Below are 46,912 nucleotides of genomic sequence, written 5' to 3' on the forward strand. Positions count from 1 at the left end.
GTACCTGTACCGCCGACCTCGACCACGACATCGACACCGCGTCCATTGGTGATACGAGTGACCTCACTGTCCCAATCGGCTGTCTCCCGGTAGTTGATGATGTGGTCGGCGCCCAGATGCCGCAGGCGCGCGGCCTTTTCGATTGAGCTGGTGAGGTGAATAACCTCGGCACCCATCGCCTTGGCGAATTGCAGGGCGAAGACGGACACACCACCACTTCCTTGAAGAAGAACGGTTTCGCCCACCGACAGCTTGTACGAATCCGCCAGGGCGTTCCACGCGGTCAAGGCAGCACACGGCAATGTCGCCGCCTCCTCGAAACTCATATGGTCGGGAATGGCGACGATCGTCTCTTCGTTCGCAACGAATAGCTGGGATAGTACGCCGTCCACTGTGCCACCGAGATTCTTCGCCCGCTTTTGGGCGGTAATCGGGCCTTCCCGCCAATCCGGATAAAAGGCCGGCGAAACCCTTGCTCCTATGGGGAAGCGTGTCGCACCCGGTCCCAGGCCGACAATCGTGCCCGCTCCATCGGACATCGGCACAAGCCGCTTCATATCAGTCCTGTAGTCGTTGCGAGCGACCACAAGGTCCCGGTAGTTGAGAGCTGCTGCATGAATTTCGATGAGCACTTCCCCCACCCCCGGCACGGGGTCAGGACGATCGCCAGCGTGAAGAGCGAGATCGCCAGCGGAAGGGTAAAGTTCGTACAGACGCACCGGTCACCTCCATAAATCCGCGTCGATCCCGTTTATCCGAGCAGGAGATCGGCACCAAATCCGGTCAGGCTAGTCCTCCCTAGAGTAAGTCAACAATACAATGCCGGCATACCGGCTTTTGGACGATTCTCCTGCAAAGCGTCTCGCAATCGTCGTTAGGTCGGCGACTAGGGGGCTCGATCGTTGATCGGGAAAAGCAGGAGGATACCGCTTGTTTGTAATCGATTCGCAAATCCATTGCTGGGAGGAGTCGGCCGAGTTTCCTACTCCTGATTCCGCCAGAGCAAACCACGGCGCCGAGCATACGGTAAGGCAGGCACTTGCGCGCATGGACGCAAACGGTATTGCACGCTCGATCCTCGTGCCGTTCGGGAGTTGGATCAGCGACGCGATGAAGAACAGATATGCTCTCGATGCGGCGGCAAAATATCCGAACCGTTTCGCCGTCATGGGCCAATTCGAGTTCGACCTACCAAACGCCGGTGAGGCCTTGGCGACTTGGCGGCGAGACGGAATGCTGGGCATTCGGCGTTACTTTCGCTTCTCTGCGAAGCCGTTGCAGGAGCTTGACTGGTTCTGGCGGGGGCTCGTTGATCACGATATACCGTTCATGTCAGCTGCACCTAACAGGATGGCGGCCTTCGCGCCGGTTCTCGAGCGATTTCCGAGTCTCCGCCTGATCATAGACCATGCGGGCCGAGAACCATTCGATCTTCAGGACGAGGCGGTTTGGGCGGATCTGAACGATACGCTGGATCTGGCGCGGTTTCGGAACGTCTCGATCAAGGTGTCGTCGCTGCCCTGCTTTTCCAGCGCCCCCTACCCGTTCCCGGTCCTGCACGAGCCGATTCACAGAATCTACGATGCCTTTGGCCCCGACCGGATGCTCTGGGGCAGCGACGTGACCCGGCTGAAATGGTCCTTCGAGGACAACATGCGCCTCTTCACGGAAGCGTTGCCCTTTCTCAGCGACGAGGACAAGCAGTGGATCATGGGGCGATCCGCCGCAAAAGCCTGTCGTTGGGAAATGACATAGTCCAATGAAGCTTATGGGAGGAGTTGCAAAGATGAAAATGAAGAACCTATTGACTGCGGGAGCTTTGCTTTTGGCGGGAGCGATCAGCGCGGGCTCGGCTTCCACGCAGACCTTCCCTGATCCGAAGGATGAGGCAAAGCTGTACGAACTCGCCAAACAGGAAGGGACCGTCGTCTGGTACAATGGAGCGCCTTCCGCCGCGATGCAGAATATCGCCAACGCATTTATGGAGAAATATCCAGGCGTGACAGTCGAAGTCATACGCCTCGCTAATCTTCAGCAATACCAACGATTTACGCAAGAGTCGGCGGCCGGCCAGAATGTCGCCGACCTCGTCTCGTTGGATTTCGTGTCGATAGGATCGCTCATCAAGGACGGCTTGCTCGCGGAATGGACCGTCCCGGACGCCGACAAGCTCACTCCGAAAGCGCGCATGGGCAGCAGTGCCTACTCGCTCTACTATCAGGACGCGGCGATCCTCTACAATCCGAACAAACTCACGCCTGAGGAGATCGAGAAGCTGCGCGGTAATTGGGAAGCAGTCCTTGACCCGGTGTTCAAAGGTCGCATCGCGGTCACCGACCAGAGGTGCGCAACCTGCTATACGCTTACCCATATGTTCATGGACCCAAAGCTCAAGGATCGGTTCGGACCGGAGTTCATCAAAGCCCTCGCGACACAGCAGCCGTCCGTTTACTCGGAAATCAACATTGCGATCGACCGCATCGTCACCGGCGAGAAGGATCTCTTGATCTCGGTTTGGGAAAATGCCGCGTCGGCGAAATGGGAAGAAGGCGCGCCGGTCCAATGGACCCATCCGTCACCTAGCCCTCTCGGCCTGATCACTGCATGGAGCGCCATTTCGGCAAAGGCGCCTCACCCGAATGCGGCGCGGTTATTCCAGAACTGGTGGGTCAGCGAAGCCGGCGGGACGGTTGCGCAACAGAAGTTCTATGGCGGTCCGACGACGTTCCCCACCGCGGTCGATGCTCGCGCCGTGGTCAAGCAGCCCTGGTATGACCCGATCACGGAGCGCTACGAGATCGATCCTGCCCGCTGGCAAACAAACTTCGGTCAGGACATGGACTTTTGGATCAACACGCTCAAGGGCGCCAAATAGCTGCGTCTGCCGCCCCGAAGGACTTTGTTTATTTCTGCTACATTTCCGGCGGTCGCGGTTTCCAATTCCGAGGCCGCCGATAGTTTCTTAGGGCGGTCCTCGGCGTCAGAATGCGTTCGCATTTTGCTATATCGCCCTTCGTGAAATCGGAATGGCAACGGTCTTTTGGATCTGACTATTGAACGCTGGGCCAATGAAGATCGGGCTTGAGAAAGGCGTGGAGACACAATGAGCGGCGCACTCCAGGGAATTACCGTCGTGGCGCTGGAGCAAGCCGTCGCGGCGCCTCTGGCGACATCGCGCCTCGCAGATGCCGGGGCGCGAGTCATAAAGCTGGAACGGCCCGAAGGCGATTTTGCGCGCGGCTATGACGACTACGTCTTCGGCATGTCGAGCTACTTCGTTTGGAACAATCGCGGCAAGGAATCGTGTCGCGTCGATCTCCGGTCGCCGGACGATCTCGCGCTGGTGAATTCGATGATCGCCGGTGCAGACGTATTTATCCAGAACCTAGCCCCTGGCGCCACCGATCGTCTCGGTATCGGGTCCCCGGTACTCAGGAGCCGGCACCCGGGGCTGATTGTGTGCGATGTTTCCGGTTATGCACCCGGCACGCCGGACCAGCAGCGCAAGGCGTATGATCTGCTTGTGCAGGCAGAGGCAGGGCTCGCCGGCATCACGGGGTCCCAAAGTTCCGGTCCGGTGCGGGTGGGGATTTCAGTTTGCGATATCGCCACCGGGCAAGCGGCCTACGCGGCTATTCTGGAGGCTCTGTTGCTACGCGCCAGAACCGGGACCGGTTGCCATATCCAGCTCTCGCTTTTCGATACGCTGGCCGAATACATGAACGTGCCTTACCTGGCTTCCCGGTACGGCAATACGCCACCCAAAAGGCTCGGTCTCGCCCATCCGTCCATCGCCCCCTACGGGGTTTTTCAAGCGCTTGATGGTGAGATCCTTGTCGCAATCCAGAATGAACGGGAGTGGCAAACGTTTTGCCTCAAGGTTCTTCGCGACCCTGCTCTGGGCGCCGATCGAAGGTTCGATAGCAACACGGAGCGGGTACGAAACAGGTCCGAACTCGACAATCTCATACAAGACAGGATCGGCGCGTTCGCTTCCGAGATTCTCTGCCAAAACCTCGATGTCGAGGGCATCGCGTATGGGCGCGTGTCGACGATGGCGGATCTCCCAAATCATCGTAGCGTAAGCCTCTCACGCGTCGAAACGCCGAACGGTTTTGTGGACGTATTGGCTCATCCCATACTGGTGGATGGATCTCGGCGGGAGCTGGGTCGTGTCCCAGCGCTCGGCGAACAAGACCTGTCGCTGCGTCGAGAGTTTGCTCCAGAACCTCGAACCAATCTTGAACGGAGGGGTTTCCAATGAGCCTTACACAAGAGCTGGTTCGACTCGCGCGCGGCAAAGCTATAACTCCGACGGATCTCGAAGCCGCTGCCTACTTTGTCCTGGACACACTTGCCTGTGCGGTGGGCGCACGCGGAAGCGCGCCTGCCCGCATGCTTGACGCCGTTGCTCCGCTGGGAAGCACCGACCCCGGCCGCCGCGCTTTTTTCGTCGGCGGACTTTCCCACATTCTCGAAATGGACGACCTTCACCGCGATTCCGTAACACACCCCGGCTGCGTGGTGGTTCCCGCAGCTTGGGCAATCGCTGAGGATCGCAACCTCAAAGGTCAGCGCTTTCTGGAATCGATCCTTTCTGGATACGAAGCGGTCTGCCGCGTAGGCATGGCCGTCGGCAAGGCGCACTATCGCGTGTGGCACAACACGTCAACATGCGGGCCATTCGGATCCGCGATGGCCGCCGCGGACCTGATGATGCTTTCGGAGAAACAGACAATTTGGTCGCTTGGAAACGCCGGCACCCAGTCTTCAGGTCTTTGGGAGTTTCTGGAAGAGGGTGCAATGAGCAAACATTTGCACACTGCCCGCGCATCCGAATCGGGCGTTCTCGCAGCACTTCTCGCGGCCGAGAATTTTACGGGGCCTGCGCACATTCTTGAAGGGAAAAAAGGGTTCTTTGCCGGTCTCTGCTCGGATTTCGAAGCCGACAAGATTGTCGCCAACCCGGACGGCCCTTGGCAATTGACACGTACGTCAATCAAGCCTTGGCCATGTTGCCGGCATACGCATCCAGCCATCGACGCGGCAATACAGCTGCATCGAGAGCTGGATGGCGAGCCGATCACGCATGTGACTGTTGGCGCGTATCGGGCAGCGCTCGAAGTCTGCAACCGTCCCGACCCGCAGGACCCTTACAGCGCCAAATTTTCTTTGCAACATTGCGTAGCTATCGCGTTGGCCGACGGACAGGTAATGCAATCTAGTTTTGAGGGCAGTTCTCGCGAAAGGATATCAGACCTTAGAAACAAGGTTTCTGTCGATGTCAGCCCGGTGATCGATGCCGCTTATCCGCAGTCGTGGGGGACCGAAGTCGTTGTCAAAACCGCCGGTGGCCGGAAGCTTGCCGCCCTGCGTCAGGACGCCAAGGGAGACCCCGAGAATCCCGTTACGTCGGCGGAGCTCGCAAGCAAGGCACGCGGACTGATCATGGGAGCAGGCGTTTCAGAACAGCTTGCAGATACTTTCATTTTGTCGGTGTTGGACTTGGTCAATGACCGTCCCGTACGGGATATAGCACTCCTCGAGACCATCCGCGGTCGATGATGGGAACCGAGGCGACCGTATCTTAGAGTTCCCATCAAGTCTCAGGTCTTGACTAGGAAGTCCAAGTCACAGCCCTTCTCCGCCTGGAGAACATGCTGACGGAAAAGCCCCATCCAGCCTCTCTCGACTTTTACAGGCGGCAGAATCTGTATGTTTACGCGGCGCTCCAGTTCTTCGTCGGCGACGAGAAGGTCTAGGCGCCGTTCGCGCACGCTGATGCGGATGAGATCTCCGTTTTCGACCAGCGCAAGCGGGCCGCCGGCGGATGCCTCTGGCGACACGTGCAGGACGATGGTTCCAAATGCAGTTCCGCTCATGCGCGCATCGGAAATCCGCAGCATGTCCTTGACCCCTTGTCGTGCCAGCTTGGCAGGGATCGGGAGATAGCCTGCCTCTGGCATGCCTGCCCCGATCGGTCCTGCATTTTTCAGGACGAGAGCGTCGTTTTCGGTGACATCGAGATCGGGATCGTCGATCCGCGCCGATAGGTCGGCCAAGCCGTCGAAAACCACTGCGCGCGCTGTCGTCTCAAATAGTCGTTCGTCGGCCGCCGCCCTTTTGATTACAGCGCCACCGGGCGCAAGCGAGCCGGAAAGGCCGACCAATCCACCATTCTCGCGGACAGGGTTATCCAGTGGACGAATAATGTTCTCGTCGATCCAAATGGCATCGAGATCGACAGCCTGCCCGAGCGACACGCCGGTGACCGTTAAGGCGTCAAGATCGAGCCTGTCGCGCAGGCGATTGACCATTGCGCCGACGCCACCGGCGGCAAAAAAATCTTCCATGTAGCCTTGCCCCGTAGGCTTCAGATCCACGAGTACGGGGATGTCGTCGGTGAAGCTGTTCAGGCGCTCCAGCGAGCAATCCAGACCGAGGCGGCCCGCCATCGCGGCAAGGTGGATGATCGCATTGGTCGAACCTCCAACAGCCAGGAGCATTTTGAGCGCGTTGTCGAAACTCGCTTGGGTAAGAAACCCATCGTAGGTCTGGCCGGTCTCGACTAGGCGCATGGCTGCCCGTCCGCTCTCCTCGGCCGCACGCAAGCGATCCGCGTGCACTGCGGGGATGGCGGCCGTTCCCGGAAGCATCAGGCCGAGGGTCTCACATAGAATGGCCATCGTGCTGGCAGTCCCCATGACCGAACAGGTGCCCTCAGTCGTGGCAAGCGTCCGCTCGATGTTTTCGATTTCGTCGGTGACGATTTCGCCTGCGCGGTAACGGGCCCAAAAACGGCGGCAGTCCGTACAGGCCCCCAACCGTTCGCCCTTGAACCGCGACGTCATCATGGGCCCGGTGGCCAACATTATCGCAGGTTTGCCGGCTGAAATTGCTCCCATCGCCAACGCCGGCAACGTCTTGTCGCAGCCACCAATGAGAATGACCGCATCCATGGGCTGGGCGCGGATCATCTCTTCGGTCGCCATAGCCATCAGATTGCGGAACACCATGCTTGTCGGGTTCAGGAATATCTCTCCGAGCGACGGCACCGGGAAATCCATTGGCAACCCGCCCGATGCGAGAACGCCGCGTTTTGCGGCCTCCACAAGCCGAGGCACACCGCGATGGCAATTGTTGAAATCGCTTGCGGTCCAGGTAATCCCGACGACCGGCTTGGAGAGAAGTTCTCGGGAATATCCCATGGATTGTGCAAATGAGCGACGCAGATAAGCGGCGAAGGCTGGATCACCGTAGTTCGTCAGGCCCCCGGCCAAGCCGCGTTTAACATTGTCGCTCATCTGGCTCCTCCAATGAACCGCCTTGGCCGTCGATACGGCCCTTCGTATGAATCAAGCAGATCCCTTTGCTCACCAATGCGGCCAGAACAGCGGAATGGTGGTCGCTAAGATGGCCATTTGAGGAGCAGGATGCTCTTTTCGCTACCCTCAAGCTTTTTCACGTTTAATCGATCCGACCCAAAATCAATACGCGTGAAGCAGCTATGCTGCAATTATATGCCCCGCGGTTGGATCGCGCGCATAATATGAAAAACCCGACGAGAAAGGCGGTTCTCGGCTTAGGCAAGGAGCATTGGCTTCGTCGCTGCCCTAGTTGCGTCGGAGGTGAGTGCACAAAAAAGGGTGGAGATTTGAAATGCAAAAAATCGCGGTGGTGACCGGGGCAGGATCGGGAATTGGTCGTGCAGTTGCACTCAAGCTCGCCCAAGGGGACTATCTGGTCGCGCTTGTCGGCCGGCGCGTGGCCGAACTCGAGGAAACCGCATCGCTGGCCGCAGGCGAAACGCTAGTGGTTCCGGCGGACGTTTCGCAGGAAGCTGCGGTCGCAGGGCTCTTCGAAACCATCGAGCGGAAATTCGGCCGGGTTGACCTCCTCTTCAACAATGCTGGTCGCGGCGCGCCTGCCGTTCCGATCGACGAGTTGGCAGTCGAGACGTGGCGTGCGGTGGTTGATGTTAACCTCACGGGTTCGTTCCTGTGCGCACGGGCGGCCTTCGGATTGATGCGCCGTCAAAAGCCTGGTGGCGGACGCATTATTAACAACGGATCGATATCCGCTCACGCGCCACGCCCGTTTGCAACCGCCTACGTATCCACCAAACACGCCATCACCGGACTTACCAAGCAGCTCGCGCTCGACGGTAGGAACTTCGACATCGTTTGCGGTCAGATCGACATCGGCAATGCCGAGTCGCCACTTGCTAACCGCATGCGCGACGGCGTGCTGCAGGCTGACTTAAGCCGCAAGCCAGAACCATTGATCGATCCCATGCATATCGCTGACGCCGTGCGCTACATGGCCGATCTGCCGTTAGAGGCAAATGTACTCTTTATGACCGTTATGGCCAGCAAGATGCCTTTCGTAGGCCGGGGCTGACGAGACAGGAAGGAGATCGCGATGGTCGAGTTTACCGAAGACTCCACGTGGGGCAAATTGCCGACCGGCTGGCTATACAAGGAAGTTGCCGCCGTCGCGGTCGACAGCCGTGATAACGTTTATGTCTTCAATCGCGGGGAGCATCCGATGATCGTCTTCGATCGATCGGGCCGGTTCCTGCGCTCTTGGGGCGAAGACATGTTTACGAAGGCGCACGGACTCCACATTGGTCCAGACGATAGTCTGTACTGTACTGATGAAGGAGATCATACCGTCCGGAAATGCACGCCCGAAGGCAAGATTCTCCTGCAGATCGGCCTGCCAAAGCAGCCATCGGCGCATATGAGCGGCAAGCCGTTCAATCGGTGCACTCACACTGCGCTTTCCTCGAACGGTGACATTTTTGTGTCCGATGGCTACGGCAATGCCTGCGTGCACAAATATACCGCCGGCGGCAAATACCTAACCTCCTGGGGCAAACCTGGAGTCGAACCAGGCAGTTTCAATGTTCCACACAACATCGTCTGCGACGAAGAGGACAGGATCTACGTCGCGGACCGGGAGAATCACCGGATTCAAATATTTGATGCTGCGGGACGATACATAAGCCAGTGGAACAATCTTCACCGGCCTTGCGCCCTGTGTCTGAGCAGAGCGACGCCATCCCAAATCATCGTCGGCGAGGTAGGCCCAACGATGCCCGTAAACATCAGGACGCCAAATCTCGGCCCTCGGATTTCCATTTTGGACCGTGAGGGAGGGGTGGTTGTCAGATATGGCGCGGGAGTGCCCGGCAGGGGCGTCGGGAAGTTCATCGCTCCGCATGGCGTTGCAGCCGATTCGAGGGGCGATATTTACGTAGGCGAAGTGGTCGTTGCGTCCTGGCCGAAATACTACCCGGATACTCCTATACCCAACGACATCACTCTCTTGAGAAAGCTCGTACGGCAGCCCGATTCTTGACCAGTTGCTCACAAGCAGTATGTTATGATGCAGGAGGCAAATGGCTTGACTACCCGGCCAAGCTTAATTCTCATACCGGGCTTTCTCAATGACGGTGATCTCTGGCGCGATCAGATGGCGCCGTTGGCCGACGTCGCCTCTTGCTTGATTGCTGACATTACGCAAGCCGAAACGATAGAGGATATGGCTGACGCGGTGCTGGCGGTTGCCCCAGAACGCTTCGCCTTGGCCGGCTTTTCGCTGGGCGGGTTTGTAGCCCAGGAGATCCTGCGGCGTGCATCAAACCGCGTTTCACGGCTTGCGTTGCTAAACACCTCTTGGCGCCCGGACTCTCCACGGCGAAAGAAGGAGCGACAAAGGCTCAACATGGCAGCCAGCCAGCCGGGTCGATTTGTCGGCGTGGGGCAACGCCTGCTCGAGAGCTATCTCCATCCTTCGAACCTCGCCGACAAGGCGATTGCAGATCGGATCCAAACAATGGCGGCGCGGCTGGGACCTGTCGTGATGCGGCGGCAAAGCGGTATCGAGCGCAAGGACGGTAGGGCCGTGCTCCGTACCTTCGTAGGGCCATGCTTGATCTTGTGCGGAGAATTTGACCGCGTCACCGACGTGGCTCAGCATCGCGAAATGGCCGAAATGGTTCGCGGGTCGACGTTGCTCGTCGTGCCGGGCGCCGGGCATATGACGCCGATTGAGCAGCCGGCCGTTGTCACTCGAGCGATGCTCCGTTGGCTTGCAGACAGGTAATCGCATAGCGGTGGGTCATAAGGCCACGGGTTATTGCTTCCAGGCATATCTCGTTGCGAAACTCGGTATTCGAGTGCCCGGTTCACCTCCTGTAAGATTTCGTAAGGCTGGGGGGCGGACAAGAGCAGTGCGAAATCGTACGCTAAGGGCGAACGGAGCATGAACGGCGCCGTAGCCCGGATGTCCAGCATCCGATCCCTGTGGATTGCCATCGCAATGCACCAATCTTGATTTCTTCGTCCGTCCGACTCGACAACGCTCCCGGCAGATTGGTCGGAGATGGAGTCGGGCAATGGGTAAACGGAGGCTTCTCAAGGTCCAAGATCGACAGAGACTTTTCGATATACCAACCGATGAGGACGGCCTCATCCGGCACTATTCGTTGTCGTCGGCTGACAGGCTTGAGATTGGACTTCGCAGACGAGAACACAATCGGCTCGGATTTGCCGTTCAGCTCTGCCTGATGCGATATCCAGGCAGGGTGTTGGCGACCGATGAAACTCCGCCTCGCGCAATGCTAGAGTACGTTGCTGAGCAGATTGGCGCCGACGCTGGAAAGTTTGCGCTCTATGCACGCCGTGAAGAAACGCGGCGCGATCACATTGCTCGCTTGATGGTTTATCTGGCCGCGCGGAGCGCGACGGCGCAAGACCGTAGGGCTGCGCTGTTGGCTGCAATTCAGGCGGCCGCGATGTCCGACGACGGTGGCGCGATAGCGAGTGCTACTGTCGCCATGTTTCGTGAACGCGGATCTCTTCTGCCAGCAATCGACACGATCGAACGGATCGGTCTTGCTGCCCGCGCCATTGCCCGTCGGCGGGCAGAGAGAGCGCTGATCGAAGAAATTTCGGTCGATACGCTTCATCGTTGGATAAGCTGTTGGAGGTTGACCCGGCTATCGGCCAGACGCGATTTCATTGGCTACGATCAGCGCCGGATGCGCCAGGTACGTCAAACCTGGTCGGGCTGACCGAACGGATTGCCTTCCTGCGCGAGCTAGAAATCGATCCGAGATTGCAGATACGCATATCGTCTGGACGGTGGGATCAGATGATCCGTGAAGGCAACGCCACACCGGCATGGCTGGCCAACGACTTCAATGCCAGCCGTCGACACGCGCTAATCGTGGCGCAGATTATCAAGCTCGGCCAGAAGCTCACGGACGATGCAGGGTCGATGTTCATCAAGCTGATAGGTCGGCTGTTCTCGCAAGCCAATAACCGCAAGAAGCAGCGGCACATGGACTGCAGGCCGGATACCGCCAAAGCGCTACGCATGTTCCTGGACACGATCACAGCCCTGCAGTCCGCGAACGATTATGGCCGGAACGCATTGGAGGTTCTCGATCAGGAAGTTGGATGGCACCGGTTGCTTCGGATGAAGCCTGAGCTTGAGTCGATGGTCGGCGACAACGAGGCATCGCCCTTGACCTTAGCGGTCGAGCAATATGCCACCGTCAATAAGTATGCCGGTGCGTTCCTGCAGACGTTCACGTTCCGCTCAGCGCGCCGCCACGATCCCCTTCTTGCGGCGATTTTGCTGCTGAAGCGGCTCTATGCCGAGAAGCGGCGGACCCTTCCGGATCGCGTCCCGGTCACCCACCTCAGCCAAGCCGATCGACGGCTGATCCTCGGGCAGGAGAAGCCCGATCGCCGTCTCTATGAGATTGCAACCCTCGCGGCTTTGCGAGACCGGCTTAGATCTGCGGACATTTGGGTCGATGGCAGCCGATCCTTCCGACCGATCGACGAGCACCTGATGCCGCGATCAACGTTCACCATCCTGAAAGATGAAGATCGCCTCGGACTTGGTGTCCAAGAAGACGGCGCGGCGTGGCTTACCGAAGCGCGGCAGATGCTCGACTTCAACCTGAAGCGCCTGGCGCACAGGGCACGATCCGGAAAGCTTGAAGGTGTTCGCCTTGAAGCTGGTACCTTGATCGTCACGCCGGCCGCCGGCGAGGTTCCCGCTGCAGCGGAGGAACTGAACGCCGAGATCAGCGAGCTTTATCCGTTGGTCGAGGTGCCGGACCTCCTGCGGGAAGTGCACGAATGGACCGGCTTTGCGGATTGCTTCACGCATGTTCGAACGGGTGACACTCCGAGGAATGTCTCGGCCATGCTGGCTGGCGTACTGGCCGATGCGACCAATCTCGGTCCAAAGCGAATGGCCAGCGCGTCCAAAGGCATCAGCGCTCACCAGATCAGTTGGATGCGCGCCTTCCATGCCCGGTCAGAGACCTACCGCGCGGCCCAGGCCTGCGTGACTGACGCACACACCCGCCATCCGCATTCTTGCCTTTGGGGCAATGGCACGACGTCATCATCCGATGGCCAATTCTTCCGAGCAAGCGACCGAGCCGCAAAGCGCGGAGACATCAATCTACATTACGGCAGTGAGCCCGGATCGAAGTTCTACAGCCATCTGTCAGATCAGTACGGCTACTTCAGCATCTTGCCCATCAGCCCGACCGAAAGCGAGGCTGCCTATGTGCTCGACGGACTATTCGATCAGGACACAATCCTCGAAATACAGGAGCACTTCACCGACACCGGCGGCGCGAGCGATCACGTCTTTGGGCTATTCGCTCTGATCGGCAAGCGGTTCGCACCACGACTGCGCAATCTCAAAGATCGGAAGTTCCACACGTTCGAGAAAGGCGACGCATACCCGGCGCTGTCGAACCACATCGGGGCGCCGATCAACACCACCCTGATCCTCGATCACTGGGATGATCTGCTTCATCTAGCGGCATCGATCACCACCCGCGCCGTTGTGCCCTCTACGATTTTGAAGAAGCTCTCGGCATCACCGAAGGAAAGCCAGCTGGCCAAGGCTCTTCGGGAACTCGGCCGCATCGAGCGGTCGCTCTTCATGACCGAATGGTACTCGAACTCGACATTGCGCCGGCGCTGCCAAGCCGGCCTCAACAAGGGCGAGGCAGCGCACAAACTCAAACGCGCAGTCTTCTTCCATGAGCGTGGCGAACTCCGCGACCGGTCGTTCGAAAGTCAGGCATTCCGCGCATCAGGCCTCAATCTTGTCGTCAGCGCGATCGTCCACTGGAACACGGTCTATCTCGACCGCGCGGTCAAAGAGCTCAAACGAGCGGGAAGGAACATTCCAGAGTCCCTATTGAGGCATATCTCGCCGCTGAGTTGGGAGCATATCAACCTGACAGGCATCTACACCTGGGACAGCGAGCAAAATCTCCCGGAAGGCTTCAGATTGCTTCGCCTCCCGGCTGGGCTACGGCGTGCCGCATAACGTTCCTGCTCCGTTCGACCTTAGCGTACGATTTCGAACTGCTCTTGTCCCGCCCCCTTCAAGGCAGCGTGGGGAACGGTGCGGATCAACAGATGCAGGGGCGATGAGTGCAGGAAGCCGTGCCATTGTACGCGGAAGCTACCAGGATTGTCGGAAGTATACATCCCTGCCGCCGAGCTAAAAATCTCACCGGCGCGAATCTCGTCGGTGGGAATACCCATGTGATGAAACTCATAGCGGATATGAGGCTTCACGCGTGTACATCCGAGAGGTCCAGCTATCTTTGAGGGGAACTAAACGTCCCGGCACCGGCTCAGCTGCGCTTGCCCAAGCTGTCACGGGACCCTTTGAGCAGCGCATCCACGAAAATCGGCTCCCAGGTACGGATGTGCTGCTTCAGCAATTCCGTGAGGGACGGCACATTACCGGCCTCGGCGAGTTCGATGAGGCGATAATGCTCGCTTACCGAGGCGGCCTGACGCTCGATCCCTGCCCGCGAGCCGATCCCATAGAGTCGCATCTTGTCGCGCAGCGCCATCGCCATCTCGGTCAGCAGCGGATTGCCGGCGGCGGCTATGAAGGCATTGTGAAAGCGCCGGTCCGCGGCGAGATAGCTGGGCACGTCGTCGGCATCGACTGCCGACTTGACCTCGTCAGCGAGCACCACCAGCTCTTCGAGCTTCGTGGACGGCTTGCCGGCGAGCATCGCTGCGGCGTGGATTTCCAGCAGTTCGCGCATGTCGAACAGATTGCGCAACTCCTCGACGGTCGGCTCCACGACCCTGAAGCCGCGGTTCCGCATCGGCTCTATGAGACCGTTGCGCGCCAGTTCCAGAAGCGCCTCGCGAACCGGCGTCGTAGACACGCCGAGGTCGCTGGCAAGCGTCGGAACCGAATACATCTTGCCGGGACCGGCTTCCCCGGAGATGATTTCGGATCGTACCGTCTCCAGCACTTGTTCGCGTAGATTCTGTTCCATGTCCGTCCGCCAAAGTCCCTTTCGCCAGAGTTGGCTGTCGGCCTCGGATGGCGGAGTAACCATCGCAGAGGCCCCGATAGTGCATTACTATAATGTGTCACGTTGTCCGTTTCAAGGCGATGACTCCGCCACGATGACGATCGGGGTCCGCCAGTGAGGCGGCCGCATCCCGACGCCGCAGACGACACGGCGGCCACAGAAACGGGTGCTCCGCCATGCCGCCCGCTCTCCACGATCGCCGGACGCCTGGTGGAGTTCGCCGAGCGCTGGTTTCCCGATGCCTATGTCTTCGTGCTCGTCTCGGCTCTGGTCGTTGCGGGCGCCACCATGCTCCATGGCGGCTCTCCGCTCGCCACCAGCCAGGCGTTCGGCGACGGCTTCTGGAACCTTATGCCCTTCACGATGCAGATGGCGATGGTCGCGATCGGCGGCTTCATCGTCGCGACGGCACCGCAGGCGCGCCGAGCCTTGAAATCGCTGGCCGCGATTCCCCGCTCCGGCCGCGGCGCCATCGTCATGGTGGGACTGCTCAGCATCGGGCTGTCGCTGGCCAACTGGGGGCTCAGCCTCATCTTCTGCGGCCTCCTGGTCCGTGAGATCGCCCGGCGGGAGGATCTGCGTCTCGACTATCGCGCTGCCGGCGCCGCCGGCTATCTGGGCCTCGGCTGCAGCTTCACTCTGGGCATCACCTCGTCGGCGGCCCAACTCCAGGCGAATGCCGCCAGCATTCCGCCGGACCTGCTGCCGATCACCGGCGTCATCGACTTCTCGCAGACGATCCTGACCTGGCAGAACGGCGTGGTCATCCTGCTCGTTACCGCCCTGTCGGCCGCCATCTGCTATGCGACTGCGCCGGGCGAAAGGGCGATCCGTACCGCCCGGGATCTCGGTATTTCGCTCGACGACGAGCCGAAAGCCAGCGACGGGCCGGGGCGGCCGGGCGATAGGCTCGAACACAGCCCGGTGCTGTCGATCCTCGTCGTGCTGCTCGCACTTGGCTGGCTCTGGAATACGTTCGGCTCGGGCAATCCGCTGATGCATCTGTCCGGCCTCAACACCTATAATTTTGCCTTTCTGATGTTGGGTATCCTGCTGCACTGGCGCCCCCGCAACCTTGTCGACGCATTCAGCGCGGCGGTGCCGGGTGTGTCGGGCGTGCTGCTGCAATTCCCTTTCTACGCCGGCATCGCTCACATGCTCACGCGCGTTCCTAACGCAAATGGCATGACCTTGTCCGACACCATTGCCCACTGGTTCGTGGACGCCTCGGTGAACACCACGGTCTTCTCGCTCCTGGTGGGGGCGTATTCAGCCGTGCTCGGCTTCTTCATCCCCTCGGCCGGCGGCAAATGGATTGTCGAGGCGCCCTATGTCATGACCGCGGCCAACCAGATCAGCGCCCATCTCGGCTGGACGGTGATGGTCTACAACATAGCCGAGACGTTGCCGAACCTCATCAATCCGTTCTGGATGCTGCCCCTGTTGGGGATTTTGCGCCTCAAGCCCAAGGATATCATCGGTTATACGTCGATCCAGTTCTTCGTCCACCTCCCGGTGGTGTTACTGGTGGCGGCGCTATTGATGAGTACCTTCGCCTATCACCCTCCCGTTCACCCGGGATGACGGCCTGCACGGCGCAAGAAACGGCAATGGCGCTTCTCTTAAGACAGGTCAGGACAGAATATGCCCGTCCTTCCCCGGATCAATCCGCTGCGCAAGATCCCAGACATAGCCGAACGGATCGGTCAGCCGTGCCCGCACATCGCCCCAAAACTCGGTTCTTGGCGCAATGACAACCCTGGCACTGCGCTCCGCCATCCGCGCCACGGTCAGATTCACATCATCGACATAGATGTAAAACAGAAAGCTGCCCGGCTCTCCAAGCCTGGGTGCCCTGAGGCCCGTCTCGAAGTCTGTTGAGTTCATCGTAAAGTTGGCGCCACGATAGCGCATGCGGGCGAATGCCAGGCTGCCCTCATCGGCAGGAAGCTCGAAGATCGTCACAAAGCCCATCGTTTCGGTATAGAAATCGATGGCGGCGCGGACATCTTCGAAGAGCAGCGAAGCCGTCAGCCAGTTCAGTCCCGGCCACGGATGTCGCCGCCATTCGACATTGTCGAACCAATTGGGTGTCATGATCGATTGCCATATCTGGGGAAACAGCAGGGGTCGGTGAATGCGCGCACGAGTTTGGTCTGCAAGCGCCGATCTTCCAAGGTCTCGCCGCTTGCTCACAAAACATACATTGCGTATCGGAAGCTGCAGGGCTACTTCCAGCCGCCGCCCGGCAGCCGGCCGTGATAGGGCGTGTCGCGGCAATGGCCCCAAGGACCGCGCCAGAAGCCCGGAGGACAGCCGTTCCAGCCCCAATTGTTACGGAACGGCCCGTAATACCCGCCCGGATAGGGGCCGGTTCCATAGGAATGGCAGGCGCCATAAGGCCCCCGATAACCGCCGGGCCCGCAGCCATTCGCGACCTGAATGACGAAGGCGGAGGTGTTCGGCGCCGCGATCCCGCTCGGGGCGGGTAGGGCCGGCAAGGCGAAGGCCGCGGAGGAGCTTCCAGCGAGCACTGCGGCTGCGAGAAGCGATGCCAGTCTGTTATGCATAATCGTGATCTCAATCCGTGAATTTGGGGCAGGTTCAGGCGCGCTCAGCGTTCCTCTTCCTCGAACAGCCAGAACGACTCCGAGGACAGGGGGGCGGTCGCGGTGCCGACCATGCCGAGGAAGCCCGGCATGCGGTTCTTCTGGGCATCGCTCAGCGAGGCGACGAGGGGGCGTGCGGCCGCGACGAAGGACTTCAGGTCGGCGGCCCGCGTCGCCTCCGCATCGCCGATTCGTTCGATGACCTCGAGGAAATCGGTCGGTGCCGCGGCTTCCGAGCGCTGCTTGCCGCGCGCCATCGCGGCGGAGGCGATGCTGCGGATTGCGCCTTCGACCGGCGGCCAGAGCTTCTGCTGCTCGGATGTGAGATCCAGTACCGTCTTGAGTGCGGCGATCCGGGCATTCAGCACGGCGCTCGCATCGGCATCTGTGTAGATCTCGATGGTGGTGCCGGCGGCGGGTTGCATGTCTTCCGCGTGAGCCGCGGGGTTCGTGACGAGCAGCCAGCCGGCAGCAGCGGCGAGCGCCGCCGATTTGAGCTTCTTCATGGTCGATCCTCGTGTCTAGTGTTGGTGTTCGATGGGGCGCGCCGCCCGCTTCCTCGTCGCCGAATCTCCGTGCCTTGTTCGGCGCAGCGGCGTCGACGCCGAACTCAGTCGGCGGCCGCCTTCCAGAGGCCCCCCACATCGGCTGGGTATCCGGCCTCTGCCATGGCGCGCGCTTTGGCCTCGAAATAACTCTTCGACCAGGCGAAACGGTCGCTCGTCTTCGACAGGCCGACGCTGTCGGCGATGCTGGCGAGGCTGATCGGATGGCCCGCATTGCCCCAGTTGCCCTCCATCACCTCGTTGATGACGGTGAGGATGCCTTTGCCGGGCTCGCCAGAGCCCATGGCCTCGGTGATCGCCGCTGCCGCCCAGGTATGAACCTCGTTCTTGTGCGCGACGTTCATGTAGCCTTCGGGGATCCAGATGTTCACGATGAACTTCCCCGGAGCCGCGACATAAGTATCGTCGGTCGTCCCGCCGACCCACCAGTCATCCGTGGCAGTGGGGGTGAAAAGCACCGTCGCGAAGGCGCGGCCGCCGGGCGTATTGGCGCCGCCTTCCATCCGGATCATCACGTCGGTGAGCTTGCCGGCGATCGCAGCCTTCCGGCCCGCATCGAGATTCCCGGCCGCATAGCGTACTTCCATGATCGGCATGTCAGCCTCCCTTGCGCTCGCGGGCGCATGTGACGGTGATCCAGTCGCCGCGGCAGGTCTTGGCCTTGCAGGTCGCCTTGTACGGGCACGCCGCCGAGGCCGCCTTTGGCGCCGGGTTCAGGACGATGGGGACGGGCATCGGCTTTGCGATTTGGCCGATGGCAGGAAAGTCAGTGGTTGACGTCGTCGCCATGGTCCTTCTCCCATTGCTTGATCCGCGCGTCGTCGATCATCACCGTCTCGACGAGGATGACGTCCGAATTGTCGGCGACATTCATCTGGATCTCGTCGATGCCGGTCACGCCGAAGCTGTCGCGGCGTGCGAGGTTGGCGACATTGCTTTCGAGCGAGCCATCGACCACGAACACATAGACGCCGTGTCCGCTGGTGCGGGGCGCATAGCTGTAGGCGCCGGCCTTGTCGGTCACGAGACGCGAGACGCGCAGATCCTGCATCACCGGCAGGGCGCCGTCGGCGTCGCCGACCAGTTGCACGATGCGGTTGCGGCGGGTGCGCAGGTCGAAATGCGCGCGATGATAGGTCGGCGCCTGATAGAGCTGGCCCGGCATCAGCCAGAGATAGATGGCGTTCATCTCCTCGGGGCTGATCGACAATTCGCAATGCTTGCCGCCCGCTCCGGCCGAGAAGACATAGTAGTCGCCCTGGCGCAGCTGGTCGACCATGCCGCGGCCGGCGGTGTTGATGTGGGTGAGTTCACCCTCCAGTACGAAGGCGCAGATGATGAAATTGTGATGCGGGTGCATGTTGTAGCCGCACCCGGCGCCGTGAAAGACCTCGTCGCCGAACACGCGCACCGTGCCGAAGCCCGGACGCCCCGACTGATACTGGTTGAAGTTGAGGCTGGAGTCGCGCGTGATGAAGCTGCCCGGATGTCCCGCAACATAGGACGAGGCGGCGCCATCGGAATGAATCACATTGTGGCCGCGCTCCCCGGCGCGGAGAACGAACGACTTTGTCATGGTCTTTGCTCCGTGAGATGGCGTGGGATCTGCCTCTGTTCTTCAGGCAGACAGGCTTCCTAGGCTTCCTAGGCCGACTGGGCGAGGCTGGAGCCATCGGCCGAATAGCCGATGACGACCATCTCGAAACGGCTCTTCGGGGTTCCGCAGTCCGGGCAGACCCAATCCTCGGGAATGTCCTGCCAACGGGTTCCGGGGGCGATGCCGTGCTCCGGTAGGCCGAGGGCTTCGTCATAGGAGAAGCCGCAACCGAGGCACATCCAGCGCTTCAATGAGGTATCCATGAACGTCTCCTGCGTTACAGTAATGCGTGACACGTGCTGTATTACACTGGCGCATTAACGCTCGCAAGCGGAAAAAATGCGCATGGTTCTCCACCGGCAGAGGCGTGCCTCTGATCCTTTGAGATCCCGGAATGGAATGAGGACGCCGCCGTCAGGCCGGCAGCCACAACCTGCGCAATCTCACGCGACACGTCATGGCAGTTCGCTGCGCACGGACACGCTGAAGCGAAAGGACATCCTCGTCATGGATAGCAGGCGCACATGCGGAAGCCTGATCGAGGGATGGCGGGCGCGGGCGGCTGGATCCGACCGCATCTCGGCGGAGTATCACATCGCCTCCCCGCAGTTGAACCATCTCGGGGTGGCCGGATGAATGGCCCGTGGTTCAGCGCGGCTGCTGCCATCTTGCCGGCGGTCAAGCCGCAACTCATGAGGCAGGTTCTGCCGGGCTACGCGACGAGGGACCGGAGGCACTGGTGATCTCGATCACCGGGGTCCTTCGTTTGCCGATAGCAAAGCCGCACCGGGCGCAAGGCGATCCTTCTCGCCATCCGGGGCATGACGGCGCTGGTCGCCGACGCCTATGTGCGACTGGCCCCTGTCACATTGGCGCAGGCACCGTTCCGGACGATCGGCGAGACCGCGATGCTCGATCGGGAGGAGGACATGGGGGCGTTCACCGCCGAATTGGGCTCCCGCTCATCTCGGCGTGGACAAGAGGGCCTTTGGTTCCGCCGGCAGCGACGCCCCGTATGCGGGGCCGCTCGATGAAAGCGCGCGCTCAACGCCCGAGAACGTCATCCATCCAGTCGAAAATGCGTTGCTCCGTGAGCCTGCGCGCCAGCGGCTGGCAGTGCCCATTGGCGCCTTCGCCTGCGGTAAAGGGTGAGAGTACCTTCTCCCCGGGGAGCATTTTGGCCAGCTGCTTCGCCTGACCCGGCCAGAACTGCTCATCCTCCGGATCCGTGATGAACAACGGTGTCCGGATCTGATCAGCGACATCTGTCAGGTTATATTTCAGAACCTCCTGCATCGTCCGGAAATAACTGTCCTGCCGATAGGGCTTGGCGCGGAAATTCCACAACCGGGATGTGGCGCTCGACATCTTCATGCCGAGGGACATTTCGAGATTGAACAGCTTCTCGTTTCCGTCGGTGAGTAGCTTCCGCATGACCGACGGGAGATGCTCCATCCACGATGTTGAAACGTCGACGACACCCGGATCGACAACGGCCGCGGCGATCCGATGTTCGAAGGCCAGGGCGCGCGGCACCCAATAGCCGGCCTGACTGATGCCGTAGATCGCCAGACGATGAGAGCCGACATCTTCTCGCGCGAGCAGGAAGTCGACCACGGGAGTAATGACGGCTTCCCAGTCGAAACGGAAAGCAATGTTTTTTTCGAACAGCATCGATTGCTGGCCAGGCCCGTCGAACATAAGGACCACATAGCCTCGCGCCAGAGCCGCCTCCGCGCAGCCCCACAGGCCGCTCAGCGTACCGTCACTGCCGTTTGCGAGGATCAGGCAGGCCCGGATATCCTGTCCGGCAGGCTTGAAGAGATATCCCGGCATGGTCATTCCCTCATAGGGGATGGCCACCTGTTCCGCAGGGATCTGTGTCGTGTCGATGAAATCGTCCCAGGCCCTGCGATGCAGGCGGAAGGTCGGCAGCAGCGGCTCGTCATTTTCCAGTTGGTCTATGCCGCCAAGAGCAACGCCATAATAGGTCGAAGCGCGCAGATAGGTGTCGGAAGCACTGACCAGATGCCCGCTGGCGCGACATTCGTCCGCGACCTTTTGCAGACGCGCGCCAAGTGCCATCCACCGTTCGAACCAGGCCTGATGATCGCTCTCGTCGATCTCCGCTATGGTGGCCAGAACCTCGCCGACATCCACGGCGCCCGATGCAGCTTTTCCGAGCGTCGTGCGCGTTTCGAAGTCGAGGTCGGCCGCATGGTAGAAACCTGAGCGGAAGACGCGATTGGGATGAGAGAAAGGATTGCTGATCATATTCCTGGTCCGGCGCGATCTGGTCGATTATATCGTTGGATCTGGAAAGTAACGCCAAATGTCCCGTGGAGCGTGGCTGATTGCGGCTAAGGGAGGACGCAAGGGTGTTGATCTTATAGCCTGTTTGGAAAAGTCGGACGGGTCGGTCCGTCTGGTCTTTTCGGCGCCCGGTTCGTCGAAAGCTTGGCCCGATGCGCGGCATCGCGCCGGCGCTTCCTCCTGCCGGAGCGCCAAAAATCCCTCGACGGCCCTCATCCGCCGATTTCCCAAACAGGCTCTTAGAGATTAAGGGCGTTTCGGTCTTCCGGAGCGGATCTGTCTTTCCTGACGGGAGGCACCGGGTGATTGTCATCCCGGACCGTGGTCTGCGGGAGCCGCCGGCGTCCGAGGATCGGAAGGTGGCATGATATCGTACACTCTGCATATAGCGGGAGGGCGGCACGCTTAGCGCGCTACAGCGTGTTCTTGTGGATGCGACCACCCTTCATGACGATGACAAGGTTCCTGCCGGGATTTTCGAGCGGGCGGATGTCCTCGACGGGATTGCCATCCGCCCACCAGAAGATCCGCGCGAGTGTCCTTCTCGATCACGCCCAGCTTGCCGCCTCATGATCGGCGCGGCGGCGTTCTGCGGACGACACTGGCCCGCCTGCCCGGACCAGGCAATAGGCCGGGCCGTCGCCCGCCGATTGACCGCTGGGCCTCCTCAGCTGAACATGAACGGTTGTGCTGACGCGTCCGACGTCGACTGTTGTCGTGGATAGCGGGCGGTCTCGAGTGGCGCCTTTGCGCGCGCTCCTTTCTCTCTTGTACCGGCCGACCCTCCTGCGGGCTCGATGGGGCATGTCTGACCGTAGACCGGCTTCGCCTCGATCGTCTTCCCGCAAAGGCATCAAGCGATTTTCTGACCCCTGGCGGACCCTGCGGGCGCTGCCATTCCTCACCCGCTAACAAAACCGCCTGATGTCGCCCTCCACTTCGTTCCAGCCCCTAAGGACCACCCCATCGCGCAGGCGCGCCGGGGACCCCGGTGGGTGCGGTCCGATCGTCACCGGTCTTGTCGACAGCCATCGAGGCCGCGGAGGGCGCGGCCCGAAAATCTGGAAAAGGATCAGCACCATGGCGACCATCGGCACCTTCACCTCCACCTCGAACGGCTTCACTGGCTCGATCAAGACTCTCACCCTCAACGTCAAGGCCCGCTTCTAGCGGATCGAGAACCCCTCCGACAAGGGTCCGCACTTCCGCATCTTCGCCAGCGGCTCGGTTGAGATGGGCGCGGCGTGGCAGAAGCACTCCGAGCAGAGCGGCCGTGACTACCTCTCGGTCAAGCTGGACGATCCGAGCTTCCCGGCGCCAATCTACGCCACCCTGGTCGAGGTCGAAGGCGAGGATGGCCTCTCGCTGATCTGGTCCCGGCCCAACCGGGACTGACCACCAAGGCGGCCCCGCCTACGCGGCGGGGCCAGCCTCTTGCCCCTCAGGAGTTGAGCTGCCGGACGAGATCGGTTTTCCCTTCGGTCGATAACCGCGATCGCGCTTCTGTCGCAGCAGGTCGAGGAAGAGCTGTACGGCTTCGTCCTCCCGGTCGAAGGAGTGCTGTATGGTCTGCCCATATGCGCCGATGCGTCCCCAGCGCCGGATGAGGCAGGTCTCTCCGAACAGGGTCTGCTCGATCGACATGGCGTAGAACCGGGCCATGTTCCTGGAGGCATCCCGGCGTTCGACATAGAGCTGATAGGGCTGGGCGAGCATGGGACGAGAATCGCGCTCCGACGAATCCGCGTCCAACGACACTTATGAATCGGTCCGGCGTCATTGATTCATTTCCGTGAAGGTTTGTGTGGTCCGGTCAGCATTGAGCCCATGCCGCTCAGCCTCTCTCCGGCTGGAACCTGTCACTCTCACGCAGGCCGTCATGTCGTCGCGCCGGAACCAGATGGCGCGGCCGCATCGCAGCGGCGCATTGCCGGCGGTGAACACGATCTGCTCGTCGGCCCGCATGCGCAGCACCTCGTGCGGCTGGATGAGCGGGCGGGAGGCGAGCTGCTTCGATCGCGTCCGTGAGGATCCGGAGGATTGCGAGGAGCGGCTGACCTGGTCGATCTCGACCGTGGTCATGCCGCAGCGCTTGGAGATGTAGTCGGCGGTCTCGGGATCGTTGACGGCGGCAAAGCTGATCCATGACGCCGACTCGAACCATTTGCTCGCGGCGTCGCGGCCGCCCCAGGTTTCGCGCATCTGGCCGATGGACTGGAAGAGCAGAAGCAGCGTGATGCCGTATTTGCGGCCGGCGTCGCGCGCGGTCTCGAGGATCCGCATGAAGCCGAGCCGCGCCACCTCGTCGAGAAGGAAGAGCGCCCGGCCCTGCACATCGCCATTGCGGTTATAGATCGCGTTCATGAACGCGCCGATGATGACGCGGGCGAGGCCCGCATGGGTCTCCAGCGTCTTCAGGTCGAGATTGATGAAGACGTCCGTCTCGCCCCCGGCGAGATCGTCGGTGACGAAGGAGTGACCCGACACGAGCGCGGCATAGTTCGGGTAGCTCAGCCAGTGGGTTTCCTTGACGGCGTTGGCATAGACGCCCGAGAAGGTCTCCGGCGTCATGTTGACGAAGACGGCGACGTTCTCCCTCACGAATTGCGATTGCGAGCCGTCATAGATCTCCTGCAAACGCGACCGCAGCTTCGGCTCGGGCTCGGACAGATTGGCGCGTACCTGCCGCAGCGTCTGGTCCTTCGCCTCCGTATGCCCTGACAGGCAGACATCGGCGATGAGCGCGGTCAGGAGCTGCAAGGCCGAGGCGCGGAAGAAGTCGTCGCGCACGCCGCGCGCCCCGCCGCTGTCGCTCATGATCCAGGAGGCGACGGCCGCGATATCCTCCTCCTTGGTGCCGCCGAAGCGCCCGATCCAGTCGAGGGCGTTGAAGCCGGTTCCCGGCTGCTTCGGGTCAAGCACATGGACGGTGCGCCCGGCCGCGCGGCGATGGTCGATCACCATGGGCGCGACCTCGTTCGAGGGATCGAGCACGACGAGCGTGCCGCCCCATTTGAGCGCGGTTGGGATCGTCACCGAGGTCGTCTTGTAGCCGCCAGAACCGGCGAAGACGATGCCATGCGATGAGCCGAAGGAGGCGTCGAAGCAGAGCAGGGGCGAGCGTCCGCCCGCTCCCCAACTCTGCCGATCCATCGCACGAAACGCCGCCGCCGCCGTGCTGTCTTTGTCGACACGGTAGCGCTCGCCGATGACGATGCCACCGGTATCGGGAAAGAGCTTGCCGGCTTCGGCCATCGTCATCCAGTCGGCATCGCCATGCAGGGCACGTCTGCCATGCACGCGCTTCGGCACCGGCGCGGCGAAGGCGGCGTTGCCCTTCACCGCTACGCGCAGGGCGAAGCATCCGACGATTAGAGCGGTGCTTCCGCCGATCAGGTAGGCCGGATCGATCTGGGCGAATGCTGGAGACTGCGATGTCGCACGCAGCACGGCGATGAAGATCGTCATCGCGCATCCCGCGATGACGCCCCATCCGACCGTGCGGATGTTGGCGGCGCCAGCGGCGGCGAACAGGAAGATCACGCCGATCGCAGCGGCGGCGAGGAAGGGCAGCGCGATCCCAGCGCGGCCGAACATGACCTGCTGCGGCTCGGTCTTGCCAAAGGCAGCAAGGTTTTGCTCATAGCCGGATACGCCGAACAGCACGCCGATCATCAACGTGATCGGCGCGAGGGCGAGCAGAAGCCTATTCGCCGTCATTGCCGAAGGCCTTCGCGCCGATCACCGCGAGGCGCGTACGCTCGGCATCGTCGGCTTTTAGCCTCTGGCCGAGTTCGATCAGCGCACCGAGCAGGATGGCGCGCTTCTCGTAGCGCAGTCCGGCTTTCGCGATCAGGCCGCCGAGCTCGATCTTCTCGCGCGTATCTTGTCTGCGGGCTTCGGATGATGAGGCCTGACGCATGCGCTCACACCTCGCCAGCGCCATCCGCAGCCGGGCCAGCCGCGACCTTCGCGGCCGAAGTGCCGGCTTCGCTTCCTGCCCCTGCACCCTTCCTCCCGGTCGCCTTCTCTCCCGCACCGCGAAACCGTCCTGCGAGTTCTTCGAAAGCGGATTGTAAGTCGCTCTCCTCAATTTCGATTTCACCCAGGCCCGCCTTGAGCGCGATGCGCCCGATCCGCTCGGCCTCGCGTGTTTCGGCGAGCTTGAGCTGGGCCTGGAGCTGGACGATTTCCTCGCGGATCTTCGATGATGGCTTCTTCATTCCGGTGAGACCTCCGTGCTGGCCTGCTGTGCTGGATGGCACGGAGAATCGAGAAGAACGCCGCATGCGGCGACTATTAAAAAAGCTAGTCGGCAGGGCCGACCCTGCCTGAGATCATCCCGGCCGTTCCGAAGGAATGGTCCAAGGGCGCAGTAATACGTCGCTATCGCGACGCCCTGCTTCACCCCCGGCAGCGGCCGCCGTTCCCGATGAACACGCCTGTCTTGTCGTCGTTCGGGAGCCCGCGTCGCCTTGGCCATCACGCATTTCACGCCCCAGCTCATCTCGCGCGGCTCCGGCCGCAGCGCCGTGCTGTCGGCGGCGTACCGTCACTGTGCGCGGATGGAGCACGAGGCGGAGGGTCGTACCGTCGACTATTCCGCCAAGCGCGGGCTGCGGCATGAGGAGTTTTTGCTGCCGGCCGGCGCGCCGGAATGGACACGGGCGCTGATCGCCGATCGCCCGGTCGCGGGGGCGGCGGAAGCGTTCTGGAATGCGGTCGAAGCCTTCGAGAAGCGCTCCGATGCGCAGCTCGCCAGGGAGTTGATCATCGCGCTGCCGGTCGAGCTGTCCGTGGACCAGAACATCGCTCTGGTGCGGGAGTTCGTCGAGACGCAGCTGCTCGCCCGCGGGCAGGTCGCGGACTGGGTGTTTCATGATGAACCCGGCAATCCGCATATCCACCTGATGACCACCTTGCGGCCGCTGACGCCGGACGGGTTCGGGTCGAAGAAGGTCGCGGTGATCGGCGCGGATGGGCAGCCACTCCGCAATGACGCCGGCAAGATCGTCTATCGGCTCTGGTCCGGCGAGAAGACCGAGTTCCTCGAGCAACGCGAGGGTTGGCTCGATCTCCAGAACAAGCATCTGGCGCTTGCCGGCCTCGACATCCGCGTCGACGGCCGCTCCTACGCCGAGCGCGGTATCGATCTCGTGCCGACCACCCATGTCGGGGTGGCGGCGAAGGCGATCGACCGGAAGGAAGCGGCGACAGGGTGGTCGCCCCGGCTGGAGCGTGTCGCGGTCCATGAGGAGAGACGGGCGGAGAACCGCGAGCGCATCCTGCGCCGGCCGGAGATCGTGCTCGATCTCGTCACGCGCGAGATGAGCGTCTTCACCGAGCGCGACATCGCCAAGGTGTTGCATCGCTATGTCGATGATGCCGGCACGTTCCAGCAGCTCCTTGCGCGCATCCTCCAGAGCCCGGACGTGCTGCGGGTCGAAGGCGAGCGCATCGGTTTCGCGAGCGGCATCCGTGAGCCCGCCAAGTACACGACGCGTGAGCTGATCACGCTCGAAGCCGAGATGGCCCATCGCGCGATCTGGCTTGCCGCGCGGTCCTCGCATGGTGTTCGCGAAACCGTGCTCGAGGCGGTGTTCCAGCGTCATGCCCGGCTCTCGGAAGAGCAGCGCGTGGCGATCACCCATGTCGCGGGTGACGGCCGGCTGGCCGCTGTCGTCGGGCGCGCCGGCGCCGGCAAGACCACGATGATGAAGGCCGCGCGGGAAGTCTGGGAAGCGGCCGGCTATCGCGTCGTCGGTGCTGCACTTGCCGGCAAGGCCGCGGAGGGCCTTTCGAGCGAGGCGGGCATCGCCTCGCGCACGCTCGCCTCCTGGGAGCTCGCCTGGTCGACGGGCCGCGATCAGATCGACGACAGGACAGTGTTTGTGCTCGACGAGGCCGGCATGGTGTCATCCCGGCAGATGGCGCTCTTCGTCGAGACGGTGGTGAAGGCCGGCGCGAAACTCGTCCTCGTCGGCGATCCCGATCAGATTCAGCCGATCGAAGCGGGTGCTGCGTTCCGCGCCATCGTCGAGCGCACCGGTTATGCCGAGCTGGAGACCATCTACCGCCAGCGCGAACAATGGATGCGCGACGCCTCGCTCGATCTCGCGCGTGGCAATGTCGTCGCGGCGCTGAAGAGCTATGAGGCGAACGGCAAGCTCCAGCCGCGAAAGCTCAAGTCCGACGCCGTCGCGGCGCTGATCGACGACTGGAACCGCGACTACGATCCGGCGAAGTCGACGCTGATCCTCGCCCATCTCCGGCGGGACGTGCGCGCGCTCAACGACATGGCGCGGGGCAAGCTGATCGAGCGCGGCCTCATCGAGGAAGGTCATGCCTTCCGCACCGAGGATGGGGTGCGCAACTTCGCTGCTGGCGACCAGATCGTCTTCCTGAAGAACGACGCGGTGCTCGGCGTGAAGAACGGCATGATCGCCCATGTCGTCGAGGCGCGGCCGGGCGGGTTCAAGGCCATGGTCGGTGAGGGCGAACACCGTCGCCATGTCGACGTCGACCAGCGCTTCTACGCCAATCTCGACCATGGCTATGCGACCACCATCCACAAGTCGCAAGGTGCGACGGTCGACCGTGTGAAGGTGCTCGCTACGCTCTCGCTCGACCGTCACCTGTCCTATGTGGCGCTGACCCGCCATCGTGAGGATGTCGGCCTCTATTATGGAGCGCTGTCCTTCCGGAAGGCCGGCGGCCTGGCGAAGATCCTGTCGCAGCATCGGGGCAAGGAAACCACGCTCGACTATGAGCGCGCAGGCTCCTATCGCGCCGCCCTGCGCTTCACTGAGGCGCGCGGCCTGCATCTCGTCCGCGTCGCCCGCACGCTCGTTACTGACCGGCTGCGCTGGACCATCCGGCAGAAGGACAAGCTCGCCGATCTCGGCGGCCGCCTCGCCGCCGTCGCGGCCCGGTTCGGCCTCGGCGCGTCCGCAAGACGAGCTGCAACCAACATCGCAACGGAGGCGAAGCCGATGGCGTCAGGCATCACCGCATTCCCCAAATCCGTCGACCAGGCGGTCGAGGACAGGCTCGCCGCCGATCCCGGGCTATCGAGGCAATGGGAGGAGGTGTCGACCCGCTTCCGCTTCGTCTTCGCCGAGCCGGAGGCCGCGTTCCGCAAGGTCGACGTCGACGGCATGATCAGGAACGCCGACACGACCAGATCCACCCTGTCGACGATTGCTGAGAGGCCCGAGAGCTTTGGGGCGCTGAAGGGCAAGATCGGCCTTCTCGCCGGCCGCACCGACAGGGAGGATCGAGAACGCGCGAACCTGAACGTGCCGGCCCTTGCCCGTGACCTGGAGCGTTATCTACGGCTGCGCGCTGAGGCCGAGCATAAGCACGAGACGGAAGAACGCGCGGCGCGCGTCAAGGTCGCGGTCGACATTCCGGCGCTGTCATCGATGGCCAGGCAGACTCTCGAAAAGGTCCGCGACGCGCTCGACCGAAACGATCTTCCGGCGGCACTCGCCTTTTCCCTCGAGGACAAGATGGTGAAGGCAGAGCTCGAAGGGTTCGCCCGGGCCGTCAATGAGCGGTTCGGCGAGCGGTCCATGCTTGCCAACAGCGCGAAGACACCGGACGGACCCACCTTCGAGAAACTCGCCGCCGGGATGAATGCCGGCCAACGCGATGAGCTGAAATCGGCCTGGCCGACGATGCGCACGGCGCAGCAGCTCGCCGCCCAGCAGCGCACCGCTGAGGGGCTGAAGCAGGCCGAGGCGATGCGCCAGAGGCAGCGGCAGGGATTGTCGCTCAAATGACGGCGGGCACGGCAGCCGGAGCCAAAATGGCGACCGGAAGGAAAGTAGGTGCAGCGCGTCGGCGGGCGCTCGGGATCCTGGTCGGCGGCGGGGTTGTGATGGCGGCGATCGCCGTTCTGGGCGGGCTCGGAGGATGGCGCATCAACCTCACGCCGAGCGAGCCGATCGGACTATGGCGGATCATGCCGCTGGAGCGTCCTGTCGCCATCGGAGATCTCGTCTTCGTCTGCCCACCGCCGGGGGCGGTCTCGGCCTTCGGCCTTGAGCGCGGGTACTTCCGGCAGGGCCTATGCCCGAGCTGCGCAGCGCCCCTCATCAAGACCGTCACGGCGCTTGCCGGCAGCCGCATCGAGGTTGGCGCGGGCGTCATGATCGATGGCGATGCCCTGCCCCGCTCCGAACTGATCGCTCGCGACGGCGCCGGACGTCCGCTCATCCCCTGGACCGGCGGCATCGTTCCCACCAGCCAGATCTTCGTTCACTCTCCCTTCGCAGGTTCCTATGACTCCCGCTACTTCGGGCCGATCCCCGACGCCGGCCTTCTCGGTCTGGCGCGGCCGATCTTCACCCTCCATCCCTGATCGCTGGCGCCCTGCCCTGCTCGTCGCTGCGGCCATCGCCATCGGCTGGGCGGGCTGGAGTGGGCATGCGCTCACCCTTCCGCTCGCCATGCTGTTCCCGGCGCTCTGGGCGTGGGCGCCGAACCGGATCACGGCGGCTGCCGTGTCTATGGGGTATTTCCTCGCAGCCTCGCGGGGCCTGCCGCAGGGCGTCGCCGCCTACTTCGGCGCTTCGGTCTGGGCCGGAATCCTGCTCTGGCTGCTGGCTTCGCTCTCCTTCGTCACCGTGCATGCCGGACTTTGGACCGGGCGGCCGGGATGGAGGCGGATGCTCCGCTACCTAGTAGCGGCCGTGCTGATGGCGGTCCCGCCCTTCGGCATCGTCGGCTGGGCGCATCCGATCACCGCTGCCGGCATCCTTTTCCCCGAATGGGGATGGTGGGGACTTCTCGCGACGCTGGCTGTCCTGCTCGCCATGACGATGAGGGCCTGGCCGGCCGCTGCCATCGCCCTGGGCGGGTTCTGGATCTGGTCCGCCGTGAGCTGGGCCCCGGTCGCCACACCCGTAGGCTGGGAGGGTGTCGACACGCAACTGGGCGGGGCGCTTGGGCGTGATGGCACGCTCGAGCGGCATCGACAGCTCGCGGCGATGGTCCGGACCCGTGTGCTGGAAGGTGCATCAGTCGTGGTGCTGCCGGAGAGCACGCTCGGCCCGCTGACCCCGACCATGGAACGGTTCTGGCTCGACGCGCTAACCGGTCTCGATGTGACCGTTATCGCCGGCGCGGCGGTGATAGATCCCGAAGGCTACGACAATGTCATGGCCGAGCTCGGCCCGCGTGGCGCGACGGTCCGCTATCGCGCGCGCATGCCGGTGCTGGTTGCCATGTGGCAGCCGTGGCGGTCCTGGTTTGAGGGAAGTGGCGGCGCCCGGGCGAGCTTCTTCGACGACGCGATCGTGGAGATCGCAGGGAGCCGTGTCGCACCGCTGATCTGCTACGAGCAACTCCTTGTCTGGCCCGTCCTGCAGTCGGCGCTGCACCAGCCCAATGCGATCGTGGCCGTCGCCAACGCCTGGTGGGCGGCCGGCACATCCGTGCCTGCGATCCAGATGGCCGGTCTCACGGCTTGGGCCCGGCTGTTCGGGCTTCCCCTCGTCACATCCTTCAATCGTTGAACGGGATCTCGCTGATGGCCTTCGATGCCGATCTCCTCCGAACATGCGCCGATCCTTCTTTGAAGCCGGCGATCATCGAGCAGTTTGTGAAGGAGGTTGGATCGCCGGATCCGCTCGCGGTCACTATCCGCTCCGGGAACCGCGTCATTCTCGTGCCGCCGGCGAAGACATCTGACGAGGCGCTGGAGCTCGTGCGCAAACATCTCGGTCAGGCCGTCGTGCGTGTTGGTGTCACGCAATATCCGGCCGGGATCGGCATCCGGGATCCCTCGGAGCTCACGCCAACCCTGGTCGATCCTTGCGAGAATATCCGCATGGGCACGGCCCTGTTCGGGAAGGTCTGGCGGATCGTGCTCAAATGGTATGGCTATCCGACTGATGAGGATCTCCGACCGCAGATGCTCGACGATGCGTTCCATGCCTGGCGGACAGGGCAGTTCGAGGAGATACCGGTGTTCAGTGCGCCCGATCCTGGGGAGCCGAAATCGGCGGAGCGGAATCGGGGGGATGTGCCGCAGCATGAACCGGAATCCGCCCGCCCGCCGCCACAGGAAACTCCACCCGGAGATCCCAACACGTCGGGTATTCGCGTCGACCTGTCGGGGATCGATGGACGGACACCATAGCGCACCAGCGGGGCCTATTCGACGATGACGTCGCGCGTGAGCAGCTCGGTTTCTGAGAAGCGCAGGCTGGGCAAATCGATCGAGACGTAGATTTTCAACAGGGCATGGGTTCGGACGGATGTCTCCAGCTCGGTGGGGATGATGTCGTCATCCCTGTCGCGCAATTCGTCTTCGTCGAGGTAACGCACCTTCGCATCGAGGATTGCATTGGCCTGCAGGATCAGGCCGATTCGATTGTCGTCGAAGGCCGCTACGTCGTAATCGTCGACGCTGACGATCTCGTCGAGCGCGGCTGAAGGCACGCACCCCTCGGTGAGGGGCCCGAAATAGACGAAGTCCACGAAATCGAGATCGGTCTCGATCGCCTTACTCAGTTGTTCGTCGAAGCCGGGGGCGGCCAAAACCTCATCCGCGATTGCCTCGACATCGGCTCCGCTGCTCGCGGTCGCTGCTGCGAGGATCTCGTCCAGCGTTTGCAACGGAAAGAGCGCGTCATGGCCTTCCGCGGCCCGGCGAAGCGCCGCGTCGCCGCTGACGACATACATGGAGATGTCGTTGCTCGTGCAATAGCGAGCGAGGCCTTCGATCACGAAAGCGTCTGGGAATTCCTTGCTGCCCCTTTGCTCGAAGGGAGCCTGGCCCGCGAAATATCGCTCGAACACGACGTGGGCGGGGGTCTCCAGCGCAGAGATCGCGTGGCCGCGCAGGCGTTTGATCAATGTGTCGACGAAGCCAGCCCACGCCGCATCAGCCAGCGCCGCGCTGTCGATTTCCTTCACCGCTTCGTTCGGCTTTCCGGCGATCTGCGTGATCCGGTTGAAATCGCGTGCCAGGCGCTTCGCGTCGACCGCCCTGGCGAGGACCTCCTCGGCGAGCTGCCGACGGATTTCGGAAAGCGTGATGTCGGTGAAGTGCAGGACGATGCGGCCGGCATCGATTTCCTTCGCGAGCAATGAGAACTGGGTGTTGGAGATGTTGAAGCCGGCTCGGCGATAAACCTCGGTGTTGAGGAAGACGTGGCGCGTCCGCAGCGCCTCTGTAGGCTTGCGCACGGGTTTGGTCATGCCGTTGCGATATCGGTCTGGCTGAAGTCGTTCCCCTTGAACAGGAGCGGCTCGCCCGTGGCCTTGGCCAGGGCGTAGGAGAAGCAGTCGCCGTAGTTCAGGCCGGCTTTGTGTCGTCCTTTCCCGAAATCGAGGAAGGCTTGCCGGGCGAGTTCGCCATGTTCCAGCGTCACCGGCTCGATGGTGATGCCGGCGCGGCGGATGAAGGCCTCAGCCTGCCGCATGCCGTCGGGGCCGAGCTGGTTCTCGATCACCATGGAGAGCTCGACATAGTTCGCAACGCTGATGCGGCTGACCTCGGCGTCGTGAATGATCTGGGCAAAGGCCTCCGCCTCGCCCTCTCGGTAGAGGATCGCGACCATGGCCGAGGTATCGATGATCATTTCGGCAGGCCGTTCTCGTCATAGAGGAGTTCGGCGTGATCGGCATAGGGCCGCTTCACATGGGCGGCGGCGCGGTCGGCAATCGCCAGCAGCTCCTGCACGCTAGCCTTGCCTTTGCCGCGCTCGATCCTGGCATAGCGCTCGCGCAGGGCCTGCGTGACGATGTGGGTCATGCTTTCCCCGGTGACGCGGGCGATGGCCTGCGCCAGGCGATGCGCCTCGGGATCCTTGATGTTCAGGCCCATAGAGTTCAAATCCACAAAGGTAGAACATTGTCTATCATTCTACCCGACGCTTGCCGGCACGGCAATGTGAGAAGTGGTCGGCGACAGGATCGGCGTCGTTCCGATCGCAGGCGCGAGCCCGATTATGCTCATTGCTGGACGAGGTAACGCAAGCCGTCGTTGACCGCGCAATCGTCGGGAGCTGTGCTTTGTGATCTGGCGAAGCCGCTCCGTTTTCTCTATGAAGGGCCCGAGGCGTCACGCGCGTTTCGGGGCGTAGAAACCCCAAGCAAAGCGGTTGGTGTCGGCCGAGACGACACCAGATCCTCTGGCCATTTGGCCGGGGGCCTGTGACGTATGTCCAGGTGCCTCGGTGCTAAAGGTCATGGGACCGACTTTGCTCGGTTTTCTACCCCCCGGCTTGGGGTCATGGGATGACTGTCAGCGGGGGCGGACCGCAGACACCAGGCGCAGTATGGAATCATGGGTGGAACCGGAGACGGTCGGGCGGAGGGACAGATGCAAACGGTCGTGAGGCCAATCGTCGGCCTGACGAGCTGCCTTCCGAAATCTGTCTTGGAGCCGATCGTGGTCGAGGCGATCCTCAAGCATCGCTTTCTGCTGGATCTCGCAGAAGTCCGGCAGGCGGAAGCCCGTCGATGTGATGAGAGCGTGGGATCCGTTGGTCCAGCTGGCGCGGCTTATATCAGGGCAATGATCGACGTCCATGGCCAACAGACCATATTGTCGACCTTGATCGATGTGCTCGGTTATGTGCCGGCGGTTCCCGCCGACTGAGTGCCGGTCAGATCAGCTTGAGTTTCGCGGCGATCGCCGTGGCCTGTGCGAGGCTGGCGGCGTTGAGCGTTTCTCTGGCATTGTTGAGATGAAAATTAACAGTCGCGAAGGATAGGTTTTCAAGCACGGCGATGTCTTTCATCGACTTGCCCTCGGCTGACCATTTCAGGCAGAGCGCCTGCCGGGCCGTGAGTTCAATGCGATGCTGCGCTGTCGGCCGAGCGTTCCTGGCTTCAAGGGATGCATGGAGAAAGGCCACGGCCGTGACGGCGGCAATCTCGTCGATGTCTTTGTCGAGCGAAAGTGACGGCTTGACCGAAGCGAGGGTCAGCATCGACATATGTCGACCGGGCGTCTGTACCGGAATGCTGATGCCAGACCTGATCCCAAAATCGGCGGCTTCGGAATAAAAACGCTTCAGTTTCCGGGTCTTGCACTCATGAAGAGCGGGAGCGGACCATGTGAAGGGGCGCATCGTCGCGCAGGCGGTTTGAAGGACCGGGTCAACGTATCGGAATCCCTCCGCGAAATAGCGATCCTGCCACTCCTGAGCGTAGTTCGAGATGGCTTGTATCCGAAGAGGTTCAACGTAGAGGAAGGCGTAGCCATCAAATCCCAGATCCTGCACCAGCGTCGGAAGAGCGCTCTTGAGCATACCACCCGTGGAGGTAACGGAGGCGACATCGATCAGCCTCTGGAACCACGTATTCAATGAGTCAATCTCCTGATGAAAGCCGGAGGCCTTCAATCCTTCCTATTTGAAGGTGAAATTCGGTTTTGTTTGCACTGTGTGCATAACAATATTGCAGCTGATCGCTGTCACATAATCCGAACGCAGTGACAAAATGATCGTCCTAGTCGGCCTGCACAAGCCTATACGGGGGTATAGATTGACTTATTGACGTTGCTCACGTTCGGCCCTCGTTCATAACTCGACCCTGTTCCCCTTGTGACCGGATCTGGACCGGGCTGTAGGTTTGTGCGGGGTGAGGCAACGTAGGCTCGTGCGCGGTCGGTGCTCGCTATGGTCGATCCTCGATCCTTCAATGATACGACCTGCCGTGCCAAGCTCCGGAATAGGCGCTCGTTGAGACGGGGTCGCCGGGGGTCTGGGCCGCGTCGCGCAAAAGCCCAACCGCTTGCCTACTTTCATCAAATGGCTGACCGACAATGGCTCAGGCTATGTCGCAGACGACACCCGCCGCTTCGTCGCGATATCGGCCTCGAATCGCTAACGGCGTCGGTCAAGAGCCCGCAGGCCAACGGAATGATCGAGGCCTTCGTGCGTACGATGAAGCGCGACCACACCCGTGTAGAGCCCGACGCTATCAACCGACACATTCGTGCGTGATGCAGCCCCCTAATTGACCGGACACGTCCTCCCACTTCGCGAAGAGGTAGGAGTAATGTCGTGTCTATGACTGGTTCGATGTCGAAGAGTGAGGTCCTGTCGGGCCCTGAACGCCGGCGGCGGTGGGCGCCGGCTGAGAAGCTGGCGATTGTCGCGGAGACCTATGAGCCCGGCATGAGCGTGAGCCTGGTGGCGCGGCGGCATGGTATCGCGCCCAATCAGCTATTCTCCTGGCGCCGGCTGGCGAACCAGGGAGCGCTGACCGCGACCCGGGCCGAGGAAGAGGTGGTTCCGGCGTCGGAATATCGGCAGCTGCAGAACCAGGTTCGCGAGTTGCACCGGCTTCTGGGTAAGAAGCCGCTCGAAGTCGAGATCCTGAGGGAGGCGCTCGACGTCACCGCAGGCCCAAAAAGACATCTGCTGCGGTCGCTATCCTGGCCGAAGGACGGTTCGCGATGACGGCCGTGTGCGAGGTGCTCGGTGTTGCGCGGTCGAACATTGCCGCGCGGGTCAAAGCTCCCATCGACAAGCCCCCTCGGGGGCGGCCAGCGCAGCCCGACGCCGATATGATAGCTGCGATCCGGGACATCATCGCCGACAGGCCAAGCTACGGCTATCGGCGGGTCTGGGCGCTGCTTCGACGTGCGGCGCTGAAGCACGGCCGACAGGCGCCCAATCACAAACGGGTCTATCGGGTGATGAAGGCCCATGGCCTTTTGCTTCAGCGGCATGCCAGTGCCCACGAGGGTCGCCGGCATGATGGCCGCATCGCGGTCGACCGCTCCAATCTGCGCTGGTGTTCGGATGGCTTCGAACTCGGCTGCGACAACGGCGAGAAGGTCCGCGTTGCCTTCGCGCTCGACTGCTGTGACCGCGAGGCGATCAGCTTCGTGGCCACCACCGAGGGCATCAAGGGGGAAGATGTGCGCGACCTGATGACGGTTGCGGTCGAGACCCGTTTCGGCCAGGTCAACCACCTACCCGACGTTATCGAATGGCTGACCGACAACGGTTCGGGCTATATCGCGAAAGAGACCCGGCGCTTCGCTCGGGAAATCGGCCTCGAACCGCTGACGACACCCGTCCAAAGCCCCCAATCCAACGCAAGCGCCGCGCCGGGACCCTATGGATTTGGGGTTGATGTTTTCCGGAAGCGCCACGGCATGAGGTCTTCGACGCCGCTTTGCGGGTGACCGTTGATGATGGCGTCGAGGGTTTCGGCGAGATAGGCGACGGGATTGACGTCGTTGAGCCTGCATGTGGCGACGAGGGATGAGAGCAGCGCCCAGTTTTCCGCCCCGACCTCGTGGCCCGCGAACAGGGCGTTTTTCCGGGTCAGGCAGATTGGGCGGATAGCGTTTTCGACCGGGTTGGTGTCGAGCTCGAGGCGGCCATCGTCGAGGAAGCGGGTGAGCCCCTCCCAATGGGCGAGCCCATAGCGGATGTCTTCGGCCAGCCTGGAGCTGGAAGAGATCATCGATAGTTGCTTCTCGAACCACGGCTTGAGGGCGGCGATGATTGGCGCGGAGTGCTCCCGCCGGGCGGCGAGCCGCAGTTGCGGCGAGACCCCGCGAACGGTTGCCTCGATGGCATAGAGCGCAGCGATCTGGCGGATTGCGGCTTCGGCGATCGGCGACTTGGTGTTGCGCGCGAGCTTGACGAAGCGTCGGCGCAGGTGGCTCCAGCAATGAACGAGCCGCCACGGCCCCTGCGGCCGTTCCAGACGGGTCAGCCGATCATAGCCCTCATAGGCGTCGACCTGCAGGAACTGCCCGCGGAAGCCCTGAAGGAAGCGTTCGGCATGCTCGCCACTGCGCCCCGGCGCATAGTGGAACAGCACGATGGGCGGACCCTGGCCGCCATGGCCGCGATCATCAGACGCGATCGCCCAGAAGAAGCCCTTTTTGACCTTGCCGCGCCCCGGATCGAGCACCGGCGCGGTGGTTTCGTCCATGAACAGCCGTTCCGCCGCGGCCAGATGCCAGCGCATGCGATCGGCAATGGGCTTGAGATGGAAGCAGGCCCGGCCAGCCCAGTTGCCGAGTGTCGCGCGATCGAGCCGGATGCCCTGGCGGGCATAGATCTCGGCCTGCCGATAGAATGGCAGGTGATCACCGAACTTGGCGACGATGACCTGGGCGATCAGCGCCTCGGTCGGCAGACCGCCCGGCACCACATGCTCGGGAGCATGGGCCTGCACGACCGCGCCCGAACAGCGGCGGCAGGCGTATTTCGGACGACGGGTGACCAGCACGCGCAGCTGCGCCGGAACCACGTCCAGCCGCTCGCTGACGTCCTCGCCGATCCTCGCCATTTCGCCGCAGCCGTACGGGCACAGCCTGCTCTGCGGCTCGATGATCCGCTCGACACGCGGCAGATGGGCCGGGAGGTGACCACGGTTGCGCCGGTGAGACGTGCCGGCGCCGTCAGGGCGGCCGTTGATGATCCGCTGCGCCTTCTCATGGGCGGCGTCGAGCACGCCCTGGGCGATTTCGACGTCCTCCAGCGGCAGATGATATTGCTCGGCGGAGAGCTTCTCGGACCGGGCGCCGAACTTCTCGCGCTGAAGGTCGCTGACGATGCTCTCCAACCGCCGCCGCGCTTCCTCGGACTGAGCCAGGGCCTCCTGCGTCTGCGCCAGCTCGGCTTTCAGACGCTCGACCTCATCATGGAGAACGGCGACGTTCATGGGCTATTTCTGTCCGCCGTCAGCACCAATGGCACAGATTTGAGGTTGTGATTTAAGGAGTGTTTTGGTCTCGTCGCATGACGAAGGAACCAAGATGCCCACCAAATCCTCGAACACCAAAAAGCCTGCCGAGCAGGTGGTGAAGGACATCCGGCGGCAGACCCGGCGCCACTTCTCTGCCGAGGACAAGATCCGGATCGTGCTGGACGGGCTGCGCGGCGAGGACAGCATCGCCGAGCTGTGCCGCAAGGAAGGCATCGCCCAGAGCCGGTATTACACTTGGTCGAAGGAGTTCATGGAAGCGGGCAAGCGCCGGCTGGCCGGGGACACCGCCCGTGCCGCGACCACTGGTGAGGTCCAGGACCTGCGCCGCGAGGCCCGAGCCCTGAAGGAGTGCGTGGCCGACCTGACGCTCGAGAACCGGCTGCTCAAAAAAAGCATGATCGCGGATGGGGAAGGCGACGAATGAGGTATCCCGCATCCGAGAAGCTCGAGATCATCCGGCTCGTCGAGCAGTCGCACCTGTCTGCCAAACGCACGCTGGACCAGCTCGGCGTCGCCCGCCGGACATTCTACCGCTGGTACGACCGCTACCTCGAAGGCGGACCGGAAGCGTTGGAAGATCGGCCATCGGCGCCGAGCCGGGTGTGGAACCGCATCCCGGCCAAGATCCACGACCAGATCGTCGAACTGGCGCTCGAACGGTCTGAGCTGTCCCCGCGCGAACTGGCGGTGAGATTTACCGATGAATGCCAATACTTTGTATCCGAAGCCACGGTTTATCGCCTGTTGAAGGCCCATGATCTGATCACCAGTCCGGCCTATGTCGTGATCAAGGCCGCCGAGGCCTTCCACACCAGGACCACCCGCCCAAACGAGATGTGGCAGACCGATTTCACCTACTTCAAGATCATCGGGTGGGGCTGGATGTACCTGTCGACCGTGCTCGACGACTTCTCGCGCTACATCATTGCCTGGAAGCTGTGCACCAACATGCGGGCCGAGGACGTCACCGAGACGCTGGACCTCGCCCTGGCGGCGTCCGGCTGCGACAGCGCCACGGTACTGCACAAGCCCCGACTGCTCAGCGACAACGGCCCCAGCTACATCGCGGGCGAACTGGCGGAATATATTGAGGCCAACAAGATGAGCCATGTGCGCGGCGCCCCGTGCCATCCTCAGACCCAGGGCAAGATCGAGCGCTGGCACCAGACACTCAAAAACCGCATCCTGCTGGAAAACTACTTCCTGCCCGGCGACCTTGAGGCCCAGATCGAGGCCTTCGTCCAGCACTAAAACCACCAGCGTTACCATGAGAGCCTGAACAACGTGACACCCGCCGATGCCTACTTCGGCAGGGCACAAGCCATCATCAAACAGCGGATGAGGATCAAGCGACAAACGATCGAGCATCGGCGCTTGCAACACCGCAAGCTCGCCGCCTAAAACCAATCCCCAGACGAGGCCCCCGCTCCGCTAATTTACGCCGCGATCTGCGCCAAATGTTCTGACGACGGACAGAGCTCCACGTGACGATCCCTGTCTACACGATGGAACAGCTCTCGAAAATAAGCGCTAAGAAGGTCGCGTAAGCTGCTTATACTCCATTTGGAGTAATATTTCCGCATGCGGGTACGATAGCCTTGAATGACGTGGGATTGCGATGTCACGAGGGGGGCTTTTATGAAAAAAATTCGAAATCTAAGTGCGGCTGTCTCGTGGACCTTGCAAATTTCAATAATACTAATTGGCTCCGCGGCAATCTTGCCACTGTGGGCAGCCGAGAGCGATGTGTCAAGAATGGTAAAAATACTGCACCGACAGGTTGCGGGCATCTCGATTAGTTACGATGGCATTGGATTCTATCAAGGAGCTATCTCAAGATTGACCATCAACTGCGACAATATAAATCTTATAATTCGCGATCCCGAAATGGATGTTTATCTTGATGCTACTTTTCCAATGGAAGACATAACTCCTGAAATTAAATATGTCGAACTTTATAGCTTTGAGGGAACTGCTGCAGGAATGGATTATGTTTCAGGTTTAAAGTGCAATACAGGATATTGCGCAACTGTTGTTGTACGGGCAAACAGTGATAATAGGGCAATAAGACGTGAGCACGCTCACACTGTGAGCCTAGAAATCGCGCCGAAGGATACCGCCGGTAGACTCATATTGCGTCATTTTGTCGGCCACCGCAAACTATGCGGCGCTTCGATTCCTAACTATTGCCGAAGGTTGAAGAGCGAGTGTGGTATTACCGAGGAATAGCAAGATGGCGTTCATAGTGATGATAATCGTCATGCTAACCGTTGGCAACGCTTGCGCCGAAACCCTCACGCAATGCGAGAACGCCTGCTCAAGAGGCCGTGGAAGCACATCGGATTGCGATCGTCGGTATAGCGCCATCTCGCAACAGAAAGAATGGCGCGCTTGCGTCGCTGAAATATCTGCCGGCCTCAGCTCATGTGAACGCCTATGCAAGGAGCGAGCTAACACCAGCAAGCGCATTCGCTGCCCTGACGGGTCATCAGCGATTTATGATCAAATTCGAAAGCGCGAAGCGGAATGCGACAGGCATCAAAAGGCGTCCGACAGAAGCTATTGCCGGAAGGCAGCGCAAGATCAATATCTTCCAAATCTGCGAGCATGCAATGGCGAACTTGAATAACGGACAGGAGCTATGCGATTGCATCGCAAAACTCACTGCATCAGAAGGCGCACCAATTCCGCCTGTCGGTGAGTACCAGTTTTCAGAAAAATCGACCGCAGTTGAGTTCGAATCGTCTCTCGGCTAGTGCCGAACTGTTGCGCTGCCTCAGAGAGAGATCTGCCATCGAGGAGTGCGGAAATCAGTTTCTGCTCAGCTGGTGTTAAGCGAAAGAGCTTATCGGCACTGTTGCGTATAGAACTATCATTCCGCATTTCACGACGCTGAAATATGATCAGGGCCAACAATGCTGGGGGAAAAAGTGAGCCAATGCCGGAGAGGGCGCTGCCGCTCTCACGGACAGGCAGAACGACAATATTGAATGGACGAGAGGATGGCTGGACGGCTAGATTGCGGTCCAATTGCCCAACTCCACATGCCGCGGAGACTTGCCGTTGCAGCCAGTCATTCCGAGCCCGCGGCTTAAGGGACAGTTGCCCCTTCGATGACAAAGCTACCATAGCTGCGGATTCCAATAGCTGCTGCGCCGTGCCATTGTGATCACGCACCACACAACGGGAATCGACTAGAAAAGCGGCGTCCGTTAAGGCCCCGAGTAGATCGATCTGCATCTCTCGCGGCTGAACAAGGCGGGTGGCCGCAATGGATCGACGAAGTTTCGGTGCAATCGTTGAAAGCAGCTTTGTCGCGCTCTTATGGTAAGCATGCATATGACGGATGTCATAGTGGATATCAATCGAGGCGTTGCGGCCGCTCTCCTGAAACAGCTTCACCCCCGTTGCACTCTGCGCGTTGCCGGCGCCACGAAGCCAGTCTGCGTAAAATTCACTATCCACAAAGGATGACGATGGCAGCGTATTCTCAGTCCAAAGCGGCACCATTAGGGGCGCTTTCGCAATTATAGGAACCCAGGGATTTAGCGCCGCATAGTACCGAGTGTACCTTTCGATATGCGCCATATCCCAGCCACGCAGCAGAACGGGCGTGGTTCCCGGCGCTGAATCATCGCGAGTGTGAAGGACGAGCTGCGTGCCAGGTAAAAGTAAATGCATGACGTCCAGGGCATCATCCCAGCGCTTTGGATTGAATGCGGCTTCATCGATGAGTTCACCTATTTCCGCCACGCGCTGTGAGAACCTGTCGATCATAACAGCTACCAAGTTGCGCCACCATATTAGACACCGCCCTCAGCAAGTGCCTTTCTCGACCCGATTAACGTTCTATAACATCCACCCATTCGACATGGAAGCGTCGCGCTTCCTAGGGAGGCAGGTGCATATGGCAGCGCCGATCTATGACTTTGGGGAAAGGATCATATGGGCAGCTATCCATATGTGCGCGCTGACGGAGCCACGATTGAGATCGAGCTCAGAGAATGCTTGAAAGTCGTAGCCTATGCTGGCGACCCGAATGTCGCGGCCTCACTTGAGGAATTATGTAGCTTGAGAAACAGCATCGCGGTACGTATTGCCCTTCTCCAAAGACATCTTCGACAATTCGGTTCAGGGCCACTGCCCGGCGACGCGCTCAAAGAGCTCCTGGCTGGGGCTTCGTCGCCACATCGATCAGTACGAGGCATCTGTGCCAAACTACGAACGCGGCAGGCTTGAGCCTTAGTAAGGCCGCTTGATAGAGTACGAAATCCTACCCCTCCTTATCGCTGGCGCTCACACAATATGACGAGCGTCTTCAATGACCTTGGCGTCTGAGGAAGCTCACATTTGTCTGCCCCTGTAAGAAAGCATCACCCGTTTGGAGGATGCCACATCGTCCTGCGTTCCCTATTGTTTCGTTGAAAAATGGGGCTACTACGGTGCTAAGCGTCTTTCATATTAAACACCGACGCCTACCAAGGCAAACTCCGAGCGCAAGCCAGCTCGCTCAGTCCCCTTTGATCGAGGCTTCAAGATGGTTTTCAATCCCAGCAGCGCTGATCTTTTCGCTTCTCATAACCAGCGTTGCCTCTGCGGATTCAGGTCGCATTACAGGTTCGTTTGGGGAATACAATTGTACGGAGGGAACCTGCAATAAGACAATTACCGTTAGGTGCATAAACACCAGAGAGAACAAGATCATAGGAATGGCTACCGCCCGCGTAATAGCGCAGTGTACCCGTAATCAGTCCGCCATCTATTGCGTACCGGTTGATTATTCAAACACCTGCGGGCCTGGATTCAAATTAATTAGGCCCCTCCTTCCAGAGACGCTATACGTTCCAGAGAACCCCATCCCGGATGGGACAACCAGCAGCCTTCCAGATCTAATAGCCCGCAAGAATCACATAGATCGAGAGGTTATGGAGCTATTTGGCTCTCTCCGAAAGCAGTTAAAGGGGGGTTCCATTGATAATCTGTCCCGCGATAAATCTCAACTGACTGCGATCATGCGGAATGGGGGTAAACTTATCACAGCGGCGGACGATTACCTAGAGACTATAGTCGGCTTCGCCCCCCCGAGCGGAACTGAACGGAATGAATTTAAGACGGCAATAAATAGCTGCATCGATCAGTCCAAAGCCGCGGCTGAAGCTGCAATCGAGAGCGCCGCGGAAACGTTAAAATCTACACAACTTGCGGCCTCCAACGCTTTATCGAAATTCTCTGTAGCAAAATTATGGGAAAGAACAAAATCAAAAATTAACGACGCGATGAAATAGGCGCCAACGATGCTTACTACCATCAAACCTATGCTTAGATTCGCGCTATTCATTTTGTTGCCAACCTCTGCCATTTCGAGCGAGCTGTCAACATCTCTGGAGATCTACGCTCGCTGCATTGATAGATCTACGGTTCGCCAGCTTCTTGAAATCCAAGCCAAATCGGAGAAGGAAATTAGTACGCTAAAACGCGGAGTTTTTCATTTAATTACAGGACAATCCATGCGGGATTGCAATAACGAATACTCCGCTTTAATTAATGAGTTAGGTAAAGCATCACACCACTCCAACATGAAAGCTCACACCGACCTCGTCGGAGAGTTTATCGCGGATAACAACTTGATAACCGTACTAACTTTACGACATCTCGCCGAGGCATTGCGCTCTGTGGCTTCGGCTCAAAAGTGAGTTTCCTGAGATGCTTCTCTCAACCCACTTAAGCGCACAACATATCCAGCCTCTGCCATTTAAAGTTGCGATTTTTGCCGCTTTTATGCTATTTCCCTCGGTGTCAGCGGGTCAAACCGATGCTGTCGCTCCAGACAGAGCTTCGGAGAAGAAGGAGATAACATACCGGTGCTTAGCTGATATCAAGCCTCGCGGTTACTGCTGGGTCAGAGATATTGATGAATTAGTCGGCTTTTGTTCTTGCGCTGGTTGGAATATGGATAATATAACTCCATCCACGGGCGAGTGAAATTCAAAGGATCCGTGCTTATTTCAGTTGCGACAGTATCCAGTAATATTGTGGAGATTCACATGATTTCACACAGCATAGCTAACTAATAGATTTTATTATTTAATCTACGAGCACGCAATCAATTGTACCGGGAAACTCGCTGAGCTCGTCTGATAGCGACGAGTTACGCGCAGACAGCGCCGTTCACATGATACTGCCAGACGGCAAAGGTCGAGGCGTAGAGAACACACCCCTAGAGGCTGCACTGGCCGCGGAAGCTGCATGGTTCGCCTGGTGAGGCGACAAACCCATCCCGGAGCAATGGCTGCGGGCTTAGATCGTCACCCAGTCCCAACAGACGCCCTATTTGCCTTCATATGAGTTCAGTCGGCCGCCAAGCAGGAACTTGAACTCCAAGGTCGCCTTTTTCATCGCCGGGTTCCAGTTGTTGATCACCTTGAATGGCGAAGCCTGGCCCGGCAAAAGCGTCGTGTAGTCGATCAGTGCGGATGCGGAGTCGATGAACGTGCCATCCGCGGTGTAGAACGAAACGACCGCCTGAACATTCTTCAGGGGCGTGTCGCGCAGGTTCCGAACCTGGCCATTGACGATGGCGTGGGAATATTGTGCTCCCCAAGACCAGTTCGTCACCTGAAGGTCGCTGCTCGCTCGAAGCGCCTCCCGAGCGACCTGTTCCGCCTTTTTCTTCTCGGCCACCTGGTACGCCGCATAGGCCTTCGGATCGAGCTGCTTGAGCTCGTCCGCGTACTCAGGTCTGCTTTGGATCTCCTTCAGATAGGCTTTTGGGTTGCTCTTCTTCAGCGCGGCAAGCCTGGCTGTCTCAGCCTTAGCCTCGGCCTCCAAAGCGGCAACTCGGTCAATGGCGGCTTGCTTCTCCGCGGCCCATTTCGGGGCCTCTATCGCATGTGCGGCGGGATCGACCTCTTTCAGCGCTTCAATCCACGCATCGTTGCCCTCTGAGGCCTTAACCTCGTTCACCCACTGCTTCGGATCGAGAACCTTCAGCTCAGCAAGATAGCGAGCCCGAGGCGTCTAGGGCTTAATCTCAGCAAGGTACTGCTGTGGATTAGACTCACGAAGTGCGGCTACCTTCGCCGCGCTGCGGGCAGCGTTCCAATCGTTAAATTCCTTCACCGCGCCGGGCAACAGAACCAGGGAGATGCACAGGAACAGAATGGCATACGGTCGATAGTGCTTCTTGGCGCTCGGCCACCGAGCACAGACCAACGTCAAACACAGGGTCCCCAGAAAGGTGAGCAACGCCGAAAAGGTGCTAAGAACACTCGATGCCACTATCGCCACGACGAGCACACCGAGAACCTTCAGAACGCTAATGATCGCCCGCACGTCTTCCCCCTCACCCCAGTCCAGCATTTCTTATTATTGGACCGTATGACCGGGATCAATGACCATTCCTGAGGTCTGGAGGCGTCAGAAACTGAAGGAGGCGCCCGTAAAGGCGCCTCCTTCGGTATTGTGACCGACCTATTTCAGGTCCGCGATCTTGTTCAACCGTTCGTCCAGCGTGCGACGCTGAATTTCACGGACCTCGCGCTGGGAAGGCATTCGCCACGTCTTTCGACGAAGGTAGCGAAGCAGCCCCTCCGGGCGAGGATCGAACTGCCGGGAAGGCATCTCGTTTCTCCGATGTGTTAGACGGCTGACCAGGCCGCGGACATTCTGAGATGGTGGCTAGCGAGCTATAGACAAGCCTCACTGCCCGGGCGACTTTCTCAGATACGTCAATTGCTGAATCGCCTGAGGACCGAAGCCGCACTGATTTACCGGAAGATACTCAATGGTTTGATAGCCGAATGGCGTGGCCTCCACATCGACGTTGTAGGTAGCCGTGCAGCCGCTCTGCGTCTGCATTATCACGGTCGTCTTAAATCTATTCGACCCCGAGTTCCACGATCCGGTTGCTGTGAACCGACTACCGTTGGGAGCCAAAAAGGTTGATCCTATGTTGCAACCGTTCTGCTGGATTTGCAAAGACTGTTTCGTTTGCGGCGATTCAAAATGGCCGCTTAGATTTGGACACTGTGGCGACTGCGGCAGGGTATCGCGCATCGGGAACGGCTCGCGTCGAATGGCTGGAATGATTAGCGTCTCCGCTCCATCCAGGGGAACATCCGCGTTAATGATAATCGAAAACTCATCAGAGTTCTGACGCCGGCAATTGAACGACCTTGTGACATTCGATGGGTAATCGTACTGTGAGGGATCACGCGAACAAGAAAAGTCTCTCAGCTGGTCAGCGTCAAATTTTTCAAATTTTGGCATTTGCTGATTGCCAGCCAACCCACTCCGAATCCGGATTATAAACTGGTCGGTCTTCCCCGTGTATTCATGCCAAATGTGCACGCCATTTCCGCTCGTACACAGTCGCACAATATCCCTCGCTTTGTCGCTTATCTGCATGCTGTACTTGTCAAGGAACTGCTTGATTTCGGAATAGCTCTTTCCTTCATCACAGAACGATTCCGCGAATTGCTTATCCTCGCTGAAACTCCCCTCACCGGTGAGCTTGCCAACCAAATTGAAGCCGGCGCTTCCGGAAGCACTTCTGGTCCCTGACTTCTTCTTACAGGAAGAATTGTAAGCCGATGCGACATCCTCAGAACTCCCAGTGTAGCTCGAGAAGTCATACAGGCCATACTTAAAGGCCGTCTTACAAAAGTCCTGGGCAAAGCTGGGCGTCGCGATCACGCAAAAACCCAAGCTTATCGCGGCGAAGAACCTCATC

General features: G+C 60.5%; 41 protein-coding genes and 5 pseudogenes (1 of these 46 running past the window's edge). 21 read left to right on the top strand and 25 right to left on the bottom strand.

Features of this window, described 5'->3' with window-relative positions; genetic code table 11:
- A protein-coding gene (locus KIO76_RS30135; protein WP_213327362.1) for a zinc-dependent alcohol dehydrogenase family protein crosses the window boundary here: on the bottom strand, positions 1-719 show its 5' portion. It extends 286 nt beyond the left edge of the window; the window shows 719 of its 1,005 coding nt (coding positions 1-719); its start codon is at positions 717-719; its stop codon lies off the left edge, out of view.
- Positions 720-930: 211 nt separating this feature from the next.
- Here KIO76_RS30135 and KIO76_RS30140 point away from each other — a divergent pair, with 211 nt between their 5' ends.
- From KIO76_RS30140 to KIO76_RS30155, 4 genes are all read left to right on the top strand, one after another.
- Positions 931-1,755 carry an amidohydrolase family protein gene (locus KIO76_RS30140; protein ID WP_213327363.1) on the top strand — a complete coding sequence of 275 codons (825 nt, stop codon included), beginning with the start codon at positions 931-933 and terminating at the stop codon, positions 1,753-1,755.
- A gap of 31 nt (positions 1,756-1,786) precedes the next feature.
- Positions 1,787-2,875 carry an ABC transporter substrate-binding protein gene (locus KIO76_RS30145; protein WP_213327364.1) on the top strand — a complete coding sequence of 363 codons (1,089 nt, stop codon included), beginning with the start codon at positions 1,787-1,789 and terminating at the stop codon, positions 2,873-2,875.
- A 228-nt stretch (positions 2,876-3,103) separates the two neighbouring features.
- Positions 3,104-4,264 (top strand): CaiB/BaiF CoA transferase family protein, encoded by a 1,161-nt coding sequence (locus KIO76_RS30150; RefSeq protein WP_213327365.1) that lies wholly within the window; start codon positions 3,104-3,106, stop codon positions 4,262-4,264.
- Positions 4,261-5,565: an MmgE/PrpD family protein gene (locus KIO76_RS30155; protein ID WP_213327366.1), complete on the top strand. Its 1,305-nt coding sequence runs from the start codon at positions 4,261-4,263 to the stop codon at positions 5,563-5,565. The genes KIO76_RS30150 and KIO76_RS30155 overlap by 4 nt, the downstream gene beginning before the upstream one ends.
- A 41-nt stretch (positions 5,566-5,606) precedes the next feature.
- Here the strand turns inward: KIO76_RS30155 and KIO76_RS30160 are convergent, their stop codons facing one another.
- Entirely contained in the window at positions 5,607-7,304 is a 1,698-nt protein-coding gene (locus KIO76_RS30160) for a dihydroxy-acid dehydratase (RefSeq protein ID WP_213327367.1), read from the bottom strand.
- A gap of 355 nt (positions 7,305-7,659) precedes the next feature.
- On the opposite strand from KIO76_RS30160, the gene KIO76_RS30165 reads away from it, so the two are divergent.
- The 4 genes and pseudogenes from KIO76_RS30165 to KIO76_RS30180 all read left to right on the top strand — a co-directional run bounded on the left by KIO76_RS30165 (position 7,660) and on the right by KIO76_RS30180 (position 13,377).
- Positions 7,660-8,400 (top strand): SDR family oxidoreductase, encoded by a 741-nt coding sequence (locus KIO76_RS30165; protein ID WP_213327368.1) that lies wholly within the window; start codon positions 7,660-7,662, stop codon positions 8,398-8,400.
- Between the two features lie 21 nt (positions 8,401-8,421).
- Entirely contained in the window at positions 8,422-9,363 is a 942-nt protein-coding gene (locus KIO76_RS30170; protein WP_213327369.1) for a peptidyl-alpha-hydroxyglycine alpha-amidating lyase family protein, read from the top strand.
- A 27-nt stretch (positions 9,364-9,390) separates the two neighbouring features.
- The gene (locus tag KIO76_RS30175; RefSeq protein WP_213327420.1) at positions 9,391-10,110 is read left to right on the top strand and encodes an alpha/beta fold hydrolase; all 720 of its coding nucleotides are present in this window, start codon (positions 9,391-9,393) and stop codon (positions 10,108-10,110) included.
- 292 nt (positions 10,111-10,402) lie between these two features.
- Positions 10,403-13,377, top strand: a pseudogene (locus tag KIO76_RS30180) (Tn3 family transposase).
- 20 nt (positions 13,378-13,397) lie between these two features.
- On the opposite strand, the gene KIO76_RS30185 reads toward KIO76_RS30180, so the two are convergent.
- Positions 13,398-13,631, bottom strand: a complete 234-nt coding sequence (locus KIO76_RS30185) for a hypothetical protein (RefSeq protein ID WP_213327370.1) — start codon at positions 13,629-13,631, stop codon at positions 13,398-13,400.
- Between the two features lie 59 nt (positions 13,632-13,690).
- Positions 13,691-14,356, bottom strand: a complete 666-nt coding sequence (locus tag KIO76_RS30190) for a GntR family transcriptional regulator (protein ID WP_213327371.1) — start codon at positions 14,354-14,356, stop codon at positions 13,691-13,693.
- Between the two features lie 153 nt (positions 14,357-14,509).
- Between KIO76_RS30190 and KIO76_RS30195 the strand changes: the two genes are divergently transcribed.
- Positions 14,510-15,979 carry a short-chain fatty acid transporter gene (locus KIO76_RS30195; protein WP_213327372.1) on the top strand — a complete coding sequence of 490 codons (1,470 nt, stop codon included), beginning with the start codon at positions 14,510-14,512 and terminating at the stop codon, positions 15,977-15,979.
- A gap of 48 nt (positions 15,980-16,027) precedes the next feature.
- On the opposite strand, the gene KIO76_RS30200 is transcribed toward KIO76_RS30195, so the two are convergent.
- The 8 genes from KIO76_RS30200 to KIO76_RS30235 form a co-directional block, all read right to left on the bottom strand.
- Positions 16,028-16,492 (bottom strand): VOC family protein, encoded by a 465-nt coding sequence (locus tag KIO76_RS30200; RefSeq protein ID WP_213327373.1) that lies wholly within the window; start codon positions 16,490-16,492, stop codon positions 16,028-16,030.
- Positions 16,493-16,623: 131 nt separating this feature from the next.
- On the bottom strand, positions 16,624-16,965 hold the full coding sequence (locus KIO76_RS30205; RefSeq protein ID WP_213327374.1) for a GCG_CRPN prefix-to-repeats domain-containing protein: 342 nt from the start codon (positions 16,963-16,965) through the stop codon (positions 16,624-16,626).
- A 44-nt stretch (positions 16,966-17,009) separates the two neighbouring features.
- The gene (locus KIO76_RS30210) at positions 17,010-17,510 is read right to left on the bottom strand and encodes a Spy/CpxP family protein refolding chaperone (protein ID WP_213327375.1); all 501 of its coding nucleotides are present in this window, start codon (positions 17,508-17,510) and stop codon (positions 17,010-17,012) included.
- A 104-nt stretch (positions 17,511-17,614) separates the two neighbouring features.
- The gene (locus KIO76_RS30215; RefSeq protein WP_213327376.1) at positions 17,615-18,166 is read right to left on the bottom strand and encodes a tautomerase family protein; all 552 of its coding nucleotides are present in this window, start codon (positions 18,164-18,166) and stop codon (positions 17,615-17,617) included.
- Between the two features lies 1 nt (position 18,167).
- Positions 18,168-18,359 (bottom strand): hypothetical protein, encoded by a 192-nt coding sequence (locus tag KIO76_RS30220; protein WP_213327377.1) that lies wholly within the window; start codon positions 18,357-18,359, stop codon positions 18,168-18,170.
- The gene (locus tag KIO76_RS30225; protein ID WP_213327378.1) at positions 18,337-19,146 is read right to left on the bottom strand and encodes a pirin family protein; all 810 of its coding nucleotides are present in this window, start codon (positions 19,144-19,146) and stop codon (positions 18,337-18,339) included. Before KIO76_RS30225 ends, KIO76_RS30220 begins: the two co-directional genes overlap by 23 nt.
- 68 nt (positions 19,147-19,214) lie before the next feature.
- Complete coding sequence (locus KIO76_RS30230) at positions 19,215-19,430, bottom strand: rubredoxin (protein ID WP_249730245.1); 216 nt, start codon at positions 19,428-19,430, stop codon at positions 19,215-19,217.
- 781 nt (positions 19,431-20,211) lie between these two features.
- Positions 20,212-21,441, bottom strand: coding sequence for an alpha/beta hydrolase family protein (locus KIO76_RS30235; RefSeq protein ID WP_213327379.1), 1,230 nt, complete (start codon positions 21,439-21,441; stop codon positions 20,212-20,214).
- Between the two features lie 1,119 nt (positions 21,442-22,560).
- Between KIO76_RS30235 and KIO76_RS30240 the strand changes: the two are divergent.
- Positions 22,561-22,875: pseudogene (locus KIO76_RS30240) on the top strand (DUF736 domain-containing protein).
- Positions 22,876-22,893: 18 nt separating this feature from the next.
- Here KIO76_RS30240 and KIO76_RS30245 read toward each other — a convergent pair.
- From KIO76_RS30245 to traC, 4 genes are read right to left on the bottom strand one after another with little or no spacing between them, the layout of a single operon-like run.
- On the bottom strand, positions 22,894-23,196 hold the full coding sequence (locus KIO76_RS30245; protein ID WP_213327380.1) for a WGR domain-containing protein: 303 nt from the start codon (positions 23,194-23,196) through the stop codon (positions 22,894-22,896).
- 60 nt (positions 23,197-23,256) lie between these two features.
- Positions 23,257-25,200: a Ti-type conjugative transfer system protein TraG gene (gene traG / locus KIO76_RS30250; protein ID WP_213327381.1), complete on the bottom strand. Its 1,944-nt coding sequence runs from the start codon at positions 25,198-25,200 to the stop codon at positions 23,257-23,259.
- Positions 25,187-25,402 (bottom strand): type IV conjugative transfer system coupling protein TraD, encoded by a 216-nt coding sequence (traD, locus tag KIO76_RS30255; RefSeq protein ID WP_213327382.1) that lies wholly within the window; start codon positions 25,400-25,402, stop codon positions 25,187-25,189. Before traD ends, traG begins: the two co-directional genes overlap by 14 nt.
- A 4-nt stretch (positions 25,403-25,406) precedes the next feature.
- Entirely contained in the window at positions 25,407-25,703 is a 297-nt protein-coding gene (gene traC, locus KIO76_RS30260) for a conjugal transfer protein TraC (protein ID WP_213327383.1), read from the bottom strand.
- A 252-nt stretch (positions 25,704-25,955) separates the two neighbouring features.
- On the opposite strand from traC, the gene traA reads away from it, so the two are divergent.
- The 4 genes from traA to KIO76_RS30280 are packed head-to-tail and all read left to right on the top strand — an operon-like array spanning position 25,956 to position 31,627.
- The gene (gene traA, locus KIO76_RS30265; RefSeq protein WP_213327384.1) at positions 25,956-29,264 is read left to right on the top strand and encodes a Ti-type conjugative transfer relaxase TraA; all 3,309 of its coding nucleotides are present in this window, start codon (positions 25,956-25,958) and stop codon (positions 29,262-29,264) included.
- Between the two features lie 26 nt (positions 29,265-29,290).
- Positions 29,291-29,845: a conjugative transfer signal peptidase TraF gene (traF, locus tag KIO76_RS30270; protein ID WP_213327385.1), complete on the top strand. Its 555-nt coding sequence runs from the start codon at positions 29,291-29,293 to the stop codon at positions 29,843-29,845.
- Positions 29,766-31,001 carry a conjugal transfer protein TraB gene (locus KIO76_RS30275; protein ID WP_213327386.1) on the top strand — a complete coding sequence of 412 codons (1,236 nt, stop codon included), beginning with the start codon at positions 29,766-29,768 and terminating at the stop codon, positions 30,999-31,001. The genes traF and KIO76_RS30275 overlap by 80 nt, the downstream gene beginning before the upstream one ends.
- A 14-nt stretch (positions 31,002-31,015) precedes the next feature.
- Entirely contained in the window at positions 31,016-31,627 is a 612-nt protein-coding gene (locus KIO76_RS30280; RefSeq protein WP_213327387.1) for a TraH family protein, read from the top strand.
- 14 nt (positions 31,628-31,641) lie between these two features.
- On the opposite strand, the gene KIO76_RS30285 is transcribed toward KIO76_RS30280, so the two are convergent.
- From KIO76_RS30285 to KIO76_RS30295, 3 genes are read right to left on the bottom strand one after another with little or no spacing between them, the layout of a single operon-like run.
- Entirely contained in the window at positions 31,642-32,691 is a 1,050-nt protein-coding gene (locus KIO76_RS30285) for a PIN domain-containing protein (RefSeq protein WP_213327388.1), read from the bottom strand.
- Complete coding sequence (locus KIO76_RS30290) at positions 32,688-33,074, bottom strand: type II toxin-antitoxin system VapC family toxin (protein WP_213327389.1); 387 nt, start codon at positions 33,072-33,074, stop codon at positions 32,688-32,690. Before KIO76_RS30290 ends, KIO76_RS30285 begins: the two co-directional genes overlap by 4 nt.
- The gene (locus KIO76_RS30295; protein ID WP_213327390.1) at positions 33,071-33,319 is read right to left on the bottom strand and encodes a type II toxin-antitoxin system VapB family antitoxin; all 249 of its coding nucleotides are present in this window, start codon (positions 33,317-33,319) and stop codon (positions 33,071-33,073) included. The genes KIO76_RS30290 and KIO76_RS30295 overlap by 4 nt, the downstream gene beginning before the upstream one ends.
- Positions 33,320-33,817: 498 nt before the next feature.
- Between KIO76_RS30295 and KIO76_RS30300 the strand changes: the two genes are divergently transcribed.
- Positions 33,818-34,096 carry a transcriptional repressor TraM gene (locus KIO76_RS30300; RefSeq protein ID WP_213327391.1) on the top strand — a complete coding sequence of 93 codons (279 nt, stop codon included), beginning with the start codon at positions 33,818-33,820 and terminating at the stop codon, positions 34,094-34,096.
- 7 nt (positions 34,097-34,103) lie between these two features.
- Here the strand turns inward: KIO76_RS30300 and KIO76_RS30305 are convergent, their stop codons facing one another.
- Positions 34,104-34,844, bottom strand: a complete 741-nt coding sequence (locus KIO76_RS30305; protein WP_249730246.1) for an autoinducer binding domain-containing protein — start codon at positions 34,842-34,844, stop codon at positions 34,104-34,106.
- A gap of 394 nt (positions 34,845-35,238) precedes the next feature.
- On the opposite strand from KIO76_RS30305, the pseudogene KIO76_RS31260 reads away from it, so the two are divergent.
- Together KIO76_RS31260 and KIO76_RS31265 are read left to right on the top strand one after the other, a co-directional pair.
- Positions 35,239-35,417, top strand: a pseudogene (locus tag KIO76_RS31260) (IS3 family transposase); the annotation flags it as partial.
- A gap of 96 nt (positions 35,418-35,513) precedes the next feature.
- Positions 35,514-36,559 (top strand): annotated as a pseudogene (locus KIO76_RS31265) (IS3 family transposase); the annotation flags it as partial.
- A gap of 11 nt (positions 36,560-36,570) precedes the next feature.
- Here KIO76_RS31265 and tnpC read toward each other — a convergent pair.
- Complete coding sequence (tnpC, locus tag KIO76_RS30320; RefSeq protein ID WP_213327394.1) at positions 36,571-38,136, bottom strand: IS66 family transposase; 1,566 nt, start codon at positions 38,134-38,136, stop codon at positions 36,571-36,573.
- Between the two features lie 94 nt (positions 38,137-38,230).
- On the opposite strand from tnpC, the pseudogene KIO76_RS30325 reads away from it, so the two are divergent.
- Both KIO76_RS30325 and KIO76_RS30330 read left to right on the top strand, forming a co-directional pair.
- Positions 38,231-39,582: pseudogene (locus KIO76_RS30325) on the top strand (IS3 family transposase).
- A 237-nt stretch (positions 39,583-39,819) separates the two neighbouring features.
- Positions 39,820-40,410: a hypothetical protein gene (locus tag KIO76_RS30330; protein ID WP_213327395.1), complete on the top strand. Its 591-nt coding sequence runs from the start codon at positions 39,820-39,822 to the stop codon at positions 40,408-40,410.
- Between the two features lie 432 nt (positions 40,411-40,842).
- Here KIO76_RS30330 and KIO76_RS30335 read toward each other — a convergent pair whose 3' ends face one another.
- The gene (locus KIO76_RS30335) at positions 40,843-41,958 is read right to left on the bottom strand and encodes a helix-turn-helix transcriptional regulator (protein ID WP_213327396.1); all 1,116 of its coding nucleotides are present in this window, start codon (positions 41,956-41,958) and stop codon (positions 40,843-40,845) included.
- Positions 41,959-42,701: 743 nt separating this feature from the next.
- On the opposite strand from KIO76_RS30335, the gene KIO76_RS30340 reads away from it, so the two are divergent.
- Together KIO76_RS30340 and KIO76_RS30345 are read left to right on the top strand one after the other, a co-directional pair.
- Positions 42,702-43,466 (top strand): hypothetical protein, encoded by a 765-nt coding sequence (locus KIO76_RS30340; RefSeq protein WP_213327397.1) that lies wholly within the window; start codon positions 42,702-42,704, stop codon positions 43,464-43,466.
- Positions 43,467-43,475: 9 nt separating this feature from the next.
- Positions 43,476-43,874 (top strand): hypothetical protein, encoded by a 399-nt coding sequence (locus KIO76_RS30345; RefSeq protein WP_213327398.1) that lies wholly within the window; start codon positions 43,476-43,478, stop codon positions 43,872-43,874.
- Between the two features lie 634 nt (positions 43,875-44,508).
- On the opposite strand, the gene KIO76_RS30350 is transcribed toward KIO76_RS30345, so the two are convergent.
- The 3 genes from KIO76_RS30350 to KIO76_RS30360 form a co-directional block, all read right to left on the bottom strand.
- On the bottom strand, positions 44,509-45,009 hold the full coding sequence (locus tag KIO76_RS30350) for an FxLYD domain-containing protein (protein ID WP_213327399.1): 501 nt from the start codon (positions 45,007-45,009) through the stop codon (positions 44,509-44,511).
- A gap of 189 nt (positions 45,010-45,198) precedes the next feature.
- Positions 45,199-45,513 (bottom strand): hypothetical protein, encoded by a 315-nt coding sequence (locus tag KIO76_RS30355; protein WP_213327400.1) that lies wholly within the window; start codon positions 45,511-45,513, stop codon positions 45,199-45,201.
- A 366-nt stretch (positions 45,514-45,879) separates the two neighbouring features.
- Positions 45,880-46,912: hypothetical protein (locus KIO76_RS30360; protein ID WP_213327401.1), on the bottom strand; the 1,033-nt coding region annotated here is incomplete at its 5' end.

This window comes from Chelatococcus sp. YT9 (assembly GCF_018398315.1).
Classification (GTDB): Bacteria; Pseudomonadota; Alphaproteobacteria; order Rhizobiales; family Beijerinckiaceae; genus Chelatococcus.

Bases quoted from the DNA above. Each gene is read 5' to 3' on its own strand.
- KIO76_RS30160 (WP_213327367.1), bottom strand. From the start codon at position 7,304: ATGAGCGACAATGTTAAACGCGGCTTGGCCGGGGGCCTGACGAACTAC.
- KIO76_RS30300 (WP_213327391.1), top strand. From the start codon at position 33,818: ATGCAAACGGTCGTGAGGCCAATCGTCGGCCTGACGAGCTGCCTTCCG.
- KIO76_RS30155 (WP_213327366.1), top strand. From the start codon at position 4,261: ATGAGCCTTACACAAGAGCTGGTTCGACTCGCGCGCGGCAAAGCTATA.
- traG (WP_213327381.1), bottom strand. From the start codon at position 25,200: ATGACGGCGAATAGGCTTCTGCTCGCCCTCGCGCCGATCACGTTGATG.
- KIO76_RS30230 (WP_249730245.1), bottom strand. From the start codon at position 19,430: ATGGATACCTCATTGAAGCGCTGGATGTGCCTCGGTTGCGGCTTCTCC.
- KIO76_RS30285 (WP_213327388.1), bottom strand. From the start codon at position 32,691: ATGACCAAACCCGTGCGCAAGCCTACAGAGGCGCTGCGGACGCGCCAC.
- KIO76_RS30220 (WP_213327377.1), bottom strand. From the start codon at position 18,359: ATGGCGACGACGTCAACCACTGACTTTCCTGCCATCGGCCAAATCGCA.
- KIO76_RS30170 (WP_213327369.1), top strand. From the start codon at position 8,422: ATGGTCGAGTTTACCGAAGACTCCACGTGGGGCAAATTGCCGACCGGC.
- KIO76_RS30280 (WP_213327387.1), top strand. From the start codon at position 31,016: ATGGCCTTCGATGCCGATCTCCTCCGAACATGCGCCGATCCTTCTTTG.
- KIO76_RS30150 (WP_213327365.1), top strand. From the start codon at position 3,104: ATGAGCGGCGCACTCCAGGGAATTACCGTCGTGGCGCTGGAGCAAGCC.
- KIO76_RS30330 (WP_213327395.1), top strand. From the start codon at position 39,820: ATGAAAAAAATTCGAAATCTAAGTGCGGCTGTCTCGTGGACCTTGCAA.
- KIO76_RS30335 (WP_213327396.1), bottom strand. From the start codon at position 41,958: ATGATCGACAGGTTCTCACAGCGCGTGGCGGAAATAGGTGAACTCATC.
- KIO76_RS30345 (WP_213327398.1), top strand. From the start codon at position 43,476: ATGCTTACTACCATCAAACCTATGCTTAGATTCGCGCTATTCATTTTG.
- traC (WP_213327383.1), bottom strand. From the start codon at position 25,703: ATGAAGAAGCCATCATCGAAGATCCGCGAGGAAATCGTCCAGCTCCAG.
- KIO76_RS30175 (WP_213327420.1), top strand. From the start codon at position 9,391: ATGCAGGAGGCAAATGGCTTGACTACCCGGCCAAGCTTAATTCTCATA.
- KIO76_RS30235 (WP_213327379.1), bottom strand. From the start codon at position 21,441: ATGATCAGCAATCCTTTCTCTCATCCCAATCGCGTCTTCCGCTCAGGT.
- traF (WP_213327385.1), top strand. From the start codon at position 29,291: ATGGCGACCGGAAGGAAAGTAGGTGCAGCGCGTCGGCGGGCGCTCGGG.
- KIO76_RS30190 (WP_213327371.1), bottom strand. From the start codon at position 14,356: ATGGAACAGAATCTACGCGAACAAGTGCTGGAGACGGTACGATCCGAA.
- KIO76_RS30205 (WP_213327374.1), bottom strand. From the start codon at position 16,965: ATGCATAACAGACTGGCATCGCTTCTCGCAGCCGCAGTGCTCGCTGGA.
- KIO76_RS30200 (WP_213327373.1), bottom strand. From the start codon at position 16,492: ATGACACCCAATTGGTTCGACAATGTCGAATGGCGGCGACATCCGTGG.
- KIO76_RS30290 (WP_213327389.1), bottom strand. From the start codon at position 33,074: ATGATCATCGATACCTCGGCCATGGTCGCGATCCTCTACCGAGAGGGC.
- KIO76_RS30165 (WP_213327368.1), top strand. From the start codon at position 7,660: ATGCAAAAAATCGCGGTGGTGACCGGGGCAGGATCGGGAATTGGTCGT.
- traD (WP_213327382.1), bottom strand. From the start codon at position 25,402: ATGCGTCAGGCCTCATCATCCGAAGCCCGCAGACAAGATACGCGCGAG.
- KIO76_RS30210 (WP_213327375.1), bottom strand. From the start codon at position 17,510: ATGAAGAAGCTCAAATCGGCGGCGCTCGCCGCTGCTGCCGGCTGGCTG.
- KIO76_RS30295 (WP_213327390.1), bottom strand. From the start codon at position 33,319: ATGGGCCTGAACATCAAGGATCCCGAGGCGCATCGCCTGGCGCAGGCC.
- KIO76_RS30245 (WP_213327380.1), bottom strand. From the start codon at position 23,196: ATGCTCGCCCAGCCCTATCAGCTCTATGTCGAACGCCGGGATGCCTCC.
- KIO76_RS30145 (WP_213327364.1), top strand. From the start codon at position 1,787: ATGAAAATGAAGAACCTATTGACTGCGGGAGCTTTGCTTTTGGCGGGA.
- KIO76_RS30275 (WP_213327386.1), top strand. From the start codon at position 29,766: ATGACTCCCGCTACTTCGGGCCGATCCCCGACGCCGGCCTTCTCGGTC.
- KIO76_RS30225 (WP_213327378.1), bottom strand. From the start codon at position 19,146: ATGACAAAGTCGTTCGTTCTCCGCGCCGGGGAGCGCGGCCACAATGTG.
- KIO76_RS30215 (WP_213327376.1), bottom strand. From the start codon at position 18,166: ATGCCGATCATGGAAGTACGCTATGCGGCCGGGAATCTCGATGCGGGC.
- tnpC (WP_213327394.1), bottom strand. From the start codon at position 38,136: ATGAACGTCGCCGTTCTCCATGATGAGGTCGAGCGTCTGAAAGCCGAG.